Annotated in this window: 53 protein-coding genes (2 of these 53 cut by a window edge); 27 read left to right on the top strand and 26 right to left on the bottom strand. The window is 69.1% G+C overall.

Annotated features, from left to right (window positions below; all coding sequences use genetic code 11):
* The 3 genes in view from ACYQPG_RS28235 to ACYQPG_RS28225 are tightly spaced (each overlapping or abutting the next) and all read right to left on the bottom strand, a layout consistent with a single transcriptional unit that may run on beyond the window.
* Nucleotides 1–361 carry the 5' portion of a CpsD/CapB family tyrosine-protein kinase gene (locus ACYQPG_RS28235; RefSeq protein WP_147906227.1) on the bottom strand. It extends 278 nt beyond the left edge of the window, so 361 of the gene's 639 nt are visible here — the first part of the coding sequence; it begins with the start codon at nt 359–361; the stop codon falls past the left edge of the window.
* Nucleotides 358–1,932: a Wzz/FepE/Etk N-terminal domain-containing protein gene (locus tag ACYQPG_RS28230; RefSeq protein ID WP_419830768.1), complete on the bottom strand. Its 1,575-nt coding sequence runs from the start codon at nt 1,930–1,932 to the stop codon at nt 358–360. The genes ACYQPG_RS28235 and ACYQPG_RS28230 overlap by 4 nt, the downstream gene beginning before the upstream one ends.
* On the bottom strand, nt 1,929–2,969 hold the full coding sequence (locus ACYQPG_RS28225) for a polysaccharide biosynthesis/export family protein (protein ID WP_246692003.1): 1,041 nt from the start codon (nt 2,967–2,969) through the stop codon (nt 1,929–1,931). The genes ACYQPG_RS28230 and ACYQPG_RS28225 overlap by 4 nt, the downstream gene beginning before the upstream one ends.
* Nucleotides 2,970–3,688: 719 nt before the next feature.
* Between ACYQPG_RS28225 and ACYQPG_RS28220 the strand changes: the two genes are divergently transcribed.
* The 5 genes from ACYQPG_RS28220 (at nt 3,689) to ACYQPG_RS28200 (ending at nt 7,063) form a co-directional block, all read left to right on the top strand.
* On the top strand, nt 3,689–4,792 hold the full coding sequence (locus ACYQPG_RS28220) for a helix-turn-helix transcriptional regulator (protein ID WP_147906225.1): 1,104 nt from the start codon (nt 3,689–3,691) through the stop codon (nt 4,790–4,792).
* A 73-nt stretch (nt 4,793–4,865) separates the two neighbouring features.
* Nucleotides 4,866–5,066: a hypothetical protein gene (locus ACYQPG_RS28215; protein WP_461232216.1), complete on the top strand. Its 201-nt coding sequence runs from the start codon at nt 4,866–4,868 to the stop codon at nt 5,064–5,066.
* A 272-nt stretch (nt 5,067–5,338) separates the two neighbouring features.
* Nucleotides 5,339–5,548, top strand: a complete 210-nt coding sequence (locus ACYQPG_RS28210; RefSeq protein WP_147855581.1) for a hypothetical protein — start codon at nt 5,339–5,341, stop codon at nt 5,546–5,548.
* 157 nt (nt 5,549–5,705) lie between these two features.
* Nucleotides 5,706–6,236 (top strand): GNAT family N-acetyltransferase, encoded by a 531-nt coding sequence (locus ACYQPG_RS28205; RefSeq protein ID WP_461232215.1) that lies wholly within the window; start codon nt 5,706–5,708, stop codon nt 6,234–6,236.
* A 212-nt stretch (nt 6,237–6,448) separates the two neighbouring features.
* Nucleotides 6,449–7,063, top strand: coding sequence for a DUF2147 domain-containing protein (locus ACYQPG_RS28200; RefSeq protein ID WP_147937977.1), 615 nt, complete (start codon nt 6,449–6,451; stop codon nt 7,061–7,063).
* 67 nt (nt 7,064–7,130) lie between these two features.
* Here ACYQPG_RS28200 and ACYQPG_RS28195 read toward each other — a convergent pair whose 3' ends face one another.
* Both ACYQPG_RS28195 and ACYQPG_RS28190 read right to left on the bottom strand, forming a co-directional pair.
* Complete coding sequence (locus ACYQPG_RS28195) at nt 7,131–8,354, bottom strand: serine hydrolase domain-containing protein (RefSeq protein ID WP_461232214.1); 1,224 nt, start codon at nt 8,352–8,354, stop codon at nt 7,131–7,133.
* A 58-nt stretch (nt 8,355–8,412) separates the two neighbouring features.
* A complete protein-coding gene (locus tag ACYQPG_RS28190) occupies nt 8,413–8,922 on the bottom strand; it encodes a DUF427 domain-containing protein (RefSeq protein WP_461232213.1) in 510 nt (169 codons plus the stop codon).
* A gap of 118 nt (nt 8,923–9,040) precedes the next feature.
* On the opposite strand from ACYQPG_RS28190, the gene otsB reads away from it, so the two are divergent.
* The gene (gene otsB / locus ACYQPG_RS28185; RefSeq protein WP_147906219.1) at nt 9,041–9,784 is read left to right on the top strand and encodes a trehalose-phosphatase; all 744 of its coding nucleotides are present in this window, start codon (nt 9,041–9,043) and stop codon (nt 9,782–9,784) included.
* 102 nt (nt 9,785–9,886) lie between these two features.
* Nucleotides 9,887–10,873 (top strand): glucokinase, encoded by a 987-nt coding sequence (locus ACYQPG_RS28180; RefSeq protein WP_461232517.1) that lies wholly within the window; start codon nt 9,887–9,889, stop codon nt 10,871–10,873.
* 48 nt (nt 10,874–10,921) lie between these two features.
* Here the strand turns inward: ACYQPG_RS28180 and ACYQPG_RS28175 are convergent, their stop codons facing one another.
* Nucleotides 10,922–12,394 carry an MFS transporter gene (locus ACYQPG_RS28175; protein WP_147906217.1) on the bottom strand — a complete coding sequence of 491 codons (1,473 nt, stop codon included), beginning with the start codon at nt 12,392–12,394 and terminating at the stop codon, nt 10,922–10,924.
* Between the two features lie 189 nt (nt 12,395–12,583).
* Between ACYQPG_RS28175 and ACYQPG_RS28170 the strand changes: the two genes are divergently transcribed.
* Nucleotides 12,584–12,844, top strand: a complete 261-nt coding sequence (locus ACYQPG_RS28170) for a hypothetical protein (protein WP_419830763.1) — start codon at nt 12,584–12,586, stop codon at nt 12,842–12,844.
* A gap of 98 nt (nt 12,845–12,942) precedes the next feature.
* On the top strand, nt 12,943–13,884 hold the full coding sequence (locus tag ACYQPG_RS28165; RefSeq protein ID WP_461232212.1) for a 2-hydroxyacid dehydrogenase: 942 nt from the start codon (nt 12,943–12,945) through the stop codon (nt 13,882–13,884).
* A gap of 5 nt (nt 13,885–13,889) precedes the next feature.
* Here ACYQPG_RS28165 and ACYQPG_RS28160 read toward each other — a convergent pair whose 3' ends face one another.
* Complete coding sequence (locus ACYQPG_RS28160; RefSeq protein WP_419830761.1) at nt 13,890–15,869, bottom strand: acyl CoA:acetate/3-ketoacid CoA transferase; 1,980 nt, start codon at nt 15,867–15,869, stop codon at nt 13,890–13,892.
* 370 nt (nt 15,870–16,239) lie between these two features.
* Nucleotides 16,240–16,434 (bottom strand): alpha-isopropylmalate synthase regulatory domain-containing protein, encoded by a 195-nt coding sequence (locus ACYQPG_RS28155; RefSeq protein ID WP_419830760.1) that lies wholly within the window; start codon nt 16,432–16,434, stop codon nt 16,240–16,242.
* A 6-nt stretch (nt 16,435–16,440) separates the two neighbouring features.
* Here ACYQPG_RS28155 and ACYQPG_RS28150 point away from each other — a divergent pair, with 6 nt between their 5' ends.
* The 3 genes from ACYQPG_RS28150 (at nt 16,441) to ACYQPG_RS28140 (ending at nt 19,596) form a co-directional block, all read left to right on the top strand.
* Complete coding sequence (locus ACYQPG_RS28150; protein WP_461232211.1) at nt 16,441–16,611, top strand: helix-turn-helix domain-containing protein; 171 nt, start codon at nt 16,441–16,443, stop codon at nt 16,609–16,611.
* A gap of 175 nt (nt 16,612–16,786) precedes the next feature.
* Nucleotides 16,787–18,730, top strand: coding sequence for a cytochrome C oxidase Cbb3 (locus tag ACYQPG_RS28145; RefSeq protein WP_419830758.1), 1,944 nt, complete (start codon nt 16,787–16,789; stop codon nt 18,728–18,730).
* 20 nt (nt 18,731–18,750) lie between these two features.
* Complete coding sequence (locus tag ACYQPG_RS28140; RefSeq protein WP_461232210.1) at nt 18,751–19,596, top strand: oxidoreductase; 846 nt, start codon at nt 18,751–18,753, stop codon at nt 19,594–19,596.
* Nucleotides 19,597–19,790: 194 nt separating this feature from the next.
* Here the strand turns inward: ACYQPG_RS28140 and ACYQPG_RS28135 are convergent, their stop codons facing one another.
* The 9 genes from ACYQPG_RS28135 to urtA form a co-directional block, all read right to left on the bottom strand.
* A complete protein-coding gene (locus tag ACYQPG_RS28135) occupies nt 19,791–20,360 on the bottom strand; it encodes a ClpP family protease (RefSeq protein ID WP_147937987.1) in 570 nt (189 codons plus the stop codon).
* A gap of 27 nt (nt 20,361–20,387) precedes the next feature.
* On the bottom strand, nt 20,388–21,443 hold the full coding sequence (locus tag ACYQPG_RS28130; protein ID WP_147906210.1) for an aliphatic amidase: 1,056 nt from the start codon (nt 21,441–21,443) through the stop codon (nt 20,388–20,390).
* A gap of 84 nt (nt 21,444–21,527) precedes the next feature.
* On the bottom strand, nt 21,528–21,845 hold the full coding sequence (locus ACYQPG_RS28125; protein ID WP_147906209.1) for an FmdB family zinc ribbon protein: 318 nt from the start codon (nt 21,843–21,845) through the stop codon (nt 21,528–21,530).
* A gap of 2 nt (nt 21,846–21,847) precedes the next feature.
* Nucleotides 21,848–23,077 (bottom strand): formamidase, encoded by a 1,230-nt coding sequence (gene fmdA, locus ACYQPG_RS28120; protein ID WP_147906208.1) that lies wholly within the window; start codon nt 23,075–23,077, stop codon nt 21,848–21,850.
* A gap of 189 nt (nt 23,078–23,266) precedes the next feature.
* Complete coding sequence (urtE, locus tag ACYQPG_RS28115) at nt 23,267–24,031, bottom strand: urea ABC transporter ATP-binding subunit UrtE (protein ID WP_461232209.1); 765 nt, start codon at nt 24,029–24,031, stop codon at nt 23,267–23,269.
* 2 nt (nt 24,032–24,033) lie between these two features.
* On the bottom strand, nt 24,034–24,819 hold the full coding sequence (gene urtD / locus ACYQPG_RS28110) for an urea ABC transporter ATP-binding protein UrtD (protein WP_461232208.1): 786 nt from the start codon (nt 24,817–24,819) through the stop codon (nt 24,034–24,036).
* Nucleotides 24,820–24,826: 7 nt separating this feature from the next.
* Nucleotides 24,827–25,999, bottom strand: a complete 1,173-nt coding sequence (gene urtC, locus ACYQPG_RS28105) for an urea ABC transporter permease subunit UrtC (RefSeq protein WP_419830757.1) — start codon at nt 25,997–25,999, stop codon at nt 24,827–24,829.
* A gap of 12 nt (nt 26,000–26,011) precedes the next feature.
* Nucleotides 26,012–26,938: an urea ABC transporter permease subunit UrtB gene (gene urtB / locus ACYQPG_RS28100; RefSeq protein ID WP_147906204.1), complete on the bottom strand. Its 927-nt coding sequence runs from the start codon at nt 26,936–26,938 to the stop codon at nt 26,012–26,014.
* Between the two features lie 224 nt (nt 26,939–27,162).
* Entirely contained in the window at nt 27,163–28,431 is a 1,269-nt protein-coding gene (gene urtA / locus ACYQPG_RS28095; protein WP_147906203.1) for an urea ABC transporter substrate-binding protein, read from the bottom strand.
* A gap of 254 nt (nt 28,432–28,685) precedes the next feature.
* Here urtA and ACYQPG_RS28090 point away from each other — a divergent pair, with 254 nt between their 5' ends.
* The 4 genes from ACYQPG_RS28090 (at nt 28,686) to ACYQPG_RS28075 (ending at nt 33,735) form a co-directional block, all read left to right on the top strand.
* On the top strand, nt 28,686–32,060 hold the full coding sequence (locus tag ACYQPG_RS28090) for a hybrid sensor histidine kinase/response regulator (protein WP_461232207.1): 3,375 nt from the start codon (nt 28,686–28,688) through the stop codon (nt 32,058–32,060).
* Complete coding sequence (locus ACYQPG_RS28085; protein ID WP_419830754.1) at nt 32,053–32,973, top strand: response regulator transcription factor; 921 nt, start codon at nt 32,053–32,055, stop codon at nt 32,971–32,973. The genes ACYQPG_RS28090 and ACYQPG_RS28085 overlap by 8 nt, the downstream gene beginning before the upstream one ends.
* Nucleotides 32,974–33,085: 112 nt before the next feature.
* Entirely contained in the window at nt 33,086–33,313 is a 228-nt protein-coding gene (locus tag ACYQPG_RS28080; RefSeq protein WP_246692591.1) for a hypothetical protein, read from the top strand.
* Between the two features lie 47 nt (nt 33,314–33,360).
* Nucleotides 33,361–33,735 carry a DUF6894 family protein gene (locus ACYQPG_RS28075; protein WP_419830752.1) on the top strand — a complete coding sequence of 125 codons (375 nt, stop codon included), beginning with the start codon at nt 33,361–33,363 and terminating at the stop codon, nt 33,733–33,735.
* A gap of 236 nt (nt 33,736–33,971) precedes the next feature.
* Here the strand turns inward: ACYQPG_RS28075 and ACYQPG_RS28070 are convergent, their stop codons facing one another.
* Nucleotides 33,972–34,415: a DUF488 domain-containing protein gene (locus ACYQPG_RS28070; RefSeq protein WP_461232206.1), complete on the bottom strand. Its 444-nt coding sequence runs from the start codon at nt 34,413–34,415 to the stop codon at nt 33,972–33,974.
* A 313-nt stretch (nt 34,416–34,728) separates the two neighbouring features.
* Here ACYQPG_RS28070 and ACYQPG_RS28065 point away from each other — a divergent pair, with 313 nt between their 5' ends.
* Together ACYQPG_RS28065 and ACYQPG_RS28060 are read left to right on the top strand one after the other, a co-directional pair.
* Nucleotides 34,729–35,499, top strand: a complete 771-nt coding sequence (locus ACYQPG_RS28065; RefSeq protein ID WP_238261092.1) for a glycoside hydrolase family 25 protein — start codon at nt 34,729–34,731, stop codon at nt 35,497–35,499.
* 136 nt (nt 35,500–35,635) lie between these two features.
* The gene (locus tag ACYQPG_RS28060; RefSeq protein ID WP_461232205.1) at nt 35,636–36,448 is read left to right on the top strand and encodes a Crp/Fnr family transcriptional regulator; all 813 of its coding nucleotides are present in this window, start codon (nt 35,636–35,638) and stop codon (nt 36,446–36,448) included.
* Nucleotides 36,449–36,520: 72 nt separating this feature from the next.
* Here the strand turns inward: ACYQPG_RS28060 and ACYQPG_RS28055 are convergent, their stop codons facing one another.
* Nucleotides 36,521–36,907, bottom strand: coding sequence for a VOC family protein (locus ACYQPG_RS28055; protein WP_147937997.1), 387 nt, complete (start codon nt 36,905–36,907; stop codon nt 36,521–36,523).
* Between the two features lie 201 nt (nt 36,908–37,108).
* On the opposite strand from ACYQPG_RS28055, the gene ACYQPG_RS28050 reads away from it, so the two are divergent.
* Together ACYQPG_RS28050 and fabI are read left to right on the top strand one after the other, a co-directional pair.
* On the top strand, nt 37,109–38,032 hold the full coding sequence (locus tag ACYQPG_RS28050; RefSeq protein WP_147906195.1) for a DnaJ C-terminal domain-containing protein: 924 nt from the start codon (nt 37,109–37,111) through the stop codon (nt 38,030–38,032).
* Between the two features lie 126 nt (nt 38,033–38,158).
* Nucleotides 38,159–38,983, top strand: coding sequence for an enoyl-ACP reductase FabI (fabI, locus tag ACYQPG_RS28045; protein ID WP_147906194.1), 825 nt, complete (start codon nt 38,159–38,161; stop codon nt 38,981–38,983).
* Here fabI and ACYQPG_RS28040 read toward each other — a convergent pair.
* Together ACYQPG_RS28040 and ACYQPG_RS28035 are read right to left on the bottom strand one after the other, a co-directional pair.
* A complete protein-coding gene (locus tag ACYQPG_RS28040; RefSeq protein ID WP_461232204.1) occupies nt 38,980–40,140 on the bottom strand; it encodes an AAA family ATPase in 1,161 nt (386 codons plus the stop codon). The genes fabI and ACYQPG_RS28040 overlap by 4 nt on opposite strands.
* 15 nt (nt 40,141–40,155) lie before the next feature.
* Nucleotides 40,156–41,148, bottom strand: a complete 993-nt coding sequence (locus ACYQPG_RS28035; RefSeq protein WP_147906192.1) for a polyphosphate kinase 2 family protein — start codon at nt 41,146–41,148, stop codon at nt 40,156–40,158.
* Nucleotides 41,149–41,247: 99 nt separating this feature from the next.
* Between ACYQPG_RS28035 and ACYQPG_RS28030 the strand changes: the two genes are divergently transcribed.
* The 4 genes from ACYQPG_RS28030 (at nt 41,248) to ACYQPG_RS28015 (ending at nt 47,669) form a co-directional block, all read left to right on the top strand.
* The gene (locus tag ACYQPG_RS28030; protein WP_147906191.1) at nt 41,248–41,835 is read left to right on the top strand and encodes a histidine phosphatase family protein; all 588 of its coding nucleotides are present in this window, start codon (nt 41,248–41,250) and stop codon (nt 41,833–41,835) included.
* A 111-nt stretch (nt 41,836–41,946) separates the two neighbouring features.
* On the top strand, nt 41,947–46,041 hold the full coding sequence (locus tag ACYQPG_RS28025) for a Pls/PosA family non-ribosomal peptide synthetase (RefSeq protein WP_461232203.1): 4,095 nt from the start codon (nt 41,947–41,949) through the stop codon (nt 46,039–46,041).
* 212 nt (nt 46,042–46,253) lie between these two features.
* Nucleotides 46,254–47,402 (top strand): GGDEF domain-containing protein, encoded by a 1,149-nt coding sequence (locus ACYQPG_RS28020; RefSeq protein WP_419830745.1) that lies wholly within the window; start codon nt 46,254–46,256, stop codon nt 47,400–47,402.
* 60 nt (nt 47,403–47,462) lie between these two features.
* Nucleotides 47,463–47,669, top strand: coding sequence for a SlyX family protein (locus ACYQPG_RS28015; protein WP_147897699.1), 207 nt, complete (start codon nt 47,463–47,465; stop codon nt 47,667–47,669).
* Between the two features lie 42 nt (nt 47,670–47,711).
* Here ACYQPG_RS28015 and ACYQPG_RS28010 read toward each other — a convergent pair whose 3' ends face one another.
* Together ACYQPG_RS28010 and ACYQPG_RS28005 are read right to left on the bottom strand one after the other, a co-directional pair.
* Nucleotides 47,712–49,145 carry an NAD-dependent succinate-semialdehyde dehydrogenase gene (locus ACYQPG_RS28010; protein WP_147906293.1) on the bottom strand — a complete coding sequence of 478 codons (1,434 nt, stop codon included), beginning with the start codon at nt 49,143–49,145 and terminating at the stop codon, nt 47,712–47,714.
* Between the two features lie 121 nt (nt 49,146–49,266).
* A complete protein-coding gene (locus ACYQPG_RS28005) occupies nt 49,267–50,055 on the bottom strand; it encodes a class II glutamine amidotransferase (RefSeq protein WP_419830744.1) in 789 nt (262 codons plus the stop codon).
* 318 nt (nt 50,056–50,373) lie between these two features.
* Between ACYQPG_RS28005 and ACYQPG_RS28000 the strand changes: the two genes are divergently transcribed.
* On the top strand, nt 50,374–50,766 hold the full coding sequence (locus ACYQPG_RS28000; protein ID WP_058193469.1) for a response regulator: 393 nt from the start codon (nt 50,374–50,376) through the stop codon (nt 50,764–50,766).
* A gap of 244 nt (nt 50,767–51,010) precedes the next feature.
* Here ACYQPG_RS28000 and rpsU read toward each other — a convergent pair whose 3' ends face one another.
* Nucleotides 51,011–51,349 carry a 30S ribosomal protein S21 gene (gene rpsU, locus ACYQPG_RS27995; protein ID WP_147938006.1) on the bottom strand — a complete coding sequence of 113 codons (339 nt, stop codon included), beginning with the start codon at nt 51,347–51,349 and terminating at the stop codon, nt 51,011–51,013.
* A 322-nt stretch (nt 51,350–51,671) separates the two neighbouring features.
* Here rpsU and ACYQPG_RS27990 point away from each other — a divergent pair, with 322 nt between their 5' ends.
* Nucleotides 51,672–52,718 (top strand): threonine aldolase family protein, encoded by a 1,047-nt coding sequence (locus tag ACYQPG_RS27990; RefSeq protein WP_461232202.1) that lies wholly within the window; start codon nt 51,672–51,674, stop codon nt 52,716–52,718.
* Between the two features lie 256 nt (nt 52,719–52,974).
* Nucleotides 52,975–54,588: a peptide chain release factor 3 gene (locus ACYQPG_RS27985; RefSeq protein WP_147906184.1), complete on the top strand. Its 1,614-nt coding sequence runs from the start codon at nt 52,975–52,977 to the stop codon at nt 54,586–54,588.
* A 180-nt stretch (nt 54,589–54,768) separates the two neighbouring features.
* Here the strand turns inward: ACYQPG_RS27985 and ACYQPG_RS27980 are convergent, their stop codons facing one another.
* The gene (locus ACYQPG_RS27980) at nt 54,769–55,227 is read right to left on the bottom strand and encodes a response regulator (protein ID WP_147906183.1); all 459 of its coding nucleotides are present in this window, start codon (nt 55,225–55,227) and stop codon (nt 54,769–54,771) included.
* Between the two features lie 8 nt (nt 55,228–55,235).
* A protein-coding gene (locus tag ACYQPG_RS27975) for a BLUF domain-containing protein (RefSeq protein WP_461232201.1) crosses the window boundary here: on the bottom strand, nt 55,236–55,263 show its final stretch. It continues 440 nt past the right edge of the window; 28 of the gene's 468 nt are visible here — the last part of the coding sequence; its start codon lies off the right edge, out of view; its stop codon occupies nt 55,236–55,238.

Genomic DNA, 55,263 nt, shown 5'->3' with positions numbered 1-55,263 from the left:
GGGTCGCCTTCCGGATCGCCCCGGCGCTGCCGGCCGGCACGACGCTCAGGCCGTCGGCGACCGGGTGGACCCCGAGGCTCGGCGCCACGTCCCCAGCGACGATATCGGCGAAGCCCGGCCGGCCCTCGAGCCCGTAAGCCGCGGCCAGGGACGGCCGGGACCAGTTGGTCTCGATCAATGCGGCGGTGCGGCCGCGGCGGGCATAGGCGCCGGCGAGTTCGCGCGCGAGCGTGCTCACCCCCTCGCCGGGTTGGACCGCGGTAATCCCGACCCGTCGCAGCCGGGTCTCGTAACGGCTGAGCTGGACCAGGGCCGGCTCGAGCACGGCGGGGTCGATCATCGGGGCGTAGGCGGCGATCATGCGGCGGCTCCACCGAAGCGCGGCCGCCGCTCGGCGCCGGAGCGCAGCGGGACGGCGGCAAGGACAGGCACGCGCAGGGAGCGGGCGACCTCGGCGGCGCTGCGGTAGGTCTGGGCGAGGATCTCCGCCAGCGCGACGTAGGCCAGGGCGGCGAGCAGCCCGAGCCCGGCCGCGAGGCCGAGGATCAGCGGCCGGTTCGGGCCGGAGGGCAGCCGCGGCGGCACGGCACGCGCCACCAACGCGGAGGAGGTCACGGATTGCGCGTCGAGCCCGGTGCCCGTGCGCAGCGCGTCGATCCGCTTCTGGGTGTCGGTGATCTCGTCGCTGAGCAGAGACTTCTGCTGCGCGAGCCGGCCGTAGGCCAGAGCCGCGTCGCTCTGGCCGATGGCGGCTTTGCGGCGGCTCGCTTCGATCCCCGTGATGGTCTGGATCTTCTCCGCGAGCACCGCGAGCCGCGCCGTGTCGGCGGCGATCAGCGCCTGGTACTTCTGCCGCGTCAGGGCAATGAGGTCCCGGTCGAGGCTGATGAATTCGGGTGCGGTCGGCCTGAACCGGACGGCGATCTCCGCCCGCTTGGTCCTGAGATCGGCCCAGCGCGTGTCGAAGGCCGCCACCGTCGGGTCGGCGTCGGGCGGCGTCGGCTGCCAGCGGTCGGGGCCGGTCTCGCGGGTGCGCTTGAGCCGGGACTCGACGCCTTCGCGCTCGATCTGGGCGGCCGACTTCTGCCGGGCGAGGTCGGAGAGCGTGCCGAGGTCGTTCTGCTGCTCGATCTCGAAGCTGGCGGTGTTGTTGCCCTTCAGGGAGGTCGCCAGCTGCGCGTCGATGGCGGCGAGGTCGGCGCGCGCCCGCTCCAGTTTGCCCTGGTAGAACGTGGCCGGCGTCTCGTCGGCGTAGACCTCGACGTGGCGCCGCTTATAGGCATCGAGCAGCCGGTTCAGCGCCTGGGCGGCGAAGTTCGGGTCCGTCCAGGTGAAGCCGGTCAGGATCACGTCCGTTTCCTTGACGAACACGACCTTGAAGGAGGCGAGATAGGCCTCGTAGAGTTTCTCGTCGGGACTGAGGTGGCGCAGCAGGCCCAGCGCCTCGAACGGGACGCGGGCCGTGTCCACGACCCAGGTCTTGACCGCCTTGGCGCCGCGCATGGCGACCCGGCCCTGGTAGACCAGCCAATCCATCCAGTCCGCGGGGGGCGGGCCGAGGTCGCCCGTCGGGGTGATCGCCTTCAGCGCCGCGAACTCGTCGCGCACGATGCTCGGGTCCCGCAGGATCTCGACCTCGTTGTTCACGTTCTGCGCACGCTCAGAGAACATGTAGTTCTGGTTGGCGCCGCCCTGGACCGGGGCCGCCGCCTTCTCGCGGCCGAGGCGGATGATCAGCTTGGCGTCGGCGGTGTACTCGGCGGGCGTCAGCAGCAGGTAGATGCCGGCGCCCAGGATCGCGGCGGCCAGGATCAGCAGGGCCGGCCGGATGTGCCGGAACAGGGCCGCCAGGGCGTCGCGGAGGTCGAAGGCGGGGCCTTCGACGTCCTCGGGGGCGGCCCGGTCGGGCCGGGACATGTCGGACTTCGTCACGTCCCGGACCTCACGGTGGCGCTGGTGGAGGTGTTGGCGGACGGGCCGGTGATGTAGTTCACGCCGAAGCCGGTGCCGTTGAAGAGCAGGATCTGACGGACCACGAGGTCGACGGCGCGGGCGGTCTTCGCCAGCAGCGAGGGCGGCACGTAGACCGTGGCGTTCGGGGGCACGATGATCGAGTCGGCCAGCCCCGGCTCGCCGATGTCGACGATGCGGACGCTGCCCGCGGCCCCGCCATCGAACCGGATGATGCGGACGGCATCGCCCGCGGCGGTCGGCAGGATGCCGCCGGCCGAGCCGAGCACCTGCGCCAGCGTGCGGGCACCCTGCAGGGTGACCGGCCCGGGGGCCCGGACCTCGCCGAACACCATCGTGTTGGCCGGCACCAGGCTCGCCAGCCGCACGCTCGTGCTCACCGTGGCGAGCTGGCGGTGGTAGGCGGCGGTGAGGTTGCTGGCGACCTCGGCCACGGTCCGGCCGGCGGCCTGGACCGGCGGGACCATCGGCAGGTTGATCTTGCCGTCGGGCTCGATCGCCAGGACCTTCACGCGGCCCATATCGGCCCGCTGGGTGAGATCGCGGAAATCATCGGTCACGGTTCTGAATTTGCGCAGCATGATCGTGACGACCGGGTCGATCAGTACGTCGTCGTAGGTGCTCTTGATCAGCGTGGCGGCGGACTCGGGCGACAGACCGGCGACCTTGATGCCGTTCTTGCCCGGCAACGAGATCCGGCCATCCGGTCGGACGATCACCGTACGGTTGTATTCCGGGTGGGTACGGAAATCGACGTCGAACTCGTCGCTCGGGTTGAGCCGGTAGGTCGGCTGGACCACGCTGGAGTCGATCAGGAACGAGACTTCGAGGTTGTCGCCGACGTTCAACCGGTAATTGGCGAGACCCAGGCGCATGGTGCGCCCGACCTCCTCCTCGGCGGCGGCGACGACAGAGGGCGGCACGGCATCGGCGATCGAGCCGGTCTGGGTCACGTCCGGGCCGGACCGCCCTGCCGAGCGGGGTTTGCCGGAGGACATGCAACCGCTCAACAGCGGTGCGCAAGCGAGCACCGCCAGCGCGGCGGCGCGGCATCGTGGATGATCCGCGACGCGGGATGCCCGGGGGGCGCGCCGGGTCGCCGCGCCGAGGAACGCAGACAGGGAAAACGCCATCGACCTTCAGCCGCACCATGCTCGACTGCGCCCGTCCGATGACAACTCGTGATCGAACCGCGCAGAGCGATACAATCGACGGGTTTGGTTAACGAGGCTTGAAGCTCGCCCCGCTCAACTCTATCAGAAGTTGTGAAAGCCGGCCTGTGGCAAACTGCGGAGCCCGCGCATGCGGACAGGCCGCGACAGCTGCGCGCCGGACGCATCGGCTCGTCGAAGGCGGCGCTTGCGTGGTGGCGGTGCCGGCCAACGGAACGACCCTGCTTGCAGATGGATCTTAAGGAACGGTCACGCTCGGATTTCAGGATCCTTGCCGCCCGGGATCGTGCAACGGTCCGTCTTAGGCATGCGGTGACGGCGCGCTGAGCCGGATCCAATCAGATGCGGTGTCCGATCCGAACGCAGTCGGCGCGATGACTGTCGATCGATCTAAAGGTTCGATCGAAAAGTGTATCTCCTAAGTCTCTTGCCCAAGCTTGAGCGATCGGTTAACAATAACTTGATCGAATCGCCTTGGATATTAAGACGAGGCTGGGGCGGCGCGGTCCTGAATGCCGGCATTCACCGGCCCGGAGTCGAGCGCCATGCCCGGCCTGAACCCCGCGCTGTTCGCACGCCTCAGCGACGACCTCGAGGCGTCCTTTCAGGAGGACCTGGAGGAGGCGGTGGTCGATCCGGCGCGCTGGCCCGATCTGATCGAGCGCGTGTCGCTGGCGTCCGGGAGCGAGGGCGCGCTGCTCCTGCGCACCGACCGGACGGCCCTGGATGCGCTCACCACGGCCTCGCTCGCCGAATCCTCGAAGCGCTACTTCGAGGAGGGCTGGCATCGGGAGGATCACCGCTTCCGCGGCATGCCGATGATCCGCGCCCGCGGCATCGCGGTCGATCAGGACTTCACCACCCCCGAAGAGATCCAGCGGCTGCCGTTCTATCAGGATCTGCTGGCCTCCAGCGGGCTGCGCTGGTTCGCCGGGATCGGCTTCGAGGTGAAGGGCCGGCTCTGGTGTTTGGCCCTGCAGCGGACGGTGGCGCAGGGCCTGTACGAGCCGCACGAGCAGGCGCGCCTGGCTACCCTGTCGCCGCTGCTCCGGCGCGCGGGCCTCCTCACCGCGATGGTCGAGAAGGCGCGTTTGGCCGGCCTGACGCAGGCCTTCGACATCATCGAGCGAGCGGCCATGATCCTCGATTCCGAGGGGCGGGCCGTGCACTGGAACACGGCGTTCGGGGCACTCCTCGGCCGCGACCTGAGGCTCGCAGGTGGGCGCCTGGCCGTCGAGGAAGGTGAGGCGGCACGCCAGTTGGAGGCGCTGTCGCGGCCGTCCGGGCGGGCGCCGATCTCCGCGATCGTGGTGTCCCGCCGGGACGCTTCGCCGATCGTGCTCCACGTGGTCCCGCTGGTCGGTCCGAGCCGCGGCCTGTTCGCGGGCGGGAGCACGCTGCTGATGGCCAGCATTCCCGGGACCATGACGGCGCCCGCCGCCTTCGTTCTTCAATCCGCCTACCGGTTGACCCCCGCGGAGGCGCGCCTCGCTCAAGCCCTGTCCGATGGGATTCCCCTGGCGGAGGCGGCGAGCCGCTTCGCGATCACCGCCGCCACCGCACGCTCGCAGCTGAAGGCGATCTTCGCCAAGACCGGCGTGACCCGGCAATCGGATCTGCTCCGGCTCGTGATGGGCTTGGCGCGGTAGTTCGCCGTCTGACGGGTTGCGGAACGGGTCGCCTCGCGAGGCCGTTTCAACCAACACGACAGGAGACAACACCATGACGTATCGGATCGCACTGGCCTCCGCGCTGACGATGGGAGCTCTCGTGATCGGCGCCCCCGCCGAGGCGAAGGGGTGTCTCAAGGGGGCGGTGGTCGGCGGCGTCGCCGGCCATATGGCCGGGCACGGCAAGATGGGCGCCGCCGCCGGTTGTGCGATCGGCCACCACCGAGCCAACAAGAAGGACAAGCAGGGCTGATCGCATCCCCGCGATTACCGGCGCCCCGCGATGGGGGCGGCGGTGACCTGCACCATGCGGCGCGGTCTGTGAAGCCGGATCCCCAACCGGGGATCCGGCTTCACGCGTTTCGGATGCCAGGGTTGGGCCTGACGGCCCGGCGCCCGATCCGCGGCGCCACCCGACGATGGAGAACCCTTGACCATTGTTTGGAGTTGTTCTAATTAAGAACTATAGGCGGGCGGCGAGCTAACGGTCCCTGCCGCAAGCCATTGCGACGACGGAGAGAGACGATGACCGGTACCGCGAACGCCGCTTGCGAGAGCTGCCGCTTCTTCGACGACCACAAGCTCAACGGCGCCCAGGCCCAGGGCGACGAGGGCCTCTGCCGCTTCAACCCGCCGGTCAGCCAGCCGGCTCCCCAGTCCAAGGGCTTGTGGCCGGTGGTGGCCTCCAAGGATTGGTGCGGCCACTTCACCGCCGAGATGTCCGCCGCCGAGTAATTGGAGCGCGCGGCCCCGCGATCGCGGGGCCGGGTGGGCCTCCATCCCCGCGCCGTCCTGCACCGCGATCCACCCGTGACGACCCGCGCGCGATCACCCGGCCCCACGGGGTGGTCGCGCATTGCCGTTCTGGCTCCGGCAGCCGTATGGTCGGGCCATGAGCCACGCGATCCGCCCCGCGACCCAGGCCGACATCCCGGCGATTGCGGCCATCTACGGCGATGCCGTCCGGACCGGCACGGCGAGCTTCGAGCTGGAGCCGCCGGATGCCGTGGAAATGGGGCGCCGTTTCGCCGTCCTGAACGACGGCGGGTTCCCCTACCTCGTGGCTATCAGCGGCGGTGCGGTCTCCGGCTTCGCCTATGCCGGTCCCTATCACCAGCGCGCGGCCTATCGTTCGACCCTTGAGGATTCGATCTACGTCGCTCGCTCCGCCCGGGGTACCGGCGTCGGACGCGCCTTGCTCGGCGCATTGATCGTCGAAGCCGAACGGATCGGCGGCCGGACGATGGTCGCGGTCATCGCCGAGAGCGACTCTCCCGCCTCCGTGGCGCTCCACGCCGCCTTCGGTTTCACGCCGGTCGGCACCCTCGCGGGCGTGGGCTACAAGCACGATCGCTGGCTCGACGTGACCTTGATGCAGCGACCGCTCGGACCCGGCCGGAGCGCCCCGCCGTCCCGCACCTGACCGGCCGGCTATCGGCACGAAGACTGGTCATCGCGACTCAGCCCAAGACTGCACCGTCATGATGCGGACAACTTCGCGCGAGAGACGGCGGGCAGGACGCGCAAGCCGCCCGGTGCTCGGCCCGGCGAGAGCGCGATGACGCGAGCGCGGGGGCCGTCCGCAAAGTGGGTGGTCTTGTTCCTTCGGGGCGCGCGAGGCAGGGGAGTTCGGGTATGATGATGTCTTCGATCGGTCGGCGGGTTGCGCCGCTCGCGGCCCTGGCGCTCGCCGCGCTCGGGTCGCCCGCGCATGCCGCGACACCGGCTGACCCCAGCGGCACCTACATCACCGAGGATGGCCGCGCCCGCGTCCGCCTCGAAAAGTGCGGCACCGCCAACGACCGGCTGTGCGGTTACGTGGTCTGGCTGAAGGTCCCGCTCAACGACAAGGGCGAGCCCCGGATCGACTTCAAGAACCCGGATCCGAAGAAGCAGGCGCGCCCCTCGCTCGGCCACCAGCTGATCCTGGGCCTGAAGCCGAACGCCGACGCCCATTACGAGGGCAAGATCTACAATTCCGAGGACGGCAAGTCCTACGACGTCACCATCTGGACCGACGCGCCGAACGAGTTGACGGTTCGGGGCTGCCTGATCGCCTTCCTGTGCAAGTCGCAGACCTGGAACAAGGTCGTCGACCTTCTGCCCGGCCAGCTTGCCGGCGCGACCAACACGCCGAACGGCCCGCGCAGCGACCCGGAATTCGCCACGACCTCGCCTCGGCCCGCCGCCAAGGCAGGCGCTAAGCCGTCGGCCAAGCCCGCCGCGGCCGACGCTCCGGCTCCGCAATGAGCGAGGAGGAGCATCGTCGCGGTTCAGAGACGGGCGACCGTCCGACGGCACGATGCTCCGGCGGCGCTCAATCGTCGAGCGCCGCGTAGGTCAGGACCCGCAGCTCCCGCCGGATCGGCAGTGCCGAGGACGGCACGAGCTGCGTCATGAGCACGACCGAGAGATCCTCGGCCGGGTCGATCCAGAAGGCCGTCGAGGCCAGGCCGCCCCAGGCGACCTCGCCGGGCGTGCCGAGGATCTGGGCCCGGGCCGGGTCGAGCATCACGGAGAAGCCCAGGCCGAACCCGATCCCCGAGTAGGAGGTCTCGGCGAAGCGCGGCGTGCCCATGGCCGCCAGATCCCCCGTGAGATGGTTCGCAAGCATCAGCGCGACGCTCTTCCGGCCGAGCAGGCGGTTCCCGTCGAGGGTGCCCCGGTTGAGGATCATGCGGCAGAAGCGCTGATAGTCCGATGCGGTCGAGACGAGTCCGCCGCCGCCGGACGCGATGGCCGGGACTTTCGCGAAGCTGGTCTCCACGGAATCGTCGAACAGCCTGAGTTGGCGCGCGCGGTCATACGCGTAGGTCGCGCAGAAGCGCGGCATCAGTTCGGGCCGGACGTGGAAATCCGTGTCGACCATGCCGAGCGGGCGGATCACCTCATCGCGCAGATAGTCCGCGAACGGTCGGCCGGTGAGGGCGGCGACGTACTGGCCGAGCACATCGGTGGCGACGCTGTAGTTCCAGGCGCTGCCCGGCTGGGCGAGCAGCGGCATCCGGGCGACCCGGGCGGTCATGTCGGCGAGGCTGCCTTCCGGCGCCAGGAAATCGACCCCGTGCTCACGATACTGCGCGTCGACGAGGGTCGCCTCCATGAAGCCGTAGGTCAGGCCCGCCGTGTGGGTGAGGAGATCGCGCACGGTGATCGGACGACGCGCCGGCTCGGTCTCCAGCTTCGCCCGGTTGCCGCCCACGGCCACGCGCATCTCGGCGAAGTCCGGCAGCACCCGGGCGACCGGATCGTCGAGCTGGAACAGGCCCTGCTCGTAGAGCTGCATCACCGCCACCGAGGTGAGCGGCTTGGTCATCGAGTAGATCCGCGTCACCGTATCGAGGGTGAACGGCGTTCCGCGGGCGAGGTCGGCTTGTCCGCAGGCGCGGGCGAAGGCGATGCGGCCCCGCCGTGCCACGGTGACCGACAGGCCGGCGAGCCGACCCTCCGCCACGAGCCGGTCCATCCACGGCGCGATTCGGGCGAGCCCCACCGGGCTGAGCCCTGCGCCCTTCGGGTCGATCTCGGTCAGCGCGCTCATGTCGTCTCCTCGGGCCGGTGCGGCTCGACCAGGAGGATAAAGCGCGGCTCCAGCGAGATCACCAGCCCATCGTGCCCGGGCCGCCCTTGAACGGGCCGACGATGCCGGGGGTGATCCAGCCGCCGTAGAAGGTTCCGGGCTGCGGCGTGACCCGAGCAGCGCCGACGAAGCAGGCATCCATCGGCAAGGCGTAGAACGCGACGTAGCCGGCGATCGCGTCGAAACCCGCCGTCGGATCGGGGTAGGACCACGCGGCGCTGGGCGCGAGACGGTCGCCGCCATGCACGTCGAACAGCACGGCTTGGCCCTTCCACTCGCAGATGCCGCCGCGGCGCGGCCCCGAGAGAGCGCCGGCCAGCACGTCGCCGGGCGGCAGGTAGTAGGTTGGAGGATGGGACGTCTCCAGCACCCGGTAGCCGGCGTCCGTCTGCGCGATCACCATCCCGCCGAGCACCACCCGGAGCGTCTCCGTCACGCGCTCCAGCCGGGGCGGCCGCGGGTAATCCCAGACGCTCTGCTGGCCGGGCTGGATCGGATCGGGAACGGGGCGTGCGAGCGGGCGTGCCATGACGCCCCTGGCGTATATCGTATCCACATTGAACGCTAGGTTGAAGCTTCTCACCGTTCCGCGAACAGCCGCCTCGTGCTAGCCCGGGGCCGACATTCACGGCCCGGGACCGACCGCGATGGACATCGCTCTCTTCCTCGACTTCGACGGCACCCTCGCGGAGATCGCCCCGCGGCCGGACGCGGTGCAGGTCGAGCCCGGACTGGTCGAGGCCCTGGAGCGGCTGCGCGACCGGCTCGGCGGGGCGCTCGCGATCGTCACCGGCCGGCCGGTCTCGGTGATCGACGGCTTCCTGGCACCCTCGCACCTCGATGCGGCCGGGCTTCACGGCGTCGAGCATCGGGTAGGCGGAGCGTTGTCGGGGGGGCAGGCGGAGGACCATCCGGAGCTGCGCCGTCAGGTCGAGCGCCTTCGTGCGGAGAGCCAGGCGCTCGCCGACGTCCTGATCGAGGACAAGGGCGCCTCGGTGGCGGTGCATTGGCGGCTGGCGAGCGCGGACGATGCCGGTCGGGCCGAGGCGCTGGTCAAGGACGCGGCCGCGTCGCTCGGGGGCGCCTACCGGCTCCAGCTCGGCAAGGCGGTGGGCGAGATCGTGCCGGCCCACGCCACCAAGGCCCATGCGATCCGCGCCTTCATGGAGCGATCCCCCTACGCGGGTCGCCGCCCGGTGTTCTTCGGCGACGACCGGACCGACGAGATCGCCTTCGCGTCCGTGAACGCGGATGGCGGCATCGCGGTCCGGGTCGGCGACGGCGACACCGTGGCCACCCGGCGCCTGCCCGACCCGGCCGCCGTCCGCGCCCTGCTGCGGGACTGGGCCGCGGGCGGCCGCATCGATCCCGAGGCCCTGCCGCCGGCCTGAACCCGCCCTATCATTCGCGGCGCGGCGGCAGGCACGCTGTCTGCCTCGCGGTGAGCCCGCCCAGGAAAAGGCTACGCGTCGATGTTCGAATTCCCGGTTCTCATCGGTGACATCGGGGGCACCAACGCCCGTTTCGGCCTGATCGCCGAGAAGGGTGCCGCGCCCCAGCTCCTCTCCCACGAAGCCACCGCCGAGCATCCCGATCCGTCCCACGCCATCAAGGCGGCGCTGGCCAAGAGCGGCGACGCTCTGCCGCCCCCGCGCTCGACCATCCTGGCGATGGGCGGACGCGTCGACGGGCCGGAGCCGCAGCTCACCAACGCGCACTGGCGGATCGGCGGCGAGCGCATCGCGAAGGATTTCGGGCTCTCCTCGGCGGTGGTGGTGAACGATTACGTGCCGGTCGCGGCCGGCGCGGCCGATATCGAGCCGCACGATCTCACGCCGGTCGGGCCCTGTCCGGCCGTGCCGGGCGGCGCCCGCGTCGTGCTCGGACCCGGCACCGGCTTCGGGGCGGCGGCCCTAGTGCCCTACGCCGCTCATCTGGCGATCGTCTCCACCGAGGCCGGGCATACCGATATCGGCCCGGCGGACGAGTTCGAGGAGAAGGTCTGGCACGCGTTGGAGCGCGTCGAGGGACGCGTGACCGTCGAGGCGGTGCTGTCAGGCCCGGGCTTGGCGCGGCTGCACGCGGCGGTGGCGCATGTCCGCACCGGCCGGCCGCACGACAAGATCGATCCGGCGGCGGTGACCGAGGCCGGGCTGAACGCCTCGGACCCGCACGCCGCCGAGGCGCTGGAGCTGTTCGGCCGTCTGCTCGGCCGCGTCTGCGGCGACCTCGCCCTGACCTTCCTGGCCACCAGCGGCGTTTATATCGGCGGCGGCATCGCCCCCCGCATCGTCAAGGTTCTGGAGGAGAGCGGGTTTCGCGACGCGTTCGAGCGCAAGGCGCCCTTCGCCGCGATGATGCGCCAGATCCCGACCAGCGTCATCACGGTCCAGGATCCCGCCTTCCGGGGCCTGGCGGCCCTCGCCAATGAGGGAAGGCGTTTCGTCTACCACGGGCAGGTGTGGCGGAAGGAGGGTTGATCAAGCCCCGTCAGGCAGCCCTCCAGGCCACCTGACGGTCTTCGATGCTCAAGCCGCCGCGAGCGGCTTCGAGACGTCCTCCAGGGACTTGCCCTCCGCAGCCGTTCCCCAGACGCCGCCGACGATCGCGGCGATCAGCATGAGCGCGGCGCCGAGCCCGTAGCCGAACAGCACCCAGTCGCGGGAGCCGGTCTCGACCAGGCTGCCGAACAGGAGCGGGCCTGAGACGCCGCCGATGCCGGTGCCGACCGCGTAGAAGGCCGCGATGGCCAGTGCCCGGATCTCCAGCGGGAAGGTCTCGGAGACGGTCAGGTAGGCCGAGCTCGCCGCCGCCGAGGCGAAGAAGAACACGACCATCCAGGCCGCGGTCTGCCCCACCGGACCGACCACGTCGAGCCGGAACAGCAAGCCCACGGCCACGAGCAGCACCGCCGAGATGCCGTAGGTGAACGCGATCATCTGGCGCCGGCCGATCGTGTCGAACAGCCGCCCGAGGAGCAGCGGGCCGAGGAACGAGCCGAGCGCGAACGGCAGCAGGTACCAGCCGACGCTGTTGCCCGGCACATCGTAGAACCGCTCCAGCACCAGCGCGTAAGTGAAGAACAGCGCGTTGTAGAAGAACGCCTGCGCGACCATCAGGGCGAGGCCGACCATCGTGGCCAGCCGGTTCGTCACGAACAGGGCCCGGAACACCTCCGACAGGGGGGTGTGGTCCCGGGTCCGGACCTTCATGCGCTTGCTCTCGTCCACCGGCGGCAGGGTGACGCCCTCGTCGGTGAAGCGCTTCTCGATACCGGTGACGACCCGGTCGGCCTCTGCGGCGTAGCCGTGGGTGGCGAGCCAGCGCGGGCTCTCGGGGATCCAGGTGCGTAGCAGCAGGATCACGAGGCCGATGGCGCCGCCGGTGAAGAACGCCACGCGCCAGCCCCAGGCCGGATCGATCACCTCGGGCCGCAGCAGCACGATCGACATGAACGAGCCGAGCGCGGCGCCGATCCAGAACGAGCCGTTGATGACCAGGTTGGTCCAGCCGCGGACCCGGGCCGGGACCAGCTCCTGGATGGTCGAATTGATCGCCGTGTACTCGCCGCCGATGCCCGCACCGGTGAAGAAGCGGAAGACGCAGAAGCTGGCGACGTTCCAGGACAGGCCCGTGGCCGCGGTGGCGACCAGGTAGAGGGCCAGGGTGATGAAAAACAGCTTCTTGCGGCCGATCCGGTCGGTCAGCCAGCCGAAGCCGAGCGCACCGGTCACGGCGCCGACGAGGTAGCAGGAGGCTGCCAGGCCGACGTCGAACTCCGAGAACGACATCGGCGGCTGGCGTAGGGCGCCCACCAGGGATCCGGCCAGCGTCACCTCGAGCCCGTCCAGGACCCAGGTGATGCCGAGCGCCACGATGACGAGCACGTGGAAGCGACCCCACGGCAGCCGGTCCAGGCGCGCGGAGATATCGGTGTCGATGACGCGTCCGATCTCCGCGCGCTCGGGTGTCCCGGCACCCCCCTCAACCTTGCTCGCCATGCTCGCGCATCCTCCCGATGGGTTCGTTTACCGTGCCTCAAGACCGGGTGTTTACCGCGACTCGACGCAGGTGTTGGGAACAGGTTGGGAATCGATTCGGTTCGATCCCGTCTTCACGCGTGATGGGCACAGGTGACGTGTCCACGCGGGTTCCCTGTCATGTTCGCTCCGTCACCTCGTTCCGGGCCCTTGCGCCGGTCCCGTTACGGCCTGCTTGCCGCCGTGACGGTGGCCGGGCTCGCCACCGTGCCCACGGAGGGCGCCGACCGCCATCTCGACAGGCCGAAACCGCGGATCGAGATGGCGGCGGCCGAGCGGTGGCGGTTGCGGCCCACCGAGGTTGCAGTGCCGATCACCACTGGCAGCCTGCGCAAGCGCATCGCGACCGCGATCCCCGAGGACCGCCGCAGCGTCCGCCTGGTCTACCCGGCGCTGATCGAGGCCCGCTGACGGCGGGCGCCACCGGACTTGGCGATCACGCTCCGGGCAGGCACAGCGGCTGCATCGCCCGGATCGGGCATGAGCCGAAATGTCGACGGAGGTCTGGGATGGCGGAGGTTGTCGCGCTGGTCGGCTGCAAGGGGCCCGACCAGGAGGCGGAGTACCTGCAGATCCTGTCGGCCGCGATGCCGGGTGAGCGGCTGGTTCCGTTCCGGCTGATGGCGGAGGCCGAGCGTGCGGCCGCGCGGGTCGCCATCGTGGCCAACCCCGATCCCGCGGAGGTCGCCGCCCTGCCGAGCCTGGTCTGGGTGCAGAGCCTGTGGGCCGGCGTGGAGAAGCTCGTCGGCGCCTTCGACCGGCCGCTTCCGATCGTCCGGCTGGTGGATCGCGAGATGGCCCGGGCCATGGCGGAGGCGGTGCTGGCCTGGACTCACTATCTCCAGCGCGACATGCCCACCTACGCACGACACCAGCGCGAGCGGGTCTGGCGCCCGTATCCCTACCGCAAGCCCGCCGACACGGTTGTCGGCCTGCTCGGCCTCGGGGCGCTCGGCACCGCGGCGGCCGGGCGGCTCACCGGCGCGGGGTTCCCCGTCACCGGTTGGAGCCGGACGCCGAAGGCCGTCCCGGGCATCGCCACGTTCCACGGTGGGGACGGCCTCGGGGCGATGCTCGGCGGCTGCGACATCCTCGTCTGCCTGGTGCCGCTGACGCCGGAGACGCGCGGCCTGGTGAACGCTGCGCGGCTCGCGGCGCTCAAGCCCGGGGCGGCGCTGATCAACTTCGCCCGTGGTCCGATCGTGGTGACCGAGGACCTGATCGCCGCCCTCGATTCCGGTCACCTGTCGCATGCGGTGCTCGACGTGTTCGACACCGAGCCTCTGCCGGCCGGATCCCCGCTCTGGACCCATTCGGGCGTGACCGTGCTGCCTCACATCTCCGGCCCCACCGACATGGACTCGGCGGCCACCACGGTGGCGGCCAACCTGCGGGAATACCGCAGCACCGGTCATCCGCCGCAGGGCGTCGATGCGGGGCGAGGGTACTAATCCGTCTACGCGGCCGAGGCGACCGCCGGTGAGATCCGCTTGCGCGCCTTCGAGTCGGTGGTGCCCAGGAAGGCCTGGGCCTCTTCCTTGCGCTCGAACACGTGGGGGGCGACGCCGCGTCGGGTCAGCGCCTCCTCCATTTTCAGGCGCAGGAACGCGCTGGTGACGTAGCGCGTCGTGGTCGCGTAGTAGTTCGCCTGGAGATACTGGATCATCCCAGCATAGTCGTCGATCAGGTTCTCGTTGAGCCGGAAACCGTCGTGGTTGATCACGGCGTTGACCCGCTGGCCGGCCTTGCGGCAGGCCCCGACGATGCTCATGCGCAACTCGTCCATGTCGCTCTTGACCCGGCAGTACCAGCCTTCCAGGTTGATGAAGAGGATGTTGCGCTCGCCGTCGTAGCTGATGCGCGAGGACAGATCGAGGTTGAGCAGATCGGAGAGCAGTTCCATCGGTTCGTCGCGGAAGATGCGCGGGTCCATGAGCACAGGATTGCGCACCACCGGCTTGAAATCCATGTGGGCGAGGATGTCGCGCTCGATGTCGATGCCGGGCGCGACCTCGATCAGCTCCAGGCCGTCGGCGGTCAGCTGGAACACGCAGCGCTCGGTGACGTAGAGGACCGGCTGCGAGCGTTCCACCGCGTAGGGGCCCGAGAAGGTGTTCTGCTGGACCCGGGTGACGAACTTGCGCGCCCGGCCCTCGCTGACGATCCGCACGACGCCGTCGTCCACGGCGATCTCCAGCCCGCCCGCCGTGAAGGTGCCGGCGAACACCACGGTGCGGGCGTTCTGCGAGATGTTGATGAAGCCGCCGCAGCCGTTCAGCTTGCCGCCGAACTTCGACGTGTTGACGTTGCCGGCCTCGTCGCACTCGGCCATGCCCAGGCAGGTCATGTCGAGGCCGCCGCCGTCATAGAAGTCGAACATCTGGTTCTGGTCGATGATGCAGTCGGCGTTGGTGGCAGCCCCGAAGCTGGAGCCTGAGGCCAGCACGCCGCCGACCGCCCCGGCCTCGGTGGTGAGGGTGATGTAGGGGGTGATCTTCTCCTCGTTGGCCACCGACGAGATGCCCTCCGGCGCGCCGACCCCGAGATTGACCACGCCGTTCGGCGGCAGCTCGAAGGCGGCCCGGCGGGCGATGATCTTGCGCTCGTTGAGCGGCATCCGCTTGATGCCGGTGACGGGCACGCGGATCTCGCCGGCGAGCGCGGCGTCGTGCATGACGCCGTAGTTCATGCGGTGCATCTCGGGCTCGGCCACCACGACGCAGTCGACCAGGATGCCGGGCACGCGCACGTCCTTGGGCAGCAGGTAGCCGTCCTCGACGATCCGCTCGACCTGGGCGATGACGATGCCGCCGTTGTTGCGCGCCGCCATGGCCTGGGCCAGGCAATCCAGCGTCAGCGCCTCCTTCTCGTAGGAGAGGTTGCCCGACGGATCGGCCGAGGTGGCGCGGATGAAGGCCACGTCGATCTTGGTGGCGGTGTAGAACAGCCACTCCTCGCCATCGACCTCGACCAGCTTGACGATGTCCTCCGTGGTCAGCGTGTTGACCTTCGCGCCGCCGTGGCGCGGATCGACGTAGGTCTGCAGGCCGACCTTCGAGAACAGGCCGGGCTGGCCCGCGGCGCAGGCCCGGTAGAGCTGCGAGATCACCCCCTGGGGCAGGTTATAGCCGCGGATCAGGTTGTTCTGCGCAGCCTGCGCGACCTTCGGCATCCGGCCGAAATTGGCGGCGATGACCCGCGCGAGCAGGCCGTCATGATGCAGGCGTCCGGTGCCGAGGCCTTTGCTGTCGCCCGCTCCGGCGGTCATGATCAGGGTCAGGCCGCGCGGCGAACCGGTCTCGACGAAGCGCTTCTCCAGCGCCGCGTGCAGCGCCTCCGGGATGCAGCTCTGGACGAAGCCCGTGGTGGTCACGACGTCGTTCACGCGGATCAGCGCGATCGCCTCGTCCGCCGTGATGACCTTGTTCTTCTTCATGAAGCCCACGATCCTCCCTCCGGCCCGGATGTCCGGACGGCGTGTGCGCCGTCCGTCTCCGAGTCTGTTAGTGGCCGGCGACGCAGAGCCCGCAGGGTTCAGCGCATTGTCGACCAAATTTCTGACCGTCAGCACTGTTGCGCCGCATCAAAGATTTGCGGCATTGCAGTAAAAACAAGCCCGTGACGTCATGCTAACGCATAATGACCCGGACGTGCTGCTGAAAAAGTCTTTGGCGTAGGGTCAGAAAAATTGTGTGACCGCATTGCCCACCCTGATGGGGTGATGCTTTTGGGCTCCTGGCGAGCCGGTCGGACTGGTATGTCCCGCCTCGAACCCGTCTTGAGATGCGCGCCGCGACGGCGCAGCCTTATCGGCCGGGCGATGCGGCCGCACTCGCCGCATTCAACACGGCTTTCACGGTCGCGGTCGCCACGTCGCTGTCGATCGCCACGCCGAACACCGGGCTGCCGTCCGCGAGGGTGCATTCGAGATAGGCCGCCGCCTGCGCATCCGAACCACGCCGGAGCGCATGCTCCGAATAATCCACCACTGGTGCCAGCAAGCCCGGATGCTCCACGCCCTGCCGCTGCTGGCGGAGGGCCGGGCCATCCTCTCGGTCGCGCTGGATTGCGGCTACGAAAGTCCGAGCGCCTTCGCGGCCGTATTCCGACGCTCCTTCGGGCGTCCGCCGGGCGCGTACTTCCGGCCGCCGCCTGTGGAGAGCGTCGACCGGAGTTGATCGCGACGCCGCGGATCAGGCCGATGGGCGGTTCTGACGCCGCCTCCGCTGGCGAGAACGTGACACCCGGGCGCGCCCGCCTGGGTGAACCTCGGCTGCGGACGCCCGTTGATCGCCGGCCGCCGATCCCCGCACACCCGCGGGGCGGATCGGCCACGGATATCGAAGACCGTTCATGGGTTGGCCTCGCCGTATCCTCCTCACCGCCGGGCTCGCGACCGTGGCGGCCGGTGTCACGATCAGTTTCGGGCGCTTCAGCTACGCGCCGATGCCCGACAGGGCCGACCTGCTCAACCCCGATCGCTATCCGATCCAGACCGCCTTCGACGTCCTCGGACGCCGGGTCTCGCGTGCGGAGGCGGACCGCCTCAACGGCACCGAGGCCGGCCGGAAGGAACTCTCGGCCAGCAACGGCGCCGTGGCGATCGATCCCGCCATGGTCGAGCGCGGGCGGCAGGCGTTCTACCAGGAGACGTTCGGCAACGAGGTCTTCCTCACCGACCTGATGGGCATGCTCGACGGCGGCCTGACGCCCACCGCGGTTGCCCTGGCGGTGGCCAAGCTCCGCGGGCAGGGCACCACGAACCTGCAGGTCGCCATGGCGCGAGATATGCGCGTCGGCGACCGCACCTACCGCAAGGGCGAGCTGGTCCCGACCGGGCTCGACGTGCCGAAGGGCGGCGCGTTCATCATCGGGATCAAGACCTTCTCGGACCAGGGCCATCTGCGCATGGGCATCACCTGCGCGCTCTGCCATGCCGCGGTCGATCCCGGCACCGGCAAGGTCGTCGAGGGGGCGCCCAACACCGACCTCAATGCCGGGCTGCTGATGGCGCTGGCCAAGAACTCGTCCGCCTACTTCATGCATGCCAGCGTGAACCAGGCCGATCCCCCGCAGGCGGGCTCGGCCGGAGCCGGCCCGGCCCTGCCGGATGCCGAGGCCGTCGAGGCCGCCACCAAGGTTCAGGTCGCGAGCTGGCCGCCGGGCAGCTTCGATTCCTCGGCCGACCGGGTGACCAACCCGACCTCGATCCCGTCGAGCTTCTCGGCCTACGGCGAGCCCTTCAGCTGGAGCGGACGGGAAGCCGTCGGTCCCTTCGGCGGGCTGTCCTCGCTGAACAACAACGTTCACGCGGCCAACTCCGATACGACCCAGCTTGCCGCAGCCGCGCCGTGGCTGTTCGGCATGGATGCGGAAACCTACCTCGGCATTGTCCTGCGCGGCGCGGCCACCGCGTCCTTCCGGTACACGGCCGGCGAATCACGCAAGCCTTCGGAGGTGCTGCGCAGCGTCGACCCGACGCCGGCCTCGCCCGGGCTCAACAGCTACGCGGTGCTGCCGACTTATCCGGCGACCAACTACGTCACGGACAACGGCCTGTTCACCTCGGTGCCGGGTGAGCCGGTCAACCACGCCAACAACGCCATGTCGGCGTTCCAGAACCTGCTGCGCCCGCCGGCCGCACAGCAGGATCCCGCCGCCGTAAAGGCCGGGCGCGCCGTGTTCGACCAGGCCGGCTGCGGCGCCTGCCATTCGGGCCCGGCGCTGACCAACCACCGCGTCATCCCGATTGCGGAGATCGGCACCGAACCGACCCGGGCCAGGGCCGGGGCCAAGATGGAGGCGCAGCTCTCGCCTCCCAGCCTGTTCGCCACCGACACGCCGTTCCCGCTGCCGGCCGATCCGGTGATCGTTCCGGTGCCGCTCGCCGGCGACAAGCTCGCCCAAGTCCAGCTCGCCTGGGGTCAGGGGGGAACCGAAGGCGGCTACAAGGTTCCGAACCTCGTCGGCCTGGCCTGGACGGCGCCTTACCTGCACGATTCCGGGATCGCCGTCGGCCCCGATCCGGCGACGCAGCTTGGCGTTCCGGGCACGGTGTACCGCGGCATCGCTCCCGATCCTTCGAATAGTCTTCGTGCTCTGATCGACCGTGATTTGCGGGCTCAGGTGATAGCCGCGAACAAATCCTCGGATACGGCGCGCATCGCACGCGTTACCGGCGAAGGACACGCGTATTGGGCCGATGTCGGCTCCGGCGTCTCGCGGCAGGAGCAGGACACACTGATTGCCTACCTGCTGTCGATCGACACCCTGACCGAGCCGGCGGCAACGCCCTGATCAGAACGGGACACACCAGCATGCCGAACACCCAACCGGTCTGGTTCATCACCGGCTGTTCCACCGGCTTCGGCCGTGAACTCGCCAAGCTGGTCATCGCACGGGGCTGGCCGGCGGTGGTGACGGCCCGCGACAGGCCCAAAGTCGCCGACCTCGCGGAGGGCGCGGCGGACCGGGTCCTGGCGCTTTCCCTGGACGTCACCGATCCGGCGCAGATCACCCAGGCGGTCGCGGAGACGACCCAAACGTTCGGGCGGATCGACGTCTTGGTCAACAACGGCGGCTACGGCTACCAATCCTCGGTCGAGGAGGGCGAGGAGGACAAGATCCGAGCCCAGTTCGACGCCAACGTGTTCGGCCTGTTCGCCCTGACCCGGGCGGTGCTGCCGGTGATGCGGGCGCAGCGCTCCGGCCACGTGCTCAACGTGACTTCGGTTGCGGGCTTCGTCGGCTTCCCGGCCTCCGGCTATTACGCCGCCACCAAGCACGCCGTGGAGGGGTTCTCCGACGCGCTCAGCGCGGAGGCCGGCCCGCTCGGCATCCGGGTCACTTGCATCGAGCCGGGCCCGTTCCGCACCGACTGGGCCGGGCGCTCCCTGATCCAGACCCCCAACACAATCCCGGACTACGCCGAGACCGCAGGCGCCCGCTTGAAGGCCACTTCGGAGAAGAGCGGCACCCAGGCCGGCGATCCGGTCCGGGCCGGTGAGGCGATGATTCGGGTGACCGAAATCGACAACCCGCCGCGCCACCTCGTCCTAGGCGCCTGGGGTTACGAGGCGGTCACGACCCGGCTGAAGCAGCGGATCGCGGAGATCGAGGCGTGGCGCGAGACGAGCTTGGGGGCGGATTACCCGGAGGGCTGAGCGCTCTTGCGGCTACAGCATCGCGTTCGCACGAGGTTCGGTACGGCTTCGGGAAGGATCGCGCATTCCACGCTGTCATCGCGCATCGAGCGAGGCGATGACGGTGCTGGCCGTGACGGGCACACCGATGAGCATACCCGTCCCGCGGCCCCGATCAGCGTCTCTGCCTCAGCGCAAGGTCGGCGACACGTCCCTCAGATTACCGCCTCGATCAGCCCCCGCGACCGCGCCTCGTCCGCCTCGAGGTACCAATTGGCCGGCGCCTTCTCCAGCACCTCGTCGAGGCTCACGTCCGAGCCCCGGATGAGATTGGAGAAGCCCTCGTTCTGGATCACGATCGAGCACTCGATCTCGTGGAGCGTCGCCTTCACGGAGGCGACGCAGGTGGTGAGCGGGCCCTGGACCTGGAGCTGCTTGTTCATCTTGCGCTCGTGAATCATCAGCCGCGTGCCCCGGGTGAGGTAGCGGTTGGGCCGGGCGAAGAAGCTCATGACGGTCGTGCCGGCCGAGTAGATCGCGGCCTTGCCGAGGAAGACGAAGCGCCGGTCCGGGCTCATCTCGGTGTGGTAGCGGATGTCCTCGCCCATCATCCGGGCGACCTCCGGGTCACCGCCGAGGGTGGAGAGCTCGACAACCACGATCTGCCGGTCGCCGGCCTCGGCGAACTGACGGCGGAAATCCTTGTACATGTCGTAGTCGACCGGGCCCGACAGCAGCACCGCGGGGCTGCGGAACGCGGTCGGGCCGAGGGGCGTGGTATCCATGGGGGCCTGTGATCCGTTCCTGTGGTCTCAGCGCACCGGGTCGGGTGCGCCCTCGCCCTTGCCGACGAACGGGATGCCCGCGATCGGGCATTCCTCGGTGCCGACAGAGTGCCGGGTAATGGCCCGAACGGCGTCGCGGGTTCCGTCGGGATCCTCGATCCAGCGCCGGTAGAACTCGTAGGGGCATTCCGACAGGCCGTGCCGGTTCTCCTTGGAGTTGATCATGCCGGTATAGCCGCGGTGGAGCAGCTTGAAGAGGTGGTTCTCGGACTGACCGTGGGCACGAGAGTCCCGGATCAGGAACTTCGACAGGGCGGCGTACTGGATGCCCATTTCCTCCTCGCCGCACTCGCCGAGCGTGCGGCCGTCGAAGCCGATGACCGCCGAGTGGCCGAAATAGCTGTAGACGCCGTCGAAACCAGCGGCATTGGCTACCGCAACGTAGGTGTTGTTGGCGAATGCCATCGCCTTCGACATCAGGATCTGCTGCTCCTTCGCCGGGTACATGTAGCCCTGGCAGCGGATGATCAGCTCGGCGCCCCGCATGGCGCAGTCGCGCCAGATCTCGGGATAATTGCCGTCGTCGCAGATGATCAGGCTGATCTTGAGGCCCTTCGGCCCGTCCGAGACGTAGGTGCGGTCGCCGGGATACCAGCCCTCGATCGGCGTCCACGGCATGATCTTGCGGTACGTCTGTACGATCTCGCCCTGGTCGTTCATCAGGATCAGGGTGTTGTAGGGGGCCTTGTTCGGGTGTTCCTCGTGGCGCTCGCCGGTCAGCGAAAACACGCCCCAGACCTTGGCTTCCCGGCAGGCGGCGGCGAACACTTCGGTCTCGGCCCCCGGTACGGACGAGGCGGTCTCGTACATCTCGGCGGCGTCGTACATGATGCCGTGGGTCGAGTATTCGGGGAAGATCACGAGGTCGAGCCCGGGCAGGCCGGTCTTCATGCCGACGATCATCTTGCCGATCGCCTTCGCGTTCTCCAGCACCTCGGCGCGGGTATGAAGGCGGGGCATCTTGTAGTTCACGACGGCGACGCCGACGCTGTCCTGGCTGGACGAGATGTCTCCGTGCATCATGGCGTGGGTTCCTCCGATGATGGTTGCGGCGAGGTGCGCCGTTTCCCTCCCCCCGCACAGGGGGGGGGGAGGGTCGTCGGTGGTTCAGTGGCTGATCATCCAGGGGCGCGCGGACGGAAAACTCTTGGCCGCGGCGCGGGCCGAGGCCGTCTTCTTCGGAGTGCAGCAGCCGCAGCCGGCGCCGTGGCCCGACGAGCGCCGCGGCGCGTGGCGGCTGCGCTCGTTGGTGGCGTGGGCCGCCTTGAGCCCCGCATCCATGCCGGAGATCCGCGGCGCGGTGAGGAAGGCCCGGCCGCAGGCTTCCCCGCAATCCGGGCAGGCGTGCGGATCCTTGAACTCCGCCATCGGCCGCATGGCGGTGAACGGCCCGCAGGCCGCGCAGGCGTATTCGTAGACCGGCATGATCAGAGATCCGGCGAGAGCGGCATCTGGATCGAGCCGTCGAGGAACTTCGTCGGCCCGTCGGCACCGGGATTGATGTCGAACTCGAAGATCTTGGTCGGAATCCACAGGGTCGCGCAGGCGTTCGGGATATCGACGACCCCGGAGATGTGCCCCTGGACCGGTGCCGTGCCGAGGATCGAGTAGGCCTGTGCGCCCGAGTAGCCGAACTTCTTGAGGTACTCGATCGCGTTGAGGCAGGCCTGGCGATAGGCGATGTGAACATCCAAATAATGCTGGCCGCCGTGCTCGTCGACGGAGATGCCCTCGAAGATCAGGTGGTCGTCGTATTTCGGCGTGATCGGCGACGGCTTGAAGATCGGGTTCCGGATCCCGTACTTGGCCATGCCGTCCTTGATCAGCTCGACCTTGAGATGCACCCAGCCGGCCATCTCGATGGCGCCGCAGAAGGTGATCTCGCCGTCGCCCTGGCTGAAATGCAGGTCGCCCATCGAGAGGCCGGCGCCCGGCACGTAGACCGGGAAGTAGATCTTAGAGCCGCGCGAGAGATCCTTGATGTCGCAATTGCCACCGTGCTCCCGGGGCGGGACCGTACGGGCACCCGTGGCGGCGGCCGCGTCCTTCGCCTCGCCCTTCAGCCGGCCCATATGGGCGGTCGGGCCGAAGGGCAGGGTGGCGAGCGCCGGCACGCGCTCCGGGTTGGTGTCGTAGAGCGCCTTCTCCCGGGTGTTCCAGGTCTCCAGCATCTTCGGATCGGGTAGGCAGCCGATCAGCCCGGGATGGATCAGCCCGGGGAAGCGAACGCCCGGCACGTGGCGGGACTTGGTGAACAGGCCCTCGAAGTCCCAGATCGACTTCTGCGCCTGGGGGAAGTGCTCGTCCAGGAAGCCGCCGCCGTTCTTCTTGGAGAAGAACCCGTTGAAGCCCCACTGGCTCTCGGGCTTGGCGCCGATGTCGAGCAGGTCCACCACCAGCAGGTCGCCCGGCTCGGCGCCCTCGACGCCGATCGGGCCGGACAGGAAGTGGACGATCGACAGGTCGATGTCGCGCACGTCGTCGGCGGAATCGTTGTTCTTGATGAAGCCGCCGGTCCAATCGTAGGTCTCGACGATGAAGTCGTCGCCCGGCTTGACCGTGGCGACCATCGGGATGTCGGGGTGCCACCGATTGTGCACCATGTCGTTGTCATAGGCCGATTGCGTGAGATCGACCTTGATCAGCGTCTCGGGCATTTTTTGCGACTCCCTGTTGCGATCTCGAGTGCCGAATTGCTTTGCCGGCCGCGGCCGAGCTTCCCCGCTCGACGCGCTCTTCTCCCCCGCGCGGAGGGAAGGAGGTGGGGGTGGTTCAGGCCGTACCGTTGCGTTTCATCCGGCATCGCCCCCACCCCCGACCCCTCCCCCGGGGGAGGGGAAAGTGCCTCACACCGACAGGAACCGGGCGACCTGCGCCTCGTCGATGCCGGCCCGCGGTGCTTCGTGCACGATGGCGCCGTTCTCCATGACGATGACCCGGTCGGCGACATCGAGGGCGAAGCTCAGCACCTGCTCGGAGACCACGATGGAGAGGCCGCGGTCGTCGCGGATCTTCTTCAGGGTCCGGCCCATCTCGCGGATGATCGAGGGCTGGATGCCCTCCGTGGGTTCGTCCAGGAGCAGAACCTTCGGCCGGCTGGCGAGCGCGCGGGCGATGGCGAGCTGCTGCTGCTGGCCGCCCGACAGGTTGCCGCCGCGCCGGCCCTTCATTTCGAGCAGCACCGGGAACATGTCGTAGAGGTCCTGCGGCACCTTGCGGGTGTCCGTCACCGTCAGGCCGGTCTCGATGTTCTCCTGGACCGTCATGGTCGAGAAGATCATCCGGCCCTGCGGCACGTAGGCGAGGCCCTGGGCAACCCGGGCGTGGCTCTTGAGTGCGACGACATCCGTTTCGCCGACCCGGATCGATCCGGATTTCACCGGCACGAGACCCATCAGGGTCTTCATCAGGGTGGTCTTGCCCATGCCGTTGCGGCCCATCACGGCGACGATCTCGCCCGGCGCCACCGAGAAGCTCAGCCCGTGCAGGACCTCGCTCTGGCCGTAGGCGGCGTGAAGGTCGTGGACGTCGAGGGCCGGGGCCACATCGGGAATCGCGACGTGCGGAGGCGCCTTGACCAGGGGCGGGTGTGCGGTCTGGAGCGAGCCCATCGTCAATGTCCCAGATACACTTCGATGACCTTCGGGTCGTTCTTGACCCGCTCCATCGAGCCTTCGGACAGCACCTTGCCCTGGTGCAGCACGGTCACCCGGTGGGCGATGTCCTCGACGAACTTCATGTCGTGCTCGATCACCAGGACCGAGCGGCCCTTGATGATCTGGTTGAGCAGCTCGGCGGTCTTGATCCGCTCGCCGACGCTCATCCCGGCCACCGGCTCGTCGAGCATCAGCAGTTCCGGGTCCTGGATCAGCAGCATGCCGATCTCGAGCCACTGCTTCTGGCCGTGGCTCAGGAACTCGGCCCGCTCCTTGAGCTGGTCCTTCAGGAAGATCGTCTCGGCGATCTCGTGGATCCGGTCGCGGACCTCGGCGTCCCGCTTGAAGGTGAGGGCGCCGAACACCGTGCGCCCGCGGGGAAACGAGATCTCCAGGTTCTCGAACACCGTCAGGTCGTCGTAGATCGACGGCGTCTGGAACTTGCGGCCGACTCCGGCCTGCACGATCGCGCTCTCGGTGAGCTTGGTCAGCTCCTGACCCTTGTACTTGATCGATCCGGCGCTGGCCCGGGTGCGCCCGCAGATCAGGTCGAGCACCGTGGTCTTGCCGGCGCCGTTCGGGCCGATGATCACCCGGATCTCGTCCGGGTCGACGTAGAACGACACGTCGTTGACCGCCTTGAAGCCGTCGAACGAGACGGTCAGCGCCTCGACGGCGAGGAGGTATCCGGGCGGCGCCGCCTCGGCGCCGACCACGGGGGAGGAGAGGATCGCGGCGTTCATGACATCCTCACTCGGCCGGAGCGCCGTGGGGCGGGACGATGGTGGTCTCGGGCGGGCGCAGGCCCTTCACCCTCCGGGTCAGGCGGGGCTCGATCTGCTCGCGCCAGATGCCGGCCAGACCGTTCGGGAAGGCGAGCACCACTGCGATGAACAGGGCGCCGAGGCCGAACAGCCATAGGTCGGGGAAGCTCTCGGAGAAGCTGGTCTTGGCCCAGTTCACCAGCAGCGTGCCCCAGACCGCGCCGAACAGGGACAGGCGCCCGCCGACCGCGGCGTAGATCACCATCTCGATCGACGGCACGATGCCGACGAAGGACGGCGACATGAACCCGACCTGCAGGGTGAACATCGCCCCGCCGATCGCCGCGAAGCCGGCCGCCATGCAGAAGGCGAAGACCTTGAAGCCCGCCACCGAGTAGCCGGAGAACCGGACCCGGTCCTCCTTGTCGCGCATGGCGACCAGGATGCGGCCGAGCTTCGATTTCTTCACGTACTGCGCCGCCAGGATGCAGGCGAGCAGCAGGCCGCCGTTGACGAAGTACAGGATCACCTTGGCGTGGTCGGTGCGGATGTCCCAGCCATGGAGGGTGCGCAGGTCGGTGATGCCGTTGATGCCGCCGGTGTAGCCCTGCTGACCGACGATCAGGATCGTGAGGATCGCGGCGATGGCCTGGGTGATGATCGCGAAGTAGGTGCCGCCGACCCGGCGCTTGAACATCGCGTAGGAGATGACCAGCGCGAACAGGACCGGGACCGCCACCACCAGGATCACGGTCAGCGGCAGGCTTTTGAACGGCTGCCAGAACCAGGGGAGGGCGGTGATCTGGTTCCAGTCCATGAAGTCCGGGATACCCGGCGTCGATTGGATTTTCGTATTCGCGACGCTTGATGCTTCCAGCTTCAGGTACATCGCCATGCAGTACCCGCCCAAGCCAAAGAAGACGCCCTGGCCTAAGGACAAGATACCGGCATAGCCCCAGCAGATCACCAGCCCGAGGGCCACGAAGGCGTAGGTGAGGTACTTGCCGACGAGGTTGAGGCGGAACCCGTCGAGGGCCAGCGGCAGGACCACCAGGATCACCCCGGCGAGCAGAGCCAAGCTCAGCCACTCCACCGGCTTCATGAACGGGTTGTCGTTGACGGTGACCGACTTGGTCAGGGTCTGGACCGGATTCGTCATCTCGAACAATCCTCAGCGCCGGACCTTGAGGGTGAAGAGGCCCTGCGGCCGCAACATCAGGATGCCGACCACCGCGAGCAGGGTGATCACCTTGGCCATCGAGCCGGAGAGGAAGAATTCCAGGATCGATTGCGTTTGCGAGATCGAGAAGGCCGACGCGATGGTGCCGAGCAGGCTCGCGGCGCCGCCGAACACGACGATCAGGAAGGTGTCGACGATGTAGAGCTGTCCCGAGGTCGGCCCGGTCGAGCCGATCATCGTGAAGGCCGAGCCGGCGACGCCCGCGATGCCGCAGCCGAGGCCGAACGTGTAGCGGTCGACCTTCTCGGTATCGATGCCCACGGCGCCCGCCATGGCACGGTTGGCCATCACGGCCCGGACCTGCTGGCCGAAGCGCGAGCGGTAGATCAGCAGCGCCACGCTCACCGTGATCAGGATGGTCACCGCCATCACGAACAGGCCGTTGACCGGGATCTCGATCGTGTCGGTGACCTGCACCGAGCCGATCAGCCAGGACGGCAGCTCGACGCCGACCTCGCGGGCGCCGAAGATCGACCGGTAGGCCTGCTGCAGGATCAGCGACAGACCCCAGGTGGCGAGCAGCGTGTCGAGCGGGCGCTTGTAGAGGAACCGGATCAGGCTCCACTCCACCAGCATGCCGAGCGCCCCGGAGGCGAGGAACGCCAGCCCCATCGCGACGAAGAAGTAGACCGGGAACAAAGCCGGTAGGTAGCTCTGGCAGAAGGCCGAGCAGAGATAGGTGACGTAGGCCCCGAGGATCATGAATTCCCCGTGGGCCATATTGATCACGCCCATCTGACCGAAGATGATCGCCAGACCCAGCGCCATCAGCAGGTAGACCGAGAACAGGATCAGGCCGGCGAAGCCCTGCATGGCGAAGATCGCGCCGAGGTCCCCGAGGGAATACTCGCCCAACATTTTCTCGTGTCTCCCGCGATCTGGCTGGTGTGGTAATGGTCGGCGACGCTCTCCCTCCCCCCTCTGCGGGGGAGGGTGGCCCGCGAAGCGGGTCGGGAGAGGGGAGCGACGTATCCGGAGAGGGCGCGGCGGAGGTGAAATCCTGCACCGTCGCGCTGCCCCTCTCCCGACCCCCTCTGCGGGGGCCACCCTCCCCCGCAGAGGGGGGAGGGGAGAGTTGGAGACTACTGGTAGCCCTTCGGGAACGGATCCGGCTTGATCAGCTCGGGGCTGGTGTAGACGATCTCGAACTGGCCGTCGGGCTTGGCCTTGCCGACCCGGGTCTTCGACCAGAGGTGGTGGTTCTCGTCGATCTTGACGTAGCCTTCCGGCGCGCCCTTGAACTCCAGGCCGGGGGAGGCGGCGACCACCTTGTCGACGTCGAAGGAGCCGGCCTTCTCGCAGGCCATCTTCCACAGGAACGGGCCGAGATAGGCCGCCTGCGTGACGTCGCCGATCACGGTCTTCTCGCCCCACATCTTCTTGAACGCTGCGACGAAGGCCTTGTTGTTCTCGTTTTCGATCGACTGGAAGTACTTCATGCACGCGTAGGCGCCGGCGATGTTCTCGCCACCGATGCCGTCGATCTCGTCCTCGGTGACCGAGATCGTCATCAGCACCTGCTTGGACAGGTCGATGCCCGCTGCCTTGAGCTGCTTGTAGAACGCCACGTTCGAGCCGCCGACCACGTCGGTGAAGATCACTTTCGGCTTGGTCAGCTTGATCTTGTTGATCACCGAGTTGAACTGGGTGTGGCCCAGAGGGAAGTACTCCTCGCCGACCACCTTGCCCTTGAGCACGTTCTCGACGTGCTTGCGGGCGATCTTGTTCGAGGTGCGCGGCCAGATGTAGTCGGAGCCGATGAAGTAGAAGCTGTCGCCGCCCTTCTCCTTGTGGACCCAATCGAGCCCGGCGAGGATCTGCTGCGTGGCCTCCTGGCCGGTGTAGAACACGTTCTTGGACTGCTCCAGGCCCTCGTAGAAGGTCGGGTAATACAGGAGGCCGTTATACTGCTCGAACACCGGCAGGACCGCCTTGCGCGAGGCCGAGGTCCAGCAGCCCATCACGGCGGCGCAATGGTCGTTGACCAGGAGCTTCTTGGCCTTCTCGGCAAACGTCGGCCAGTCAGAGGCGCCGTCCTCCTGGATGATCTTGATCTTGCGGCCGAGCACGCCGCCGGCCTCGTTGATCTGGGCAATGGCGAGTTTCTCGGCCTCCTGGGCGCCCGTCTCGGAGATCGCCATCGTGCCGGTGACCGAGTGCAGGATGCCGACCGTCACCTCGGTGTCGGTCACCGCGAGCCCGGTGGTGTTGACCGCCGCGGTCGGGGCCGCGGCCCAGGCGCCGCGCGGCATGAGGGCGAGGGCCGGTGCGCCGGCCAGTCCCATGAGCAGCCTGCGCCGCAGCGGGGAGTGCAAGCCGTTCTTCGCGCCGGTCTCGGTGTCGTCAGCCATCGTGCCTGCCCTGGTTCGCGTCCGGGCCTCGCGTGGCGCCCCGGATCGACCAGTCCAGGCTAGGTCTTCGGTCACGCTGCGGCCTATACGATGTTTTGCGTATGGCCGTTCTCTTGCATCGAGCGCACCATCGCGGCGCAGAAGTCTGAGGGATCGTTGGGAGCGAAGGCGGAGAGCGTGGGCGGCGCCCCGGCGCCGGGTTCTGTTCGCGCGCGCGTGCGCGGCCGCTGCTCCATGTGCCGGACAGGGCCGCGATGAGCGGGCCTCAGCGCATCATCCCGATCCGCCGGGACTACAACCGCTTCGTCGCCGACGAGACCCTGGAGGATTACGCCCTCCGGTTCACCGCCAAGAAGGCCCGGCGCTGGTCCGGCTTCCAGGTGGCGCAGACGGCGCTCGGATCGGTCTCGTTCCTGGCGCTGGAGGCGATCGGCGGGACCCTGGCTCTGACGGCGGGGTTCCCCAACACGCTGGCCGCGGTGCTGGTCGTAGGCCTGATCATCTTCGCCTCCGCGGCGCCGATCACCGTCTATGCGGCCCGTTACGGGCTCGACATGGACCTGCTGACCCGGGGCGCCGGGTTCGGCTATCTCGGCTCCACGGTCACATCGCTGATCTACGCGAGCTTCACGTTCCTGTTCTTCGCCATCGAGGCGGCGATCATGGCGCTGGCGCTGCAGCTCTGCTTCGGGCTGCCGCTCGGCATCGGATACCTCGTCTGCGCCGCCGCGGTGATCCCGCTGGTGGTCTACGGGATCCGGCTGATCAGCCGGTTCCAGATCTGGACGCAGCCGCTCTGGATCGGCTTGAGCCTGCTGCCGCTGGCCTTCATGGCGGCGCAAGGCGCGGCGCCCCTGCAGGCGCTCACGGATTTCCCGGGGCTCGACGGTGGCGGGGCCGCCTTCGATGTCGGCCGGTTCGGTCTGGCCACCGGGGTGCTGCTGGCTCTGCTGGCCCAGGTCGGCGAGCAGGTCGACTTCCTGCGCTTCGTGCCCGAGCCGGTGGGCCGGCGCGACTGGCGCTGGTGGCTGGCGGTGCTCTCGGGTGGTGCCGGCTGGATCGTGCCCGGCATGCTCAAGATCCTGCTCGGCGCGGGCCTCGCGGTCCTCGCGCTCGGGCACGGCGTCCCGCCCGAGCACGCCGCCGAGCCGACCCGGATGTACGCGGTGGCGTTCGGCTACGTGACCGGGGAGGGCGGCCGCGCGGCCCTGCTGCTGACGGGGCTGTTCGTTCTGGTCTCTCAGCTCAAGATCAACCTGACCAACGCCTATGCCGGCTCGATCGCGTGGTCGAACTTCTTCTCCCGGCTGACCCACAGCCATCCGGGGCGGGTCGTCTGGCTGGTGTTCAACGTCGCCATCGCGGTGCTCCTGATGGAGCTCGGCATCGACAAGACCATCGAGAGCACGCTGCCGCTCTACGCCTCCGTGGTCTCGGCCTGGGTGGGGGCGCTCGCGGCCGACCTCGCGGTGAACAAGCCGCTCGGCCTCTCGCCCCCGGGCATCGAGTTCAAGCGCGCCCATCTCTACGCCATCAACCCGGTCGGGACCGGCGCCATGGTGCTGGCGCTCGCCATCGGCGGCCTCGCCTATGCCGGCCTGCTCGGCCACGCGCTCCAGCCCTTCGCGCCGCTTCTGACGCTGGCGACCGCCTTTGCGGCGGCCCCGGTGATCGCCTGGGCCACGGCCGGCCGCTGGTATCTTGCCCGGACTCCCAAGCGGGATTGGGGGGTGGGCGAGGTCACCTGCCGGGTCTGCGAATTGCCGTTCGAGGGCGAGGACATGGCCCATTGCCCGGCCTACGACGCCCCGATCTGCTCCCTGTGCTGCTCCCTCGACGCTCGCTGCGGCGACCTGTGCAAGCCGCACGGCCGGCTGGAGGCGCAGGCGCAGCAGGCGCTCGGCCGGATCCTGCCAGGCCGGACGGCGGCCTGGATCGGCGCGCCGCTCGGCCGCTACCTCGCGGTCATGCTGACCCTCTGCGCGGTGATCGCCCTGATCCTGGGGATCGTCCATGCCGGCGCCACCATCGCGCATCCCGAGCATCGCGTGGTCCTGCGCACGGCGCTGACCAGCGTGTTCTTCATTCTGGTGGTGATCCTCGGCGTGGTCGCGTGGCTGTTCGTGCTCGCCCAGGAGAGCCGGCGGGTCGCCCAGTCGGAGACCATGCGCCAGACCGCGCTCTACGAGGCCGAGATCGCGGCCCACAAGCTCACCGACGCCAAGCTGCAGGAGGCCAAGGAGCGGGCGGAAGCCGCAAACCTCGCCAAGAGCCGCTACGTGGTCGGGATCAGCCACGAGTTGCGCACGCCGCTCTCCACCGTGCTCGGCTACGCCCAGCTCCTCGAATCCGATCCCGCGATCCCGGCCCCGCGCCTCAACGGCATCCGGGTGATAAGGCGGAGCGCCCAGCACCTGTCCGGGCTGATCGACGGCCTGCTCGACATCTCGCGGATGGAGGCCGGGCGGCTCGAGATCCACCGGGACGAGGTCCGGCTCACCGAGTTCCTCGATCAGCTGGTCGACATGGTCCGGCTGCAGGCCCGGGAGGCCGGACTCGAATTCCGGTTCTCCCGGCCGGAGGTCCTGCCGGCGGTGGTCGCCACCGACGAGAAGCGCCTGCGCCAGGTGCTGCTCAACCTCCTGTCGAACGCGATCAAGTTCACCCCCTCCGGCACGGTCTCGCTGGATCTCAGCTACCGCAGCCAGATCGCGGTGTTCACGATCCGGGATACCGGGCCGGGCATCCCGGAGACGGACCTGGCGCGGATCTTCCAGCCGTTCGAGCGGGGCTCGACGCCGGCCGCCCGCAGTACTCCGGGGACGGGGCTCGGGCTCACCATCGCGGACCTGCTGGCGCAGCTGCTCGGCGGCGAGATCACCGTGGCGGCGGCCCCCGGCGGCGGCACCCAGGCCCGGCTGCGGCTGATGCTGGCCTCCGTGGCCCAGCCCGCGCCGGTCGTCGTGACTGCCCCGGCCTCCGCGCCCGAGCGAGCCTATGCCGGCGCCCGCCGCACGATCCTGGTGGCCGACGACGACACCGCCCATCGCGCCCTGATGCGGGCGATTTTGGAGCCGCACGGGATCTCCGTGATGGAGGCGGGCTCCGGGCCTGAATGCCTGTCGGCCGTGGCCAGGGGCGGGATCGACCTGATCCTCCTCGACATCGCCATGCCGGGCATGAGCGGCTGGGCCGCCGCCGCGACGCTGCGTGCGGAGGGGCATACCGGACCGATCGCCATGATGTCCGCCAACGTCCACGAGATCAGCCCGGTGCGCGGCGACGACGCCCCCCACGACGCGATCTTCGCCAAGCCTTTCGACCTGCGCGACGTGCTGGAGCGGATCGGCAAGCTGCTCCACCTCGAATGGACCGACGCCGCGACGCCCGCTCTGCGCGAGCCGGCTCCGGCGCTCGCGGAGATCGGCCATCCCGGGCCGGAGCATGTCGGCGAGCTGCTGCGCCTGGGCCGGATCGGGCATATCCGGGCCATCGAGGCGAAGCTCACCGAGATGGAGGGCGACGTGACGGTGCCGCCCGCCTTCGTGGCTCAGATGCGCGGTCTCGTGGAGGGCTACGACCTGCGCCGCTACCTTTCGGTCCTGCAAGGACTCGCCCGCCATGGCTGAGGCGCCGACGAACCAGCCGAGCCGCGATGTCGTCCTGGTGGTGGACGATTCGCCCGACACGATGATTTTCCTCACCGAGGCGATCGAGCGCTCGGGTGCCACCGTGCTGGTGGCGGTGGGCGGCGACCTCGCCCTCGCGCTCGTGGACGAGATCACGCCGGACGTGATCCTGCTCGACGCGATGATGCCCGGCATGGACGGGTTCGAGACCTGCCGGAGGCTTAAGGCCAAGCCGCAGATCGCCGGCGTGCCGGTGATCTTCATGACCGGGCTGAGCGAGACCGAGCACATCGTGAAGGGCTTGAGCGCCGGCGGGATCGACTACGTCACCAAGCCGATCGCCCCGGACGAGATCCTGGCCCGGATCCGCGTCCACCTCGCCAGCGCGCGCGCCGCGCAGAGCGCAAGGGCCGCTCTCGACACTGCCGGGCGCACCTTGTTCGCGGTCTCGGAGGCGGGCGCGGTGCTGTGGGCGACCCCGCAGGCCGGGCGGTTGCTCGCCGGGCTCGGCTCGGATCCGTCCGCGGGCCTCGCGCTGCCCGCTCGCGCCCGGGACTGGCTGCGCGGCTGCCTCACCGGGGGAGCCGCCAACGTCCTGACGCTGACCGGCGGCGACGGTACCCCCTACGCGCTCAGCTTCATCGGACGCACCCCGGACGAGATCCTGCTGCGCCTGTCGCGCGAGGAGGCCTCGGGCGGCATCGAGCGGCTGCGGGCGCGGCTTCCGGTCACCGGCCGCGAGGCCGAGGTGCTGCTGTGGCTGTCGCGGGGGAAATCGAGCCGCGACATCGGCGAGATCCTGGGGCTCAGCCACCGCACGGTGACCAAGCATCTGGAGGGCATCTACGCCAAGCTCGGCGTGGAGAATCGCACCGCCGCCTCGATCATCGCCGCGCGCCACCTGCAGGACTGAGCCGCGCAGGCCCGTGTTGTCCACAGGCATCGCCGCTGCGCGAAACCCGTTGGTAAGCGCCCTCCCACCACGGTCCCGACACAGACGAACCAATTCGGGAACGGATGCGATGATGACCAGCCACCAGCTCGCCGACGAACTGAGGCGGGTCGCCACCACGCAGGTCAGCGACATCACGCGGGCGGTGAAGGAGGGCCAGAAGTCGATCGCCCTCAACGAGGTGCGCGACATGGCCCGGCGCCTCAGCCTGCTGGCGGACGCCTTCGATCCGAAATCGGCGGCCGAGGCCAAGGCCGACTTCGTCGAGACCGAGCCGCAGGACGGCGCGCAAGCCGCCTGACGATCGCCGCCCGACGCGCGACGCCCGATCCTCCAAGGAACGCCACGATGGTCCGCGCCACTTTCAGCATCCGCCTGGACGGCGCCTGCCTGCCCGCCTCCGCGGCGCAGTGGGTCGCCGACCTGGACGCCGCCCGGGCCACCGCCCGGACCATCGTCCAGGGGCTGATGCGTCAGCACAGCGGCGATACGCGGCTGCTCGATGCGGCCCTGGTGGTCACCGATGACACCGGCGCGATGCTGCTGGAGATGTCGTTCCTCGAAGCCCTGTACCTGCCGGTCGAGCCGGTGGCCGACCCGTATCGACGCCGGCCTGTCCCGCGGGAATTCGGGGTGCCGCGCACGCCCCGGACGCTGCTGAGCGCCGCGATCGAACCGATCCGGCGCTTCGCCGCCGCCCGGATGATGCGCGGACCTGAATAGTGATCGACTCAACCGAGCATCGCTGGTTTCGCGCGGCCTCTTCTCCGGAGCGCGGAATGCCGCCCGGGATCCGGCACCGAACGACGTCACGCGCCTGATTGCGACAGCCAATTGACGATCGTGCCGCTGCGCGGCGCGTTCGCTGCGGGTTCCCGGATCGCCGTCCAGACGCGTTCCGGGCATCCGGGAAAGCGCGCGCGGTTCATTTCTGTGCGACGGCCAGAGCCGGCGGAGAGTCAGCCGAACAGGTCGGTGACGGCAAAGCCCCGGTCCGCGAGCCGTTCGGCCAGGACCCGGCGGTGGCAGCGGGCCGGGTCCCGCTCGAAGCACAGCAGGCAGGTCGGGGCGGCGGCCGCCATGGCGGCGAGTTCGTCCAGGGCTATTCCGCCGGCGCCCGTGTCGAGCACCTCTTCACAGTAGATCCTGCGCATCAGCTCCGCGTCGTCCGCCCGGGCCGCCTCGCGGCCGGCCTTCGGCGTGCCGAGGCTGCGCAGATGCGCGTAGCCGAGACCCGCCTCGGTGAGCCCCGTTCCGAGCGCGCCTTTCGAGAAGCCGCGCTTGCGCGAGTTCGCCACCGCCCGCACGTCGGCCAGCACGGCCACGCCCGCCGAGCGCAGCGCATCCGTAAGGCGCTCCGGGTCGAGCCCTTCGTAACCTATGGTGAATAATTGCTTGCTCACGGGACCGTGACGGGACTCGCGTTGCGGGACTGGCACTTAGCCGGATCAGGGCCTGTGAACCAACCGGGGATCGATACCGTATGTCGCGGCAGCGACACGCATCTCGGAATTCCGCCGCAATGTTCGCAAAGCTCCGTTAACTGCGCCGGGCCCATCGATTACGCCTGACTTTGGCGCTTCTTCGGTGGCGGGCTGAACACTGATGGTGCGAGATAACAAGCTTTCGCAGGGTCCGTCCGCTTCGGCGATTCGGGGTGCCGGCCGGTTGAGAAGCGTTCGGCGCGTCGCTGCCCGGGTGCTGGCCGTCGCGGTGATGGCCGGCTTGGCCGCGTGCGCGTCGAACACGAATTTCTACCCGACCAAGGGTGACGCCAAGCCCCATCCGGGCGTGGCCAAAGCCAAGCAGCACCCGATCCAGGGCATCGACATCTCGAAATGGCAGGGCAACGTCGACTGGGCCTCGGTCCGGGCCGCCGGCACTCAGTTCGCCTTCATCAAGGCGACAGAGGGCGGCGACCACGTCGACGAGCGCTTCCGGACCAACTGGGACAACGCCGCCAAGGCCGGCGTGCCGCGGGGCGCCTACCACTTCGTGTTCTGGTGCCGCTCCGCCCGGGACCAGATGGAGTGGTTCAAGCGCAACGTGCCGAACGACCCGACGGCCCTGCCGCCGGTGCTCGACGTGGAGTGGAACGGCCATTCGCAGACCTGCCCGAAGAAGCTGCCCAAGGCGCAGGCTCTCGCGATGGTCACGGAGATGCTGGAAGAGATGGAGCGCTACACCGGCAAGCGCCCGATCATCTACACCGACATCACCTTCCACAAGGACGTGCTGGAAGGCGAACTGCCCGACTACCCGCACTGGCTGCGCTCCACCGCGGCCGAGCCGGAGCAGCGCTTCGTCAACCGGAAGTGGATGCTGTGGCAATTCACCTCCACCGGGCGCGTCCCCGGGGTGCAGGGCGACGTCGACCGCAACGCTTTCTACGGCACGCCGTCCGACTGGGCCTCGTTCCTGTCGACCGATTGCGACCCGCGCGAGCACCGGCGGCTTTCGGAACAGGGTCTTTGCACCGACAAATAAATGATCGGGCCGGATAGACTTAGGTTGGTTCCAGGTCAGGGGGCGGGATATAAGCGTGTCGGATTCGCCCGCTAGCAAGCGGGCCGCCCGACGAGGTTCCTTTCGGACGCCTCCCGTTCCACGGTCCCCGACCTGCATGCCCGCTGACCTCGCTGCTTCCCTCACGGGCAACCTGCTCCTCGACGCGCTCCGGGAGTCCCACCGCGCGCTGATCGTCCCCCATCTCGAGCGGGTCTCCTGCGACAAGGGGGCGATCGTGTTCGAGGCCGGCACGGAGGTGGCGCACATCACCTTCCCCTGCGACCAAACCGTCGTGGCGCTGATCATCGGCACCCGGGACGGGCGCTGCGCCGAGACCGCGAGCATCGGTCGCGAGGGAGCCGTCGGCGGCATCGTCAGCGCGGGCCGGGTGCCGGCATCCACCGAGGCGATCGTGCAGATCGGCGGGCCGATGCTGCGCCTGAAGGCCGACCGGCTCCAGGACGCCAAGCGCCGATCCCCCGAGGTCCGCAACCTGTTCGCACGCTACGGCGACTGCCTCCTGGCGCAGGTGCTGCAGGCCGCCGCCTGCAACGCCCTCCATCCGATCGAGCAGCGCTGCCTGCGTTGGCTCCTGACGCTACAGGACCGGATCGGAGGCGACACCCTGCCAATCACCCACGAATTGCTGGCCTCGATGCTCGGCGTCCAGCGCACCTACCTGACCCGCATCCTGCGGACGCTTCAGGACCAGGGCCTGATCCGGGTCGGGCGCGGACGCATCACGGTGCTCGACCGCCGGGCGATGTCGGGCTCGGCTTGCGAGTGCCACGCCCGGGTGCAGCGCCATTTCAAGACGGTGCTCGGCGCGGTCTACAGCGCGGACGGCTTCGACCGGATCGAGCCGCCGTCCCTCGCCGAGGGCGACCGGGAGCCCGCCCTGGCCCTGCACGGCAGCCCCCGGCGCTGAACCGATCCCGACATCCGCGGGGCTCGGGCGCGGCCCGACACCCGTCGAAGCTGCCGCCCCGTGAGCGCGGTGTCAGGCAGCCGCGCGGCGCTCCAGAATCTCGATCAGCGCCCCGTCCGGACCTTCCACGAAGGCGATCCGCACGCCCTGGCCGCGCTCGGTGATGGGCATCCGCACGGTGACGCCGCGGCCTACGAGTTCGGCCATGGCGGCGTCGATGTCGGCGACGCGCAGACCGATATGCTCGATGCCGAGGCAGGGCGTCTGCGTGGCGGGGGCGGTCTCGGAGGGTGCCTGCTCGATGAAGACGGTCAGGCCGCCGAGGTCGAGCACCATGCGCTGCACGGGATCGGCTCCGACGCGCTCCACCTCCGTGGCCCCGAACGTCTCCACGTAGAAGGCTCCGGCCTTCACGGCGTCGCGGCTGCGCAGATGGACGTGGTCACAGGCATACTGCATCGGATTTCCTTCCGCGGCCCGCTGCCGTCGCGCCGGTGATGGCGTCACGCGTCCAGGTTATGCGGTCGCGCGCTCCGGAGCGAGATCCACCGCTTGACGCAGCGCCCGAACCCGCAGACTTTCGCGGCCATGACCGTTGCAGGGATGCAACAGCCTTCCCACATCCGGGTGGATACCCCACCGCACAGCCTCAAGAGACCGATGCGCAATCCCTACGACGTGCTGGGCGTGGCCAAGGGAGCGAGCGAAGCCGACATCAAGAAGGCTTATCGCAAGCTCGCCAAGGACTTCCACCCCGACCGCAACAAGAACGACGTGAAGGCCAAGGACCGGTTCGCCGAGGCGAACTCGGCCTACGAGATCCTGGGCGATTCCGAGAAGCGCAAGCAGTTCGACCGCGGCGAGATCGACGGCGACGGCAAGCCGCGCGCCAGCGGCTTCGAAGGGTTCTCGGGCGGCTTCGGCGGCGGCCGGTCGAGCGGGTTCGATTTCGAGAACATGGCCCGCAGCCGGCAAGGCGGAATGGGCGGCGGCGGGATGGGCGAGGACATCTTCTCGCACATCTTCGGTGAGGCGTTCCGCGCGGGCGGTGCCGGGCCCGGCCAGCGCCAGGCGGCCAAGGGCGAGGATGTCGCGGCCGAGCTGTCCGTGAGCCTGGAGCAGGTCGCCAGCGAAGAAAAGCTGCGCCTCGCCCTGCCCACGGGCCGGGAGGTCGACGTGGTGATCCCCCGGGGCGTCGAGGATGGCCAGACCATTCGGCTTCGTGGCCTTGGCCAGAGCGCCGGCCCCCGCGGCGAGCCCGGCGACGCCCTGCTGACCATCCGGGTCCGGCCGCATCCCCGCTTCACCGTCGAGGGGGCCGACCTGAAGGTCAGCGTCGAGGTGCCGCTGGAGGACGCCGTGCTCGGCGGCACGATCCGGGTGCCGACCCTGACCGGCGCGGTCGAGATGAAGATGCCGCCGATGACGAGTTCGGGCCGCACGTTCCGGTTGCGCGGCAAGGGCCTTCCCAAGAAGGACGGCACCCGCGGCGACCTGCTCGCCACCACGGCGATCACCCTGCCGGATAGCGAGGATCCCGCGCTCATCGAGTTCGCCAGGAACCGACGCGCCAAGGTGGCGTAGAACGCTGCGTAACAGGCGCCCCGCGCCCGGTCGCCCGGCGGCCGGGTGCGCACTTCCGTCTCCGAGCGGGCTCCGTTAAGGAGACCCCCGGTGCCGCAAGGGGCCGAGAGGTTTCCAGGATCGATCATGGCGGAACACGGGCAGGGCATTCTGGCGGGCAAGCGGGGCCTCGTGCTCGGTGTCGCCAACAACCGCTCGATCGCCTGGGGCATCGCCCGCAGCGCCCGCGCGCACGGGGCCGAGCTCGCGTTCACCTATCAGGGCGACGCCCTGCGCAAGCGGGTCGAGCCCTTGGCCAAGGAACTCGACGCCCACGTCATCGGGCATTGCGACGTGACCGAGGCGGCGACCATCGACGCCGTGTTCGCGGAGGCCGCCCGGGTCTTCCCCGAGGGCATCGACTTCGTCATCCACTGCATCGCCTTTTCCGACAAGGACGAGCTGACCGGCCGCTACCTCGAGACATCCGAGGAGAACTTCACCAAGTCGCTCCTGGTCTCGTGCTACTCGTTCACGGCGGTGGCCCAGCGCGCCGAGAGGATCATGCGCCCGGGCGGTTCCCTGGTGACGCTGACCTATTACGGCGCCGAGAAGTGGATGCCGCACTACAACGTCATGGGCGTGGCCAAGGCGGCGCTCGAAGCCTCGGTGCGCTATCTCGCGGCCGATCTCGGGCCGAAGAACATCCGCGTCAACGCGATCTCGGCCGGCCCGATCAAGACCCTGGCGGCCTCGGGAATCGGCGACTTCCGCTACATTCTGAAGTGGAACGAGTACAACGCGCCCCTGCGCCGAACCGTGACCATCGGTGAGGTCGGCGAGACCGCCGCCTACCTGATCTCCGACATGGCCGCGGGCATGACCGGCGAGATCCTGCACGTGGATGCGGGCTACCACGTCGTCGGCATGAAGAGCCCCGATGCGCCGGACCTGACCCTCGACAAAGATTAATCTTCGTCGTCGTCCGTGTCCGCGAATTCACCTGAAAGGGTTAGCCCGCCGATCCAGGTCTCGCCGTCGCGCTTGATGACCGTCCGCGGCCTGGCGCCCCCATGGGTCGCGATCCCGTCCGCCAGCCGCTCGGAATGCGTGACCAACCAGATCTGGGTGCGCTCGGCGGCCCGGGCGATCATCCGGGCGAGCGGTTCCATCAGATCCGGGTGCAGGCTCGATTCCGGCTCGTTCAATGCGATGAAGGGCGGCAGCCTGTAGGCCAGCAGCGCTCCGGTGAGGGCGAGGTAGCGCAGCGTCCCGTCCGACAGTTCCGAGGCCGCGAAGGTGCGGCCCGGGAAGTCCGGGAAGGTGACGCCGAAGCTCGCCTCGCGCCCCGGCTCCGGCACCACGAGCCGGGCGCCCGGGAAGGCGCCGTCTAGCGCCATATCGAGATCGCCCGTGTCCTGCCGGATATGGGCCAGGGTGGCGAACACGGCAGCGAGGTCGGACCCGTCCGAGGCGAGGGTCGGCGTCGTCACTGCCAGGCACGGGCGGCGGAGCGGCGACTCGGCATCGGTCCGAAAATCATGGTGGAAGCGCCAAGCCGTCATGGCGAGCCGAACCAAGGCGATCTCCGGGTGACGCGTCGCGTCCAGGAAGGTGCCGAGCGCGGTTTCGGTGGGCAGCAGATCCAGGGCCAGCGGCCGTTTGCGCCCCTCCTCGTCGCGGGCGAAGCCGGTCCGGCCGTCGCGGTCGAGGATGACCGCCGTGCGGGGGCCGGTCCGGACGGTCAACCGCTCGGCCTTCACCTGCGGTTCCTTGCGGAAAGCGGCGCCGTAGGTAGTGCCGCCGGCCTGCTGCACGAGCCCGAGTTCGACCGCATAGGTGAACGCCTGCCCGGTTCCGTCATCGTGCAGGCTGGCTGACAGGCGGATCCGGGCCGCCTCGCCGTGCCGCCGACGCCCCGCCCAGAGCGCCGAATCCATCCCGCCCTCTACGGCGAGCGCGCGGGTGAGCGTCCCCCGGGCCGCGTCCTGAAGCAGTTCGAGGCCGCGATACAGGTTGGTCTTGCCGGTGCCGTTGCCGCCCACGAACACCGACAGGTCGTCCACCGGGAAGCCGATCCGCCGGAGCGAGCGGTAGCCCGAGACCGCGACCTCCCGAACCACCAGCATGCGGCACCCCTTGGATCAGTTCGGGACCTTCAGATCGGCGATTCCCTTCGCGGCCTTCGGGAATCGTGGGTCCATCGCCTCCAGCGTATCTGCGATCGTTCGGGCAATCACGTAGTTGCGGAACCACTTGTGGTTGGCCGGCACCACAAGCCACGGCGCGCGCGGCGTCGAGCATTGCGAGAGCGCGTCGGCGAAGGCCTGCTGGTAGGCGTCCCAGGCTTTCCGCTCGACGAGGTCGGCGGGGTCGAATTTCCAGTGCTTCTCCGGGTCGGCGATCCGGGCTTCCAGGCGCTTCTTCTGCTCGTCCCTGGAGATGTGCAGGAAGAACTTGATCACCACCGTGCCGGACTCGGTGAGCAGCCGCTCGAAATCATTGATCAGCCGGTAGCGGCCCTGCCAGACCGGGTCGGGCACCAGCTCCTTTACCCGCACCACGAGGACGTCCTCGTAATGGCTGCGGTTGAACACACCGATCATGCCGCGCCCCGGCGTCTTGGCGTGGTAGCGCCACAGGAAATCGTGATCGAGCTCGTCGCTCGACGGCACCTTGAACGACGACACCGTGCAACCCTGCGGGTTCACGCCCTTTAGCACCGACCGGATCGTCCCGTCCTTGCCGCCGGTATCGATCGCTTGGAACACCAGCAGCAGGCTGCGGGCGCGCTCGGCATACAGCCGCTCCTGCAGGGCGCTGATCCGCTCGCGCTCCCGGCCGAGGGCGTCCTTGGCCCAGACCTTGTCGAGGCCGCCATCGGCGTCGGCGTCGACGGCCGTCAGGTCGATCCGCATTCCGGGCTCGACAGCCACGATCCCCGGTGCGACCCGGATCGGGGCCGGCCGATGGCCGCCCAGGGCCGCCGGGACCGCCCCGGCGATCGCATCGGCCGCACCGGCCCAGACGGCGGTCGAGGGCACCCGCGCCCGGGCGGCCTGGTGCCGATCGGGGGCGTCTGTCACGCCCCCGTCCTGCGACTGGCCGGGAAGATGCTTGCCGTGCTTCTTAGACATGGGCAGGACCTTATCGAGGGGCTTTGCCGACGAACGCCCAGAACGGTTGGCACGCCCGGCCGTTCCGGGCGCCTGCACAGCGACAGGATTTTGAGACGGTTGGCCACGATCTATTTCATCCGCCACGGCCAGACCGCCTGGAACGCCGAGGGCCGCCTGCAGGGCAGTCGCGACATCGATCTCAACCCGCACGGGGAGGCGCAGGCCGTCGCCGTGGCCGCGCGGCTGACCGCGGTGGCGGGGGCGGGTGTGGCGGAGGCGGAGTTCCTGGCGAGCCCGCTCAAGCGCACCCGGCGGACCATGGAGATCCTGCGCACGACGCTGGGCCTGCCGGCGGAGGCGTACCGCACCGATCCCCGGCTGAGGGAGATCGGCTTCGGCAACTGGGAGGGCTCGACCTGGGCCGAGATCCGCCGCCGTGACCCGGGGGGCGCTTCGGCCCGCGACCGCGAGCGCTGGAACCACCGTCCGCCCGGCCAGGGTGGCGAGAGCTATGCCGCGCTCGTGGAGCGGGTCGGGCCGGTTCTGTCCGGGCTCGAGCGGGATGCCGTGATCGTCGCCCACGGCGGCGTCGCCCGGGCTGCCCTGGTGGCGCTGGGCCATCTCGACATCTACGCGGCGCCGCGCCTCGGCATCCGCCAGGGCGAGGTGCTGGTCCTGGAGCCGTCGGGCTGGCGCTGGGCTTAAGCCGTCCTTCACCCAGGGTTCAAAGCCGCCTCGATAACGGCATGATCGGCTGGCTATAGGGCAGTCGCCACGGTATGCGCCGATCTGTTCGGTCGGCCAGCGGAGCAGCGGATGAGCGACGTCGCCGAGAAGACCCGGTCCGGACCGGCGGCCGAGGCGCATGAGCGTCCGGCGGGCGGGGCGGCCGTGCTGCGCGGCGCGCACCGCCCCGACCTGATCCGCGACGAGGTGCTGGCCGAGATCTTCCTGGATTCAGCCCGCGCCCGGCCGGAGCATCCCTGCCTGGTCGACGGCGCCCGCGTGATCGCGGGCGGCGTCCATCCGAGCCTGACCTATGCCGAGGTCGCCGCTCGCGCCGGCCGGATCGCCGCCGGCCTCGCCCACCGCGGCATCGGCCCCGGCGACGTCGTCGGCCTGTGGATGGCCCGGGGCCCGGACCTGCTGGTCGCCCAGATCGGCATCACCTTGTCGGGCGCCGCCTGGCTGCCCTTCGACGCCGAGGCGCCGGCCGACCGGGTCGGAGTCTGTCTCACGGATGCCGCCGCCAAGGCGCTGCTGGTCTCACCTGCCCTCGCCGCGACGGCGCCCGACGCCGCGCCCGCCCTGACCCCGGCGGATCTCGACGCGGCGACACCCGCGGATGCCCCGGTACCGGATGCCCGCGCCGCCGGCCTGACGCCGGAGGATCCCGCCTACCTGATCTACACCTCGGGCTCGACCGGCGTGCCCAAGGGCATCGTCATCAGCCACGCCAACATCTGCCACTTCCTCCGGTCGGGGAACGCGCTCTACGGCATGCGCGCCGACGACATCGTGTTCCAGGGCGCCTCGGTCGCCTTCGACCTGTCGATGGAGGAGATCTGGGTCCCGTATCTCGTGGGCGCGACGCTGTTCGTGGCGAGCCCGGCCATGATGGGCGACGTCGAGTCCCTGCCCGGCATTCTCGAAGCCGAGCGGATCACGGTGCTCGATACCGTGCCGACGCTGCTGGCGATGATCTCCGGCGACCTGCCGACCGTGCGCCTCGTGCTGCTCGGTGGCGAAGCGCTGCCGGAGCCGCTGGTCGGCCGCTGGGCGACCGGCGCGCGCCAGCTCTTCAACACGTACGGGCCGACCGAGGCGACCGTGGTCGCCACCGCGGCCGAGATGCGGCCCGGCGAGCCGGTGACCATCGGGGGACCGATCCCGAACTATTCGGTCTACGTCGCGGGCGAGGATCTGAGCCTGCTCGGGCGCGATCTACAGGGCGAGCTGCTGATCGGCGGGCCCGGGGTGGCCCGCGGCTATCTCGCGCGGCCCGAGCTGACCGCCGAAAAGTTCATCGCCAACCCGTTCGCCTCGGACGGGACCGACCCGATCCTCTACCGCTCGGGCGATGCGGTCTCGCTGGATGCCGGCGGGCGGATCCTGTTCCACGGCCGCATCGACGACCAGGTGAAGATCCGCGGCTTCCGGGTCGAACTCGGCGAGATCGAGTCGCGGATCCGCAGCGTGCCCGACATCAACCAGGCCGCCGTGGTGCTGCGCCAGGACGACGGCGTCGACCGGCTCGTGGCATTCCTGATCCCCGAACGCGGGCGGACGGTGGATACCGCCGCCCTGCGCCGGACGCTGGCCGGCCAGATGCCGCCCTACATGGTGCCCGGCCATTTCGAGCTGGCCGAGACCCTGCCGCGGCTGACCTCCGGCAAGGTCGATCGCAAGGCCCTGAAGATCGCCCCGCTCACGGTCGCATCCGCCGATGGCGAGCAGGAGCCCCCGGCCAACGAGACCGAAGCGGCTTTGGTCGCCGCGGCCAAGCAGGTCTTCGGCAACCAGCCGATCCCGCTCGAGGGCGATTTCTTCGCCGATCTCGGCGGCCATTCCCTGCTCGCCGCCCGCTTCGTGTCCGCAGTCCGCGAGGCGCCCGCGCTCGCCGGCATTACGCTGCCGGACGTCTACGCCCTGCGCACCATGCGGGCGATGGCCGACGCGCTGATCGCGCGCACCGGCGGCATGGGCGCGGCGGCTGCGATCCGCGACCTGAGCTTCGAACCGCCGCCGCTGTTGCGCCGGGCCCTGTGCGGCCTCGGCCAGCTAATCGCGCTGCCCTTCGTGATCGCGCTCGCCACCGCGCAGTGGCTCGGCATGTTCGTGACCTACCTGCTGCTCACCGGCGGCGGCCTAAGCTTCTTCGCCGAACTCGGCGTGCTGCTGCTCGTCTACATCGCGATCAACGGCGTGACCGCGGTGGTCGCGGTGGCGGGCAAGTGGCTGATCCTCGGCAGGACCAAGCCGGGCCGATACCCGCTCTGGGGCGCTTACTACTACCGCTGGTGGCTGACCCAGCGCCTCGCCCCCCTCGTCCACGTGAAGTGGCTTCAGGGCTCGCCGGCGATCTCGGTCTACCTCCGGCTGATGGGCGCGAAGGTCGGCCACGACGCGCTGGTCTCCGATATCGAGATCGGCGCCCCCGACCTGCTGACCATCGGCGACGGCGCCTCGCTGGGCGGTCGCCTCGTCATCGCCAATGCCGAGATCGTCGGCAACGAGCTGGTGATCGGCACGGTCGAGATCGGCGCCGACGCGGCGGTCGGCACCTCCTGCGTGCTCAGCCACGACACGGTGATCGGCGCGCAGGCCGAGATCGCCGACCTGACCACGATCCCGACCGGCACCCGGGTCGGGCCCGCGGAGATCTGGGACGGCTCGCCCGGCCGCAAGGTCGGGATGGCGAACACGGCCGACCTGCCGGCCGCCTCCGAGGCCTCGTGGGCCCGCCGCGCCGCCTTCGCGGCGGCTTATATCGTTCTGCTCGGCGCGATTCCGGCGGTCGGCCTGCTGCCGATCTTCCCGGCCTTCTTCATCTTCGACCAGATCTCGGATTCGCTCTCCGACATCACCGATGTCGACTATCACTGGTACCTGCCGATCCTCACCTGGCCCACCGCCATGCTGATGACCGCCGGCACGGTGCTGCTGATCGCCGGCATCCGCTGGATCGTGCTGCCGCGGACCCGCTCGGGCACCTACTCGGTCCACTCGCTGTTCTACCTGCGCAAGTGGTCGCTGGCGCTCGCCGTCGAGGTCACGCTCGAGACGCTCTCGTCACTGTTCGCCACGGTCTACATGCGGGCGTGGTACCGGCTGATGGGCGCCAACATGGGCCACGGCGCCGAGATCTCGACCAACCTCGCCGGCCGCTACGACCTCGCCGAGGTCGGCGCGAAGAACTTCATCGCCGACGAGGTCGTGTACGGCGAGGAGGAGGTCCGGCGCGGCTGGATGCATCTCGAGGCCGCCCGCACCGGCGCACGGGTCTTCGTCGGCAACGATGCCGTGGTCCCCCCCGGCGCGGTCATCCCGGACGACGTGCTGATCGGCATCAAGTCGAAGCCGCCGGCCAACGACGCGATGAGCCCCGGCGAGACCTGGTTCGGCTCGCCGCCGATCCGGCTGCCGGCCCGCCAGAAGGTCGATCTCGGATCGACCGCGCAGACCTACGAACCCGGGATGTGGCCGAAGATCCGGCGCGGCGTGTTCGAGGCCTTCGCGACTTCGTTCTCGCCGATGCTCTACATCACCCTGGCGATCACCGTGATCGACTGGTATTTCTACCCGGCCATCCTGGAGAAGGACTGGACCGGTCTGGCCGTCAGCTTCGTGACCGCCAGCGTCTGCATCGCGCTGATCCAGTCCGCCGCGGTCATCGCGATGAAGTGGCTGCTGATGGGCGTCTACAAGCCCGGCATGCAGCCGATGTGGTCCTGGTGGGCGATGCGCACCGAGGCGATCGCGGTGGCTTATTGGGGGTTGGCCGGCAAGGTGCTGCTCGAGCACCTCCAGGGCACGCCGTTCCTGCCCTGGGCCCTGCGGTTGTTCGGCGTGAAGATCGGGAAGGGCGTGTGCATGCTCACCACCGACATCACCGAGTTCGACTGCGTGTCGATCGGCGACTACGCCACGATCAACCGCGTCTCCGCGCTGCAAACTCATCTGTACGAGGACCGGATCATGAAGATCGGCCGCGTCGTGGTCGGGCGCGGCGTCTCGGTCGGCGCCTTCGCGACGGTCCTGTACGACACCAAGGTCGGCGACTACGCACGGCTGCGCCCGCTCACCATCGTGATGAAGGGCGAGTCGATCCCCGCCAACACGGAGTGGGAAGGCGCCCCGGCGGTGCCGGTGATCCACGCGGCGCGCGACGAGCAACGGGCGGCCGGATAGGTCGCCGCGTCAATCCGGGGCGCCTGAAACGAGCCCTGGGACGCGCGAGGAAGCGACTGTCGTCATCGCCGCCGATATCCACCTTGCCGAATCGTAAACAACCGCGCGGTATTTTCGTCGCGCTGCTGCGAATTAAGCCGGCTCAAGCCTCGTGAGCCGGTCAATACCGTGCGGCTTATGCTATCTTCAGTATCGGAGACTGATAGAAAGCCGTGCATCTCGATCCAGCCACCCTGCTGATCGTCAGTTCCGTGATGACCTTGCTGGTCGGCACGCTGTTCGTTCTGTCGTGGCGGCAGGCGCCGGGTTCGCGCGCCCTGGCGCTATGGGGCGCGGCGCATATTCTCGGCGCGGTCGGCTCCGGCGGCCTCGCCCTGCGCGGCCAGATTCCCGACCTCGTGTCCATCGCGGTGTCCAACGCCGTGGTGCTGGCGGCCTACGGGCTGATCTGGAGCGGTGTCCGCTCGTTCGAGGGGCGACCGATCCGGATCGGTCTGGCGCTCGCGGGCGCGGCGATCTGGTGCGTGTTCTGCCTCCTTCCGGCCTTCTATGGATCGATCGAGGCCCGGATCGCGTACGCGTCCGCGGTGGCGGCGCTCTACACAGGCGATGCGGCCGTGGAGTTCTGGCGGGGGCGCAAGGAGCGTCTCGCGTCGCGCGTGGCGGCCGAGACCACGCTGGGCTTGCACGCCGCCTTCTACCTGCTGCGGATTCCATCGACCCTGCTCGCGCCGCCGCCACCGCGGTTGAACCCGTTGACCTCGCCCTGGGTCGCGATCCTGTGCTTCGTCACGCTGCTGTTCTCGATCGCCCTGGCCTTCACCTGCATGGCTCTGGTGAAGGAACGAGCCGAGCGCGAGCAGCGCATCGCCGCCGCGACGGACCCGCTCACCGGCATTTCCAATCGCCGGGCCTTCACGGGGGTCGCTGAGGCGACGCTCGCCACGCACCGGGATGTGGCGCTGCTGCTGTTCGACCTCGACCGGTTCAAGGCGGTCAACGACGTCCACGGCCACGCGGTCGGCGACGCGGTGCTGGTGGGGTTCTGCGCCATGGCCGCGTCCCTGTTGCCCCGGGACGCGATGCTCGGCCGGCTCGGCGGCGAGGAGTTCGCCTGCCTGCTGCCCGACGTCTCGCCTGCCGAGGCCCTGGCCCGTGCGGAGGAGTTGCGCCGGACCTTCGCGGGGCTGTCGGTGCCGGAATTGCCGGACCTGCGAGTGAGCGTCAGCATCGGGATCGCGCAGGCCCGGGACGGGATCAGTTTCGAGGCGCTGATGCGCCGGGCCGACGCCGCCCTCTACGTCGCCAAGCGCGGCGGGCGCGACCGGGTCGTGGTGGCCGGACGGATGCAGGCGGCCTGAGCGGGCGCAGTCGGTAATCGGCCGCGGATGCGCTATCGCGGGCCGGATTGGAGACCGGCCATGGACGACCCCACCCGCATCGACCGCCTGGAGATGCGCCTCACCGAGCAGGATTCGACGATCGAGGATCTGAACCGCACCGTCACGGAGCAGTGGCGGGTAATCGACCGGCTCGTCCGCCAGGTCGATGCGTTGCGCGATCAGGTTGAGGAGGCGGCGGCCCGGTCCGCACCGCGCGGGCCCGAGCCGCCGCCGCCGCATTACTGATCGGCATCGGCACGCCGCCCGCAGCGACGCGCCGGGCCGGCGTCAGAAGTTGGCCTGGGTGACGAACTTGGTCACCAGGTAGGCATCAAGCGCCTCCGAACCGCCCTCGCTGCCGTAGCCGGATTCCTTGACGCCGCCGAAGGGCGTCTCCGGCAGGGCGATACCGTGGTGGTTGATCGAGATCATCCCGCTCTCCACCCCGTGGGAGACCTTGGCGGCCCGCTCGGCCGAGCGGGTATAGGCGTAGGCCGCAAGCCCGTAGGGCAGGCGGTTGGCCTCGGTGAGCGCCTCCTCGTCCTCCGAGAAGCGGTTGATCATCGCGACCGGGCCGAACGGCTCCTCGTTCATCATCCGCGCGGTCAGCGGCACCTCGGTGAAGACCGTCGGCTCGAAGAAGTTGCCGCGGTTGCCGATGCGCTTGCCGCCGGTCCGCAGCGACGCTCCGGCCGCTTCGGCGTCGGCGGAGAGGGCCTCGATGGCCTCCAGACGCCGCCCATGGATCAGCGGGCCCATCTTGGTGTCCGGATCCAGGCCGTCGCCGACCTTCGCGCTCTTGGCGTAGCTGGTGAAGCCCTCGACGAACCGGTCGAACACCGAATCGTGCACCAGGAAGCGGGTCGGCGACACGCAGACCTGTCCGGCGTTGCGGAACTTCGATGGGGCCAGGACCGACACGGCCTTCTCCACGTCGGCATCGCCGAACACGATCACCGGAGCGTGGCCGCCGAGTTCCATGGTGGCGCGCTTCATGTGCTCGCCGGCCAGCGCTGCAAGCTTCTTGCCGACCACCGTCGAGCCGGTGAACGAGATCTTGCGGATCACCGGGTGCGGGATCAGGTAGGCCGAGATCGTCGCCGGGTCGCCGTAGACCAGCGACAGGGCGTCGCCCGGGATGCCGGCGTCGAGGAATGCGCGGACCAGCGCCGCGCAACTCGCCGGCGTGTCCTCGGGACCCTTCAGGATCACCGTACAGCCGGTGCAGAGCGCCGCCGAGATCTTGCGGACCGCCTGGTTGATCGGGAAGTTCCAGGGCGTGAAGCAGGCGACCGGGCCAACCGGCTCGCGCACCACCGCCTGCAGCACGCCGTCGGCGCGGGCCGGGATGACGCGTCCGTAGGCGCGCTTACCCTCCTCGGCGAACCAGTCGATCACGTCGGCGGCCGCCAGGGTCTCGACGCGCGCCTCGGCCAGCGGCTTGCCCTGCTCCAGGGTCATGATGCGGGCGATCTCGTCGGCGCGGCTGCGCAGCAGGTCGGCGGCCTTGCGCATCAGCTTGCCGCGCTCGAACGGCGACACCTTCCGCCAGGCCGGGAAGGCCCGCGCCGCGGCCGCGAGCGCTTCGTCCAGGTCCGCCGTGGTGGCGACGGCGCATTGGCCGATCGTTTCGCCCGTGGCCGGATTCAGGACGCCCAGGGTCTCTCGGTCGGCGCCCGTGCGCCAGCGTCCGGCAATGTGTAGCTCGGTATCCGGATACATCGTCAATTCCCGCTCGGCCGCACGATCGGCCGTGGCCGACATGTGGCAACGTGAAGCGGATCGACAATCCCGTTCCGAGCATGGCTGACGCCGCACCGCGACGGTGACGGCCTGAGCCCGGTCAGGCGGCCCGGGAGCGGGCGGTGTCCGGAACGGTCACGGTCGTGGCGGTGCCGTGGCGGGCGCGCAGCGTGCCGCCCTTCGGGACGACTTGCCAGCCCTCGCGGCAGCCGTCGATCGGCTCGGAGACGACGACGATCCCGCCCGGCCCGTCGCGGTAATACAGGCTCGGCGGCCGACCGTCGCAGGCCCACCGATAGGCGGTGAGCGTCTCGCCATCCGTCAGCAGGGCGGTGAAGCGCAACGGCTCGGAGACGTTGGCCTCCTTCATCAGGGCGCGGATCGTCTCCAGGGTGCGGGCCATCGCGCCGACAGGATCCTGCTCGAGGCCGTTGGCCAGGGCCAGCAGGAAGATCGCCTCGGAATCCGTGCTGCCGCGCCGGTGATCGTAGAAGGCGTCCGGAATCAGCGCCTCCAGCCGACGCTTGATGCGGTGGTAGCCGCCGATCTGGCCGTTGTGCATGAACAGGTGCCGCCCATGCACGAACGGGTGGCAATTCGCCCGGGCGGTGGCGGTGCCGGTCGAGGCGCGCACGTGGGCGAAGAAGGTTCGCGCCCGGACCTGACCGCACAGGTTGGTGAGGTTCTCGTCCGACCAGGCCGGGGAGATGTCGCGATAGACGCCGGGCTCGGGACGCTCGCCGTACCAGCCGATGCCGAAACCATCGCCGTTGGTCTCGGTTTTCCCTTCGTCGGCGTGCAGGGACTGGTGCACCAGCGAATGCGTCGGCGCGCAGACCAGGTCCGAGAGAAAGACCGGCTCACCGCTATAGGCGAGGAAACGGCACATGTCGGACGTCGATCCTTCCCTGGTCCGTACGATCCAGGCGATGTCCCCCGGAATGGGGCAAACGCCTCAAGCGTGAGATTAACAGTCGGTCCACACGGGTGAACAGTTTCTTAACCGGGACCCAGCTGCGCCATTTTCAAGCGTTCGGTGCAAAATTGGTGCGGCGTGATCGCGGAGCAGGCATGGGCTGCCCGACCACCCGGACACTTGTGAGCCGGCTCTTGGCAGGTCAGCATGGCCGAATCGGGGAATCACCGGTCCACCAATGAGGCCGGGACCCGAAGAGGGGTTCACACGACCGAGCCGCAGGAGACTGATATGGATCGCGCACAGCCCGAGTGTTCCGCCCCCGTGGCGCTTGTGGTGGAGGACGACGCGGCCGTGCGCCACCTCGCGACCGCGGTCCTGGAGGAAAGCGATCTTGGCGTGATCGCCTGCGAGAGCGCCGAAGCTGCGCTCTCGGTCCTGGAGCGATCCGACGTCACCGTGGCCCTGCTGTTCGCCGATATCCGCCTGCCCGGCGCCATGGACGGCGTGTCGCTCGCCCAGGCGGTGGAGCGGCGCTGGCCGGACGTGCGCGTGGTCGTCACCTCCGGAGCCAGCCGCGACGCGCGCCTGCCCGATCAGACGGTTTACATGCAGAAGCCCTGGCGGGCGCTCGACGTGCTGGTCCAGGCCGAGCACGCCACGATGGCCGCCAAGGCGGCCTGAACGGGGCCTGCGTGTTGCCCTCCTCCGGAGATGGGGGAGGGGGCTGGCGACCGGAGCCGAACCGGATCTCCGATCGAGCGGCCGGCGTTCCGACGATGCTGGGACAAGAAAGCCCAAGGCTTCCAGCGGTGGCCTTGTGGCAATCCTCGCCGCGCCCGTGATCACCATGGCTCGAGCGACAGTCGAACGCAAAAAGCCCGGCCGCTTGCGCGGTCCGGGCTTCTGCCGTTCAGGATAGAACGTCTTAGGCGACGGGCGCCGGGTTCACGGCGACCTGGCCGGAGGCGTTGCCGCCCTGCTGCGACGGGGCGGCGCTCGGCGACGGGAAACCGGGGCGACGGCTGCCGGCCGGGAAACGGGGCTTCGGCTTCGGAGCGGCGATCAGGCCCTCGCGGATCGCGGTCTTGCGAGCCTGCTTGCGGGCGCGACGAACGGCTTCCGCCTTCTCGCGCGCCTTGCGGACGGACGGCTTCTCATACGCCTTGCGCTGCTTCATCTCGCGGAAGATGCCCTCACGCTGCATCTTCTTCTTGAGGACGCGGAGCGCCTGATCGACGTTGTTATCGCGAACGAGTACCTGCAACGGACTTGATCCTCTGGACCTGGATTTGGGGCTTGCGCAGCCCGCCGCCGATCTGGAAACCGGCAACGTCCCTCGCCCGGGAGCACCCGGGAGGGACGGGAACGTCGGTTTCCGAATCGGCGTGGAGCCCACGCCTTGGCGCGCCTTCTACACCAAGCGCGAACCAGTTCCAACATCTTCCCGGCAGCGATCTTCGCAGCGGACGTCTCGAAATCCGCGGTCACGGGCCGGATGCCGGTTCGGCGCGCAGCAGCCCTGCTTGGGCTCGATTTGGGACGAAGCCGGATTGCAACGCGATCGGACGCGGCTCTAGGCTGTGCGGATGCAACACGACGACCCGCAGCAATTCGCCAGCGACAACTACTCCGGCATCTGCCCGGAGGCCTGGGCCGCCATGGAGGCGGCCAATCGCGGCCACGCGCCGGCCTACGGCGAGGATGCCTGGACCGCCCGGGCCGCGGACGCGTTCCGCCGCCTGTTCGAGACCGAGTGCGAGGTGTTCTTCGCCTTCAACGGCACGGCGGCGAACGCCCTCGCGCTGGCAGCCCTGTGCCAATCCTATCACAGCGTCATCTGTGCCGACTCGGCCCATGTCGAGACCGACGAGTGCGGCGCGCCGGAATTCTTCTCCAACGGGTCCAAGCTGCTCACCGTCCGCACCGAAGGCGGCAAGCTCACCCCGGAGGCGATCCGCGGGCTCGCCACCAACCGCAGCGATATCCATTTCCCGCGGCCGCGGGTGGTCACGATCACCCAGCCGACCGAGACCGGGCAGGTCTATACCCTGGCCGAACTGCGGTCGCTGTCCGCCACATGCCGGGAACTCGGCCTCGCGCTGCACATGGACGGCTCGCGCTTCGCCAATGCCTGCGCCAGCCTCGGCTGCAGCCCCGCCGACATGACCTGGCGGGCCGGGATCGACGTGCTGTGCTTCGGCGGCACCAAGAACGGCATGCATGCGGGCGAGGCGGTGGTGTTCTTCGATCCGAAGCTCGCGGAGGATTTCGGTTACCGGTGCAAGCAGGCCGGGCAGCTCGCCTCGAAGATGCGATTCCTGGCCGCCCCCTGGGTCGGCATGCTGGAGAGCGGCGCCTGGCTGCGCAACGCCGCCCACGGCAATGCCTGCGCCCGGCGCTTCGCCGAGGCCGTCGCCGGCCTGCCGGGGATCCGCGCGCTGTTCCCCGTAGAGGCCAACGCCGTCTTCCTGGCGATGCCGACTGCGACCATGGAGCGGCTGCGGGCGCGGGGCTGGCGGTTCTACACCTTCATCGGCGGCGGGGCGCGGTTCATGTTCGCCTGGGACGCCGACGCTGCGCGCGTGGACGCCCTGGTTGCAGACCTGCACGCGCTGGCGGCCGAGGCGGCCTAAGGCTCGGTTTCCAAAGGGCTCAGCCCTTTGGCGGGTTGTCAGGGCGGAGCCCTGATGGAGACGAAGGGCTCCGCCCTTCACCCGCAAAAGGTCGAACGACCTTTTGAAACCGGGACCTGGATCAGCCCGAGATTGGTCGGCTCGGTCGGTTCTTTGCCAATACCGGGGCTTGCCGCTACACGATGCCGAGACCCTCGCCCGAGGCGGCACCGCCGGGCGACGCCCTCCCGTTGTGCCGACCCAGAGCGTTCGCTCCATGCTGATGCAGACCAAGACCGAAGCGAGGCCGGCCGACCCGGTTGCGCGGCGGCGCACCTTCGCGATCATCTCGCACCCGGATGCGGGCAAGACCACGCTGACCGAGAAGCTGCTGCTGTTCGGCGGCGCGATCCAGCTCGCCGGCGAGGTCAAGGCCAAGCGCAACCGGGTCTCGACCCGGTCCGACTGGATGGGGATCGAGAAGGAGCGCGGCATCTCGGTGGTCACCTCGGTGATGACCTTCGAGTACGGCGACTGCGTCTTCAACCTGCTCGACACGCCGGGCCACGAGGACTTCTCGGAGGACACCTACCGGACGCTGACCGCGGTCGATTCGGCCGTGATGGTGATCGATGCGGCCAAGGGCATCGAGGCGCGCACCCGCAAGCTGTTCGAGGTCTGCCGCCTGCGCGACATCCCGATCGTCACCTTCGTGAACAAGCTCGACCGCGAGGCCCGCGACCCGTTCGAGCTGCTCGACGAGATCGAGAAGACGCTGGCGCTGGACGTCGCCCCGGTGACCTGGCCGATCGGCACGGGCCGCAACTTCTCCGGCACCTATGAACTCGGCGCCAACCGCGTGCGCCGGCTGGACGCCGCCGAGGATGCCGGCATGGTGGCGGTGTCCGGCCCGCAGGACCCGCTGTTCGATACGCTGCTGACCGAGAACGGCGCGGCCGATGCGTGGCGCGAGGAGGTCGAGCTGGCCGAAGGCGGACTCAAGCCGTTCGACCTCGACGCGTTCCGCGAGGGCCACCTGACGCCGGTGTTCTTCGGCTCGGCGCTGCGCAACTTCGGCGTACGCGACCTCATCGACGGTCTCGCCAAGGTGGCGCCGCCGCCCCGCGGCCAGGATGCCGACAAGCGCCTGGTCGAGCCGACCGAGCCGCGCATGACCGGCTTCGTGTTCAAGATCCAGGCGAACATGGATCCGAACCACCGGGACCGGATCGCCTTCATGCGGGTCTGCTCGGGCAAGCTCAGCCGGGGCATGAAGGCCCGGCTGGTCCGCACCGGCAAGCCGATCTCGCTCTCGGCGCCGCAATTCTTCTTCGCTCAGGACCGCGCCATCGCGGACGAGGCTTTTGCGGGCGACGTGGTGGGGATCCCGAACCACGGCACCCTGCGGATCGGCGACACGCTCACCGAAGGCGAGGACCTGCTGTTCCGCGGCGTACCGAGCTTCGCACCCGAGATCCTGCGCCGGATCAAGCTGACCGACGCCATGAAGGCCAAGAAGCTGCGCGAGGCGCTGCAGCAGATGGGCGAGGAGGGTGTCGTCCAGGTGTTCGTCCCGCAGGACGGCAGCCAGGCGATCGTCGGCGTGGTCGGCGCGCTCCAGCTCGACGTGCTGAAGGAGCGTCTCCAAGCCGAGTACGGCCTCCCGATCGATTACGAGACCTCGCGCTTCTCGGTATGCCGCTGGATCGAGTCGGAGTCCGAGATCGAGCTGGACAAGTTCGTGGACAGCCACGGCTCGGCCATGGCCAAGGACCTCGACGGCGCCCCGGTCTTCATGGCGACCACGGCGTTCTCGCTCCGCTACGAGGAGGAGCGCTACCCGGCGGTGCGCTTCACCGATGTGAAGGATTATCAGAAGCGGACCGCGTGAGATGTCGGCGGGGCGGGCGCGACAGGCTTTCCCGCCCTCTCCCTTATCCTGAAATGCGGGGCCGCGGTTCGGACGCCGCGACGGAGCCTTCCGGCAGCCGTGCGGTTCCCGGAGGCCTCCGTCGAAGCGCGCTACGCTCGCATCTCCGGATGCGGGAACCTGGGTTGGAGATGCTGCCCCTCAGAACTTCCCCAGCATCGGGAAATCGACTGTCAGCGTCGATTCCGCCGCGATCGGGGCGTCGCGCTTGCGCGGCTTGCGGTTGAGCACCTGCTTCAGCTTGCTCTTCAGCACGGCCATGTCGAACGGCTTGAGGATGAAGGCGTCCGCGCCCGCCTGGTGGGCGAGGTTGATGTCCTCGAAGTCGAAGGACGATTCGGTGAGCATGAAGGGCGTGTTCATCAGAGCGTCGTCGCCGCGGATCTCGCGCAGCAGGCTCAGCCCGTCCATCGGCTCCATGGTCAGGTCGGAGATCACCAGGGCGTAGCGGCGCGTGCGCAGCCGCTCCAGCGCCTCGGCGGCCGTGGTGACTCCCTCGACATCGGGGAAGCCGATCCGGGTCATCAGCATCACCTCGAGACGCAGGAGCTTTTCCTGGTCGTCGACGATGAGGATCGGGGGCGTATCGCTCTCGGACATCGCTCGGCTCAGATGAAGAGGTGATCGATGCCCTGG

It is taken from the genome of Methylobacterium sp. CM6246 (genome assembly GCF_054818005.1).
The sequence above is the reverse complement of the archived record's forward strand: the minus strand, read 5'-3'. Positions and strand labels throughout refer to the sequence as shown.

Excerpts from the sequence above, each read along its gene's own strand:
- ACYQPG_RS28000 (WP_058193469.1), top strand. The coding sequence starts at position 50,374 with ATGGATCGCGCACAGCCCGAGTGTTCCGCCCCCGTGGCGCTTGTGGTG.
- ACYQPG_RS28130 (WP_147906210.1), bottom strand. The coding sequence starts at position 21,443 with ATGATGCACGGAGACATCTCGTCCAGCCAGGACAGCGTCGGCGTCGCC.
- ACYQPG_RS28190 (WP_461232213.1), bottom strand. The coding sequence starts at position 8,922 with ATGGCACGCCCGCTCGCACGCCCCGTTCCCGATCCGATCCAGCCCGGC.
- fmdA (WP_147906208.1), bottom strand. The coding sequence starts at position 23,077 with ATGCCCGAGACGCTGATCAAGGTCGATCTCACGCAATCGGCCTATGAC.
- ACYQPG_RS28175 (WP_147906217.1), bottom strand. The coding sequence starts at position 12,394 with ATGGCGAGCAAGGTTGAGGGGGGTGCCGGGACACCCGAGCGCGCGGAG.
- ACYQPG_RS28205 (WP_461232215.1), top strand. The coding sequence starts at position 5,706 with ATGAGCCACGCGATCCGCCCCGCGACCCAGGCCGACATCCCGGCGATT.
- ACYQPG_RS28050 (WP_147906195.1), top strand. The coding sequence starts at position 37,109 with ATGCGCAATCCCTACGACGTGCTGGGCGTGGCCAAGGGAGCGAGCGAA.
- ACYQPG_RS28215 (WP_461232216.1), top strand. The coding sequence starts at position 4,866 with ATGACGTATCGGATCGCACTGGCCTCCGCGCTGACGATGGGAGCTCTC.
- ACYQPG_RS28090 (WP_461232207.1), top strand. The coding sequence starts at position 28,686 with ATGAGCGGGCCTCAGCGCATCATCCCGATCCGCCGGGACTACAACCGC.
- urtD (WP_461232208.1), bottom strand. The coding sequence starts at position 24,819 with ATGAACGCCGCGATCCTCTCCTCCCCCGTGGTCGGCGCCGAGGCGGCG.
- otsB (WP_147906219.1), top strand. The coding sequence starts at position 9,041 with ATGGACATCGCTCTCTTCCTCGACTTCGACGGCACCCTCGCGGAGATC.
- ACYQPG_RS28210 (WP_147855581.1), top strand. The coding sequence starts at position 5,339 with ATGACCGGTACCGCGAACGCCGCTTGCGAGAGCTGCCGCTTCTTCGAC.
- ACYQPG_RS28065 (WP_238261092.1), top strand. The coding sequence starts at position 34,729 with ATGGCCGGCTTGGCCGCGTGCGCGTCGAACACGAATTTCTACCCGACC.
- ACYQPG_RS28125 (WP_147906209.1), bottom strand. The coding sequence starts at position 21,845 with ATGCCGGTCTACGAATACGCCTGCGCGGCCTGCGGGCCGTTCACCGCC.
- ACYQPG_RS28145 (WP_419830758.1), top strand. The coding sequence starts at position 16,787 with ATGGGTTGGCCTCGCCGTATCCTCCTCACCGCCGGGCTCGCGACCGTG.
- fabI (WP_147906194.1), top strand. The coding sequence starts at position 38,159 with ATGGCGGAACACGGGCAGGGCATTCTGGCGGGCAAGCGGGGCCTCGTG.
- urtC (WP_419830757.1), bottom strand. The coding sequence starts at position 25,999 with ATGACGAATCCGGTCCAGACCCTGACCAAGTCGGTCACCGTCAACGAC.
- ACYQPG_RS27980 (WP_147906183.1), bottom strand. The coding sequence starts at position 55,227 with ATGTCCGAGAGCGATACGCCCCCGATCCTCATCGTCGACGACCAGGAA.
- ACYQPG_RS27985 (WP_147906184.1), top strand. The coding sequence starts at position 52,975 with ATGCTGATGCAGACCAAGACCGAAGCGAGGCCGGCCGACCCGGTTGCG.
- urtB (WP_147906204.1), bottom strand. The coding sequence starts at position 26,938 with ATGTTGGGCGAGTATTCCCTCGGGGACCTCGGCGCGATCTTCGCCATG.
- ACYQPG_RS28035 (WP_147906192.1), bottom strand. The coding sequence starts at position 41,148 with ATGTCTAAGAAGCACGGCAAGCATCTTCCCGGCCAGTCGCAGGACGGG.
- ACYQPG_RS28080 (WP_246692591.1), top strand. The coding sequence starts at position 33,086 with ATGACCAGCCACCAGCTCGCCGACGAACTGAGGCGGGTCGCCACCACG.
- ACYQPG_RS28195 (WP_461232214.1), bottom strand. The coding sequence starts at position 8,354 with ATGAGCGCGCTGACCGAGATCGACCCGAAGGGCGCAGGGCTCAGCCCG.
- ACYQPG_RS28040 (WP_461232204.1), bottom strand. The coding sequence starts at position 40,140 with ATGCTGGTGGTTCGGGAGGTCGCGGTCTCGGGCTACCGCTCGCTCCGG.
- ACYQPG_RS28220 (WP_147906225.1), top strand. The coding sequence starts at position 3,689 with ATGCCCGGCCTGAACCCCGCGCTGTTCGCACGCCTCAGCGACGACCTC.
- urtE (WP_461232209.1), bottom strand. The coding sequence starts at position 24,031 with ATGGGCTCGCTCCAGACCGCACACCCGCCCCTGGTCAAGGCGCCTCCG.
- ACYQPG_RS27990 (WP_461232202.1), top strand. The coding sequence starts at position 51,672 with ATGCAACACGACGACCCGCAGCAATTCGCCAGCGACAACTACTCCGGC.
- ACYQPG_RS28025 (WP_461232203.1), top strand. The coding sequence starts at position 41,947 with ATGAGCGACGTCGCCGAGAAGACCCGGTCCGGACCGGCGGCCGAGGCG.
- ACYQPG_RS28060 (WP_461232205.1), top strand. The coding sequence starts at position 35,636 with ATGCCCGCTGACCTCGCTGCTTCCCTCACGGGCAACCTGCTCCTCGAC.
- ACYQPG_RS28085 (WP_419830754.1), top strand. The coding sequence starts at position 32,053 with ATGGCTGAGGCGCCGACGAACCAGCCGAGCCGCGATGTCGTCCTGGTG.
- ACYQPG_RS28075 (WP_419830752.1), top strand. The coding sequence starts at position 33,361 with ATGGTCCGCGCCACTTTCAGCATCCGCCTGGACGGCGCCTGCCTGCCC.
- ACYQPG_RS28200 (WP_147937977.1), top strand. The coding sequence starts at position 6,449 with ATGATGATGTCTTCGATCGGTCGGCGGGTTGCGCCGCTCGCGGCCCTG.
- urtA (WP_147906203.1), bottom strand. The coding sequence starts at position 28,431 with ATGGCTGACGACACCGAGACCGGCGCGAAGAACGGCTTGCACTCCCCG.
- ACYQPG_RS28005 (WP_419830744.1), bottom strand. The coding sequence starts at position 50,055 with ATGTGCCGTTTCCTCGCCTATAGCGGTGAGCCGGTCTTTCTCTCGGAC.
- ACYQPG_RS28015 (WP_147897699.1), top strand. The coding sequence starts at position 47,463 with ATGGACGACCCCACCCGCATCGACCGCCTGGAGATGCGCCTCACCGAG.
- ACYQPG_RS28150 (WP_461232211.1), top strand. The coding sequence starts at position 16,441 with ATGCTCCACGCCCTGCCGCTGCTGGCGGAGGGCCGGGCCATCCTCTCG.
- ACYQPG_RS28165 (WP_461232212.1), top strand. The coding sequence starts at position 12,943 with ATGGCGGAGGTTGTCGCGCTGGTCGGCTGCAAGGGGCCCGACCAGGAG.
- ACYQPG_RS28225 (WP_246692003.1), bottom strand. The coding sequence starts at position 2,969 with ATGTCCTCCGGCAAACCCCGCTCGGCAGGGCGGTCCGGCCCGGACGTG.
- ACYQPG_RS28055 (WP_147937997.1), bottom strand. The coding sequence starts at position 36,907 with ATGCAGTATGCCTGTGACCACGTCCATCTGCGCAGCCGCGACGCCGTG.
- ACYQPG_RS28010 (WP_147906293.1), bottom strand. The coding sequence starts at position 49,145 with ATGTATCCGGATACCGAGCTACACATTGCCGGACGCTGGCGCACGGGC.
- ACYQPG_RS28135 (WP_147937987.1), bottom strand. The coding sequence starts at position 20,360 with ATGGATACCACGCCCCTCGGCCCGACCGCGTTCCGCAGCCCCGCGGTG.
- ACYQPG_RS28140 (WP_461232210.1), top strand. The coding sequence starts at position 18,751 with ATGCCGAACACCCAACCGGTCTGGTTCATCACCGGCTGTTCCACCGGC.
- ACYQPG_RS28160 (WP_419830761.1), bottom strand. The coding sequence starts at position 15,869 with ATGAAGAAGAACAAGGTCATCACGGCGGACGAGGCGATCGCGCTGATC.